Raw genomic sequence first — 57,671 nt, forward strand, 5'->3', positions numbered from 1 at the left:
ATTACAGGAGGAAGCCCATGTCCATTACCCCCATGTGGCGAGTTGACCGGGACGGAAGCATGTTTACTGATAAGAAAGCCGCAGAAGAACACGATCGTATGCTTGAGCTGGCCGATGGCATCACGGGTATGCTGGAAGCCAATTTCAAGATCGATGAACAACTGGCGGAAGAGATCGGTCTGCTGCTGTCACGGAACAAGGATATTCTCGCCAAAGCCTTTAAAGGCAAACCTGAAATCCTGCAGGAGATCAAACTGGAGAGCGAACCTGCAGAAAACAATACCGTAGATATTCGTGAAGCGATTGCCTGATATTGATCTAAGCCACAAAGGCGTGATGTTGCTCATAGTGAAATGTCCTTTGTGGTTACCAATCACATTTTATGAATACTTAAAATAACAGCTGATTCGGTACTTCCCATAGGCTAGTACATGGTTTCTGATGGGTTCCTTCTATCAATGACTCCCAAGCTCCGTTCGTCCTGAGCGGAGTCGAAGGGCGTAAACACCATACCCTGAATAAAGACTGTGCCAATCACCCTTCGACTCTGCTCAGGGTGAACGGAGATTGTACACACCAAACTCATTGCAATGATGCAGAAAGCTGTCCGAGAACCCAGTAGTCGGCAATGAAGGGTGCTTCCTGATTCAGCCCCACAGTGTATAATCACCGGTTTATCCAAATCCGGAGCCCCCCTGCTCTTCAGGAGTTCCGGGAACAGTTGGAACCTCTACTGGAAAAGCAGTTATGGAAAAGACGTTCAACCCCCAAGCCATCGAACGCACGTTGTATCAAAACTGGGAAGAGAAAGGCTATTTTGCGCCGGCTTCTGACCAGCGCGGTGACCGCACGCCCTACTCCATCATGATCCCCCCTCCCAATGTCACCGGCAGCCTGCACATGGGCCATGCCTTCCAGGACTCCATTATGGATGCCCTGATCCGCTACCACCGGATGAAAGGCTGCAACACGCTCTGGCAGGTGGGTACTGACCATGCGGGTATCGCAACCCAGATGGTGGTTGAACGCAAGATCCTGGCAGAAGAAGGCAAAACCCGTCACGACTACGGGCGTGAAGCCTTTACCGATAAAATCTGGGAGTGGAAGGAAGAGTCCGGCGGCACCATCACCCGTCAGCTTCGTCGACTGGGGGCATCTGTTGATTGGGATACCGAGCGCTTCACCATGGACAAGGGCTTCTATGCCGCTGTCCAGGAGGTCTTTGTCCGCCTTTATGAAGACGACCTGATCTACCGGGGCAAGCGTCTGGTGAACTGGGACCCAAAACTGCACACCGCTATCTCCGACCTGGAAGTGGAAAACAAAGAAGTCAAAGGCAATATGTGGCACCTGCGCTATCCACTGGCGGATGGCGAGAAAACCGCAGAGGGCAAAGACTATATCGTGGTAGCCACCACCCGTCCTGAGACCATGCTGGGGGATACCGGTGTGGCGGTTAACCCGGAAGATGAGCGTTACCAGGCCCTGATCGGCAAAGCGGTTATTCTGCCCCTGGTCAACCGTCGCATCCCGATTGTCGCTGATGAACACGCCGATATGGAAAAAGGCACCGGCTGCGTAAAAATCACCCCGGCCCACGACTTTAATGACCATGAAGTTGGCAAGCGCTGCAACCTGCCAATGATCAATGTTATGACCCTGAACGGCGATATCCGCCAGCAGGGTGAAGCCTACAATATTGACGGTACGGCCAATCAATCCATTGATACCACTATTCCAGACGCCTACCAGGGCATGGAGCGCTTTGCTGCCCGTAAGCAGATCGTTGCTGACCTGGATGCCCTTGGTCTGCTGGAAAAAATTGATGACCACACCCTGATGGTGCCTTACGGTGACCGTTCCGGCGTAGTGATTGAGCCGCTGCTGACTGACCAGTGGTTTGTCCGCGCTGCGCCGCTGGCCAAACCGGCTATTGCAGCGGTAGAAGACGGTCGTATTCAGTTCGTGCCCAAACAGTACGAGAACATGTACTTCTCCTGGATGCGTGATATTCAGGACTGGTGTATCTCCCGTCAGCTCTGGTGGGGACACCGAATTCCTGCCTGGTATGACGATGCCGGCAACGTTTATGTTGGTCGCAATGAAACCGAAGTCCGGGAAAAGCACAACATCCCAACGCCTGTTGTCCTGAAACAGGATGACGATGTTCTGGATACCTGGTTCTCTTCGGCACTCTGGACTTTTGGCACCCTGGGCTGGCCAGAGCAGACCGATCGCCTGAACACCTTCCACCCCACCGATGTGCTGGTCACCGGTTTTGACATTATCTTCTTCTGGGTCGCCAGAATGATCATGATGACCATGCACTTTATGAAAGATGAAGACGGCAAACCACAGGTACCGTTCAAGTACGTTTACGTGACGGGTCTGATCCGTGATGAGCATGGCGACAAAATGTCCAAGTCCAAGGGTAACGTCCTTGACCCTCTGGATATGATTGACGGTATCGACCTGGAAGCCCTGGTTGAGAAACGCTGTGGCAATATGATGCAGCCGCAGCTGGCGGAGAAGATCGAAAAACGTACCCGCAATACCTTCCCCGACGGCATTTCTGCCCACGGTACCGATGCCCTGAGATACACCTTGTACTCACTGGCCTCCACCGGCCGTGATATCAACTGGGATATGAACCGTCTGGAGGGCTACCGGAACTTCTGCAACAAGATCTGGAACGCTGCCAACTACGTCAAAATGCATACCGATGAGCAAGATTGTGGTAATGGTGATGAACCTGTTGAACTGACTTTGGCTGATCGCTGGATTGTTTCCCGACTGCAACGGGTTGAAGCCCAGATCGAAAAGAACCTTTCCGAGTTCCGTCTTGATCACGCGTCCCAGAACCTCTACGACTTTGTCTGGAATGAATATTGTGCGTGGTATCTGGAACTGTCCAAGCCCGTTCTATGGGATGAACATGCACCTGCTGAACGTAAGCGCGGCACCCGTCGTACACTGGTTCGGGTTCTGGAGGCTATTATGCGCCTGGCCCATCCGTTTATGCCTTATATCACCGAAGCGATCTGGCAGAACATCAAGCACAATGCTGGCGCTGCCGGTGACACCCTGATGCTGCAGAGCTACCCGGTGTCGGACCCGGCCCGTATTGATGAAACGGCTGAGCGTGATATTGAGTGGCTCAAATCGTTTATCACCGGTATCCGTAACATTCGTGCCGAGTTGAATATTGGCCCAAGCAAGCCGCTGAATGTACTGCTGCGTAACACCTCTGCAGAAGACGTTGCCCGTCTGAATGACAACCAGACCTTCCTGAAGTCCCTGGCCAAACTGGAAGACATCAGGGTTCTGGCCGCCGGTGAAGAAGCCCCCATGGCAACCACTCAGCTGGTAGGCTCCATGGAAGTTCTGGTACCAATGGCTGGCCTGATCGACAAGGAAAAAGAGTCAGCCCGACTCAATAAGGAGATTGAGCGGTTTGCCAAAGAAGTGGCCCGCTTTGAAGGCAAGTTAAACAACGAGAAATTCATCAGCAAGGCACCCGCCGACGTGGTTGCCAAAGAGCAGGCCAAGCTGGCTGAAGCTCAAGCCGCCAGGGCCAAGCTGGAAGAACAGCTGGAGGCGATCAAGGCTTTGTAAACCAGAGCATTGGCAATATAAAAATGGCTGCAATCACTGCAGCCATTTTTTTATGCCCACTTTTTTTATTTTCTTTTTGCTGGTACGTCTTATTCATTTGATCAGCCTTGTTTCAACCCGATTCCTCATTGCACCCGCTGGATGATAGTAATTCTGACATTCGTGTTATTGAAGTACTTGTTAATATTTTCATATCATCAAATGCACCAGCTAAGGGTGCAACTTTAACAATTTGCATTTAATGAAACATCGCTGATCAATCTATACAAATGGAGGTTTAATATGATTGCTGAACAAAATCCGTATAATTCAACGGGCCAACCTGCCCGGACACCTGAAGTCAATTTACCCGGAACCACTAATGCCGGCTTTTCTGGCAAAAGAGTAACTACCGCCATGCACTCCCATGAAGGCCCCAGAATACCTGAAGGAGGCAACGTATACGAGGGGCGGCCACTGCATAGCCGAGAAACCAAGCGCACCCTGGCCACATTGTCAGCGATCGCGATGGGCGTTGCATCAGTGTTATTCATCGCCCCGACTATCGCTTCCGTAGCGGGTAGCATTTTGGGTGGCATTGGTACCGCGATTGGGGTGGTAGGAGGGCCTTATGGTATGTTTCTTGGTAGCGTGATCGGTTTCTCTGTTGGGGCTTTCGCAGGATATGCCGTGACGGCCTACTTTATCCCCTATTTTATAGCAAAGACTTACAATCTGGTTCTGGAGGCGACAAATGGCAATGGCTTTGAAAGGTCCAATCTTGCCGATAGAGTTGTGGCTCATTATGAGGGGTCAACTTCAACATCAAGGGCATAAACCCAATACAATCTAAACTGTTAATAAAAAATCGCTGTAACCACCGCAGCGTTTTTTATGCTCCGTTTTTTCAATTTTCTTTTTATTGGCACTATGATTTATTCTGAGACAAATCCATCAATCGATTTAAATTGAGCTGTTATATGAATGCTAACGAAACCACCGGATCTTATCTCACCAAACAATACAATCCGTCAACTGTAATCAGTTTTCCTGCAGAAACTAAAGCCAGGCATTCTGGCAAAGAAGTTTCTATTGATATGTACCCTGATAAAAGGCCCCAGATATCGGAACAAAACAACAGATACGATGGGCCGTTACTGAAAACCCGAAAAACCGAGCGTGTTCTGGCCACATTGTCAGCGATCGCAATGGGCAGTGCATCAGTGGTTATCATGCAAGCTGCCGCCCACGTCGGGTGTTTCACTCTGGGTGCCGCAGGTGCGATGTTAGGAGAGATCATAGAAGGACCAGAAGCTCAGTTAACAGCAGGTCGGATAACAGAAGGTCAGTATATTGGTGTAGCGGTTGGTGGCGCTATCGGGTATTTCACAGGATTCAGCGTTGCTGCCTACCTTAGTCCCTACATGGTCGCAAAGGCTTACAATTTTGTTCTGGAGGCGTCCAATGGAACCGGCTGTGAACGGTCAGCACTTGCTGACAGAGTTGTGGCTTACTATGAGCGATAAATATTGAACCTGATCGGTTAGAAAACGGGAACAAAATCCTGTCCCTATTGTCTGATAGACAGCACGGTGCCCAGAAATCAACAAGTACAACACACGCCGTGCTTTTCTTCCTTTCATCCTGCCTCCATTGAGGAGTCGCAGAATATAAACAGGAGCTGTTACCACCATGATAATCAGTGAACCAAATCAATTAATACCACCCGGCATACCTGATACCAAAATCCCGGACAGTAGTGGACCTGAAGCTTCAACTTACGAATGGCTGACCGGTAAGGCAAGACACTCATTAGCTTGCGCTGCACATACCCTTAAGCATCTTCCTAACCCGGCATATTATGCATCATCCGCCCCCGCCAGGCTCATCACTTTGCTAACCTTGGCTGGCAAATGCATCGCTGACGTTACTACTCATACATCGGTCAATGCCAAGCCAACGTCCTTATCAACATTGACAAATTCAACAGACTCATTCCTACCTGTCCCCTTAACGCCCCCTGATGTCAAGTCCCCGGGCAAGCCAGCCTGGATGGCTGCATTGAACAGCCAGAATGAACACGACAGTGGCCAGACTGAAGAAAAGCCCCCCCAGGTGGTGATTGAAAGAGAAGCGACGAAGGATGAGATCGAAGCACCTTTAAGATATAAGCGTTCTCCCAGAGGATCGAGTTCCAGCAGAGGTGGGGGTTCCAGAGGCTCAGGAAGCTCAAGAAGAGGCTCCAGAAGGTCATCAGGAGGAGTCGGTGGAGGTGGTTCCCACCATCCATTACCTGGCCCAAAAGGGGGCAAATCAACTGGCAGACAATGGCTCGGCAGGATTGGTGGTAAAAAGCACATCGGCAGGGAATATGCCAAGATGGAAAAAAACTACTTTACTGGTCGTAAATGGTTCAAACCAAAGGGTATATCAAAGCATGAACCAGTCAACTTACATGACACTTTACTGTTTTCAAAAACTGGCAAACTAAAGGATAAAATCATTACCCCGCAAGGAAATGCATACAAAATCGAAAAAAGTAATCATTGGTTAATGGTAAAAAATGACAAGCAAATTATCTCTACAATACCCAAGGCAGTAAAATTTAACCATGGGGCCAATGCTTTTAAACTCGGTGTTTTTAATATTTACTCTCCGTGGCTTCCCGTCACGGCGTATTTTTTATATCACGACAAAACAGCCATGCCGTTTGAGTTATATTTCAGGCCATCTACTTCAGATAACTCGAAGACAGATATAGGTTACTATGCACCCAGTACTAATGAGTCACCCACCGGAAGTGTGAATCATTTTTCTCCAAATGGTACTTTTGTTTACCAAAACAGCACTGCTGTTATTGATGATTCAGATAAACATTTCATCAAGATTGCATCGGTACCCAAAGGGAGTGCTGTCAGCTTTGCCTTGCTTAATAACCAAAAACCGAAAACCGAAACTGGTGTCCCGACATCTGCCACAGAAACACCCACTTCTTTGCCTGATATAACTACCCCAGCGCATCCCACTAATGGCAGTCAGTCATTGTCGACAAACACCAACTGCACTGACGTATCAGAGCCGACACCCATGCCGATAAAACCGCTTAACTCTACCGACATTGAGAGCAACAATAACATGACCAGGGTAAACACCCTGCTAAATGAAGAAAGCCTCTTAACCGATGTCAGTTCACAACTGGTGATAATGAATGAGGGTGAAGTGTTAAAAATTATAGGTTTGCCACATCGGGTAAGCCAATTCTTCCTTGATAGTGAAAATGACACCGTATTCACTTATTCAATGGATGAACCTACAAGCGAGGAAGTCAAATATGTAGATTGGCAACCCGGGTACTGGTACAGCTCTGCTAACAAAGTTGCTGATCAAAGTCCTTACAATTTACTACTGCCAATGCTGGGAATGGTCGGGATAAACCAGAATATTCTCGGATAATTTATCGGTTCATCCGGCCGCTGCTGCCGACAGGTAGCAGTGGCCTCCTTCAAAATCGCCCTTTATCTTATCTCATCATAACCGCCGCAGCTGGCTCGATAATCCGGTTAAACGGTGGCAGAGAGTTCATGATCATCTGACCATACCTGGCGGTAACCAGCCGTCGATCCATAATCGTGATGCGACCACGATCCTGCTCCGTTCGCAACAGACGGCCACAAGCCTGTATCAGGCGGATCGCCGCATCCGGCACGGTAATTTCCATAAACGGATTCCGCCCCTGGGCTTCCAGCCACTCAGAAAGTGCTGCCTCCACAGGGTCGTCCGGTACTGCAAAAGGAATCTTGGCAATAATCACGTGTTCGCAATAATGACCGGGTAAATCTATCCCTTCTGCCAGGCTGGCAAGACCAAACAGGATGCTGACCTTGCCGTCATCAATCTGCTGGCGGTGCTTCTTCAACAACTCCTGTCGTGAATAGTCATCCTGCAGCAGGATCTTCTCCTGCCAACAGGCATCCAGACCAAAGTGCACATCCTTCATCTGTCGGCGGGAAGAGAACAGTACCAGCATCCCTTTTGGGCGATCATCACCGGACAGTAACTCGGGTAGCAGCTCGATAATCTCGGCAGTATGGTCTTCCGCATTCCGTGGGTCTGAAGCCATGGCCGGTATTACCAGAGATGCCGCCTCACCATGCAGAAATGGACTGGGCACTACCACACAGCGAGACTCAGCAGGCACTCCGGAGCGCATCCGGAACCGGCCAAAACTACCCAGGGCGGCCAGGGTTGCCGAGGTGACAATGGCTGCGTGAGCAGGATTCCACAGCGTCTGCCATAAGGTCATGGAAGACATGATCGGGCTGCTGAAAACCTCCAGCTCTTCGCCAAAAGCACCTTCGCTCCATTTCAACCAGCGTGCGCTGGGAGGCTCTCCCTCGGGATCTTTGATGGTGTAGGTCAGCCAGAGTTGAAAATGGCTCTCCATTCGTGACTGCATGCCACCGATTTCAGGATAGAGCTGTTCCGCCTGCCAGCGATCAATACCGGGAACGTCGCCGTCCATTGCATCGTCCAGGGCTTTGGCTATCTTTTCCAGCATACCGCTGCACTTGCTGAAACCGGCTTTCAACCGTTCCGCCTGTTGTCGTAATGGTTCAGGCACAATGCCCTGGGGAAAGCGGTAATAAGCGACCTGACTCTCCCCCTGGGTGGTAAATTGTGTTTTTGGTTCAAACCGGGCAATGCTGTGCAGCATCTCCCGGGTATGACCCAGAGCATTGACCAGGGCATCAAACTCGGGCTGAATCCGCTCCAGCAATTCACCCAGCTCTCCCGGCAGGGCCTGCTGGGTCAGAATCTTCTGCAGATGTCGCCCGGCTTTCTCCAGCCAGCTGGCCGTGCCTTTGACTCTGGACTGACAGGTAAAATGATCAATGGCTTTGTCTGGCAGGTGGTGGCCTTCATCAAATACATAGATGGCATCCTTTGGCTCAGGAAGAATCGCACCGCCTCCCAGCGCCAGATCCGCCAGCACAAGGTCGTGGTTGGCAACCACAACATCGGCATGCTCAAGATCACCCCGGGCTTTATAAAATGGGCACTGCCGGAAATAACCACAACGACGTCCGCTGCATTGGGCATGGTCAGTGGTGATGGTTCGCCATTGCTGATCTTCCAGGGCATCAGGCCAGCTGTCCCGGTCACCCTCCCATTTGGCAGCGGCAAATGCCTCCAGCATGCTCTGGTATAGCGCCAGGGAGGACTGATCGTTTTCCAGGGTGTGACCATCGTAGGCGAACATATCCATTAACGAGGCAGTCGCTTCCTCTTCCTGAAGCAGCCGGTCCAGCTTACTCAGACAGGCATAACGCCCACGCCCCTTGGCCAGGGTGTAAGAGAACTTGAGTCCGGTTTTTAAAATAATGTCCGGCAGATCTTTATTGATGACCTGCTCCTGAAGGGTCACGGTGGCCGTGGCAATGACCAAACGTTTTTTCGCAGCCTGAGCCATTACCACCGCAGGCAACACATACCCCACGGTTTTTCCGGTACCCGTACCGGCTTCAATCACGGTAACGGAGGGGTCAGAGATTCTGCGGCCTTCACTGTCGGTGTTAATATCTCCTAGCGCTCGGGCAATCTCGGCAATCATCTGCTTCTGCCCCGGTCGGGCCTTTAGCTTTTTACTCTCCAGAAAAGCACTGTAGGCTTTCTGGATGGCTCTCTTCTGGGGTTCGTCAAGCACAATGCCTATCGCTCTGGTGGAGTAGCTGGTTTAAATAGACTGATTGTATCCTGTTTCATCACACTGCACAGCGGTGAATACCACAAACTCTATTCAATAAACGATACGGCAACCGGGAGCAAAATTCAGAATCCTGACTCTCCCGGGTTTTAAACGGATCAAAATATTAGACTCGACATTGACAAAGGTATAGGCTCAAAATCTTGAAAATCAAACAAGTCTCTGATGTCAGTGTGTTTGATCTCATTCGCTATATCCATTATCCGCACTGGTTCCGGGTGCAGGTCCGCTTTGTTATCCTTTGTGGCGGCACGATAGATGTCGACAGGTAAAGAGACCACGCTGCCAGCCAGCCCAATAACAGCAAAAGCAGCCGCAGCAACCGCACCAAGTGCGACGCTGACAGGAACGGCGAGCAAATAGCCCAGATAAAGTCCGACAAGAAAACCCGTATTGCCCGGTGATGATTCCTCAGGGCTCGGAAAGAATAAACATTGAATTAATCGGCCAACGGTATTGCCAATAATGTTACCGGCTATACCACAAATGCTACCGAGAGTGATTATCGGCGCAAAAAGCCCAGCTTGTGCACCTATACCCCCCATTTTCAGAATCCGATTTTTGGCGGCATAAAATGGATAGATTAAACGATCTTTAAGTGAAGGCTTTTCATTAAATGATCGGTTATTTTCAGTCTGTCTTGTGGCATCGGATTCCGTGGTCGTCCTGCCAGCAAATTGACCGTCTGTACGGTTGGGTTCTGTGACCGTTGAATCAAACTGACCGGTAATGTTTCCTATAGACTGCATGAGATCCCTCCATGGATTTCAATAAGATTGATCAGAAATAAGTACTGCATCAAAGCTTACAGCAGGTTTATCCCCTCATCCCATAACAACAGGGTTATAAATACTGACAGAAAAGCAAACAATCAAGTACTACGCATTACATCTGCATAGGAGGGTGGTGCTATATCGTCTCTTTGAAGCACGGGAGCAAGTGGTGAAGCTTGTACAGAATGAACATCAGGACGAAGCTGAGAATCTCTTGCGGTCGCTTCAGCAATATCACTGTTACAAGAAGCTTTTTCACTGGCACTTGGGTTGATTGCAGCACTTTTGCCTTCTCTGATTGAATTGCAATGAAAAAATCTGGGAATGGGCTCTGGCATTTCTTTACGATCTTCTCTTTCGTCGGTTTTTGAGTCTCGACTATTTCTCTGTTTTTTTTCACCGAATTCTGAGAGAAAAACAAAAACGTCTCTCACCTTCAGGTTCTCAAGATTAAAATTTCGTACTTCCTCCGCAAATTCAATATCAGTAATTTTTTGTACCTTATCGCAGTCGAGCTTTTTCAGCCCCTCCGGTTTAGCACCATGCTTCTTTAAAAAAGCAACTAACTCTGATTTGTTCTTACTGTTTGCCACAAAGGCAGGAGTGATAAGACCATAGCCATCCACCGGCTCTCCTTTTGCCAAAAGGAGTTCAACCATTTCGATTTCGCTATCTGTGTCCATCTGATCAGATGAAGCTACCGCTGTAATGAGATTATCCAGGCCATATAAATCACGACATACATGATACGTGTTATCCTTATCCAATCCATGATCGGTCAGGTAATCGACAATCTTCAGGTGTCCGGAGTTAGTCGCTTCCCAAATGGGTGCATATTCAGATAGTTTATAAACCTCTTGCATCTGATTTTCGACCAGATAGTGAATGATATCCCTAAATCCGTGCCTGGCAGCTATACGCATATAGTTGTAATCATGTTTATTGAGGATGGATAAGGCTTCGGATCTGGAGATGGCATCTCTAAACGTTCGCAACCGGCCAAGTTCCTCAGCTTTCTGCTCGCGTTCTTGCAGAGCCAGCTCTTCTCTGGTTGGGAATGTAAATACGGTTGGCTGTTGAACATCAGGTTTCTCAGCTGTCGGCTGGCGTTCGCTATTGTCCGAAGACCGCCCTTTGGTGATGGATAACGTTGAAGCGGTTGGCTGTTGAACATCAACATGCCACTCACTAACGGCCTTTTCAGTGCTGCGATCTTTTCTGTTTCTTAGCGTAGTTCCTGAACTACTCAGTTTTACATACGTTTGATCATCTGAGCCTGGCTCTGGTTTATCCGACTTACCAGCTTGATATTGGTATGATGGATCGGGCAGAGCTGGCGTTTTGGAAGGTATCATATGAAACACCCTGATGCTTGTTGTTGATGGTAAAAACAATCCGTTTTTTATTTTTCGCTGCCTTTAGAGTAGAAAAACCTGGATAAAGTTCCCTATTCATGAGTTATTTGCCAGACGCTAAAACCCATAACCCGTTAGCACAGCAGGTTGAGATTCAGACCAGGTATCAGGGTTACATTAACCATCAGAGCGATGAGACAGAACGAGGGTAAAAAAAGGACACCCACTATTCCCAGTTAACAAACTGGCTGAGTTCAGGCATTTTGATATCATCCCATATATCCATTACCCGCACTTGCTTTGGGTTCAGGTCTACTTTATCAGCCAGTGTCATGCCATGATAGATATCAAACGGTGAAGCCAGCACGCTGCCAGCCAGACCAATAACAGCAAAAGCAGTCGTAGTAAACACACCAAGAACAACGGCGGCAGGAATGGATAGCAAAATCCCTGTATACAATCCCAGTAAAGCACCAACTTCACCCGGTGGTATATCAGAGTTTGGAAAGAATAAACTCTTAATTAATCCACCAACGGTATTGCCAATAATTTCACCGGCTCCAACACAGATAGCACTTGCAGCGAACATCGGCGTATAAACTCCAGCCTGTGCACCTATACCAGCCATGTGCAGTATTCGATTTTTGGCGGCATAAAATGGATAGATTAAACGATCTTTAAGTGAAGGCTTTTCATTAAATGATCGGGTAATTTCAGTCTGTCTTGTGGCATCGGATTCAGTGGTCGTCCTTCCCTCAAATTGACCAACAGCACGGTTGCGAGTGGGGCCTGTGACCGGTGATTCAAACTGTCCGGAAATTTTGCCTATAGCTGGCATAAGACACCTCCATAGATTTCAATAAGATTGATCAGAAATAATTACTGAAAGAAAAACAAACAATTAAGTTCTTAACAGCCTTGATCTTTACAGCTCTTGCGGCAACAGGTCAGAGCCTGTTAACGTTTCGCCGTAAATTCAGCAAAGAAACGTCAACAGCCGCTGGCATTGATGTCTCAACTTAAAATTTTGTTCATACGTTTTGCATATACCGTTTTCGGGTAGTTACCATGTCCATTAACCCCTCAGATTGCCCCTGTGGCTTTGGAAAAACATTCACCGAATGTTGCAAGCCTTATATTCAAGGGAAGCCAGCCCCAACAGCTGAAGCATTAATGCGTTCCCGTTATACGGCTTACACACTGAGCAATATTCCCTACCTGGTTGCCACAACACACCCCGGGCAACAGGAAACCATCAAGCAACAGAAAGTCTACCAGCAATCACACGGTACGCTGTGGCAAAAACTCGAGATTGTCGATACAGAGGCAGGACAAGCGGCGGATCAATCGGGCATGGTTGAATTCAAGGCCTGGTTCAGGGAGTCACTCTCAGGCCCTGAACAAGTTCACCATGAACGCTCTTCTTTTATTAAAAAAGAAGGGCACTGGTACTTTGTCTACCCCAAAATGGCACTGGTCAAAACAGAAAACGCTGGCAGAAATGATCCCTGCCCCTGCGGCAGTGGCAAGAAGTATAAAAAGTGCTGCGCACAATAAAGACGACAACTTTTCCGATCTATCATAAGCACTTACCGAGAATCAATAGACAGAAATCAAAGAAATCAATACGTAAACATGGTAGCATCACCTATCGCATCAGGTTGCTTCGACAAACGTAATAACCTGACAGGCAAATTCTCGGCTTGCCATTCATGGTTAAGCGAGTCAAACCAGTCAGGGGACAACATGGAAATGCTGTCCGGACTGAATATAACAGCCATGAACGAGAAGTACGGTTCAGAAGCAATCAGGTCTGCCCGGGGAATTCACCCGGGACCCGCCAGAGCTGATGTTCACTGCCCACCTCTTGTTGTTGCCATGGTAAAAAAAGCTCAAATCAAGAGGACTGACAATGACCATTTTCAAAAAACTGGGACTTGCCATTCTGGGGGCAGGCTTTGCAGCTATCTCCTCCACTGCCAGTGCAGCCCCATCCAGCCAGCAGTTTGTCACCATTGGTACCGGCGGTGTCACCGGCGTTTACTACCCAACCGGTGGCGCTATCTGCCGCCTGGTGAATAAGGGACGCAAAGAGCATGGCATCCGCTGTTCGGTTGAAAGTACCGGTGGTTCTATTTACAACCTGAACACCATCCGTGCCGGTGAGCTCGATATGGGTATCGTCCAGTCGGACTGGCAGTTCCACGCCTACCGGGGAACCAGCGCTTTTGAACAGCAAGGTGCCAACAAGGACCTGCGGGCGATTTTCTCGGTACACCCGGAAGCCTTTACCATTCTGGCCAGGGCAGATGCCGGCATCAGCACGTTTGAAGACCTGAAGGGGAAGCGCGTCAACATCGGTAATCCGGGCTCCGGTCAGCGTGGCACTATAGAACAGCTGATGAAACTGTATGGCTGGACACACGACAGCTTCTCCCTGGTTTCCGAGCTGAAAGCAGCCGAACACGCCAAGGCACTCTGTGACAACAAGATTGACGCCTTTGTCTATACCGTTGGCCACCCATCCGGATCTTTCAAGGAAGCCACCACTTCCTGTGATACCGTACTGGTCTCTGTCGCAGGCGATAAAGTCAACCAGTTGATCAAAGACAACCCATACTACCGCACTGCGACTATCCCCGGTGGCATGTATAAGGGCAACGATCAAGACGTTCAGACCTTCGGTGTGGCGGCAACCTTTGTCTCCTCCACGGCGGCCAGCGAAGCAGCTGTCTACCAGGTGACCAAAGCTGTATTTGAAGATCTGTCCACCTTCAAAAAACTGCACCAGGCGTTTGGCACCCTGAAGAAAGAAGAGATGGTGTCTGATGGCCTCAGCATCCCGCTGCATGAAGGTGCCAGGCGTTACTATCAGGAAGCAGGTCTTCTCTGAACTTTTTTCCCTGATCCGGGAAGGTGTAGCAACACCTTCCCAAATGCAGTTTGTCATCACGCAGAGTGCTGCCTGAATTCTGCATGAAGACCTATACAGCCCTCACCCAACAGGGGTCACAGGGCTGCATGGGGAAGCAGTGTCGTCTTTTTTACCTCATGGATATTCCGCTTCCCCGCATTTTTATAAGGCCATGAGCCATTGGATGAAGAATGCATCATTTCCAGAGCGCATAACTTCAATAACAACAGGTATATTATGGAAGCAGTCAACAGCGCCAAGCTGAATAATTCAACAGCAGGCTCCACCAGCTCTGCTGAACAAATGGTTAACCAGTCCGAACAGGGCGGCCGCCAGCCCATTGGCAAATCCAGACTGGTATTACTGGGCACAGCCCTGAGCTGGTCACTGTTTCAGCTGTGGAACGCATCACCTCTGCCGTATATTTTCAATGTTGGCATATTTAACGATGGTCAGGCCCGGGCAATCCATCTCGCCTTTGCCATTTTCCTGGCATTTATTGCCTTCCCTGCCAGGAAAAAATCGTTTACCCATCAGGTGCCCGTGACTGACTGGCTATTTGCACTGACTGGCAGCTTCTGTGCCGCCTACCTTTATATTTTTCACCAGGCGCTGGCGACCCGTGCCGGGGCTCCCGTTATCCTGGATCTGGTCACGGCCGGTGCTGGTATGCTGCTTCTGCTGGAAGCAACCCGCCGGGCACTGGGGCCGCCACTGATGGTGGTTGCGGCGGTTTTTATCACCTATGCCTTTGCCGGCCCTTACATGCCGGATGTGATTGCCCACAAAGGTGCCAGTCTCAACAAGGCGCTGTCGCACTTCTGGATCACCACTGAAGGAGTCTTTGGTGTTGCCCTGGGTGTATCCACCAGCTTTGTTTTCCTGTTTGTTCTGTTTGGTTCACTGCTGGAAAAGGCCGGTGCCGGTAATTACTTCATTCAGGTAGCATTCTCTCTGCTGGGTCATCTCAAAGGTGGGCCTGCCAAGGCTGCTGTGGTGTCATCCGGCCTGAGCGGTGTGGTGTCCGGCTCGTCCATCGCCAATGTGGTCACCACCGGGACCTTCACCATCCCCCTGATGAAACGGGTCGGCTTTCCTGCTCACAAGGCCGGTGCCATTGAAGTTGCCGCCTCCACCAATGGACAACTGACGCCGCCTATTATGGGCGCTGCGGCGTTCCTGATGGTGGAATATGTTGGCATCTCTTATATCGATGTTATTCGCCACGCCCTGTTACCCGCCGCGATTTCCTACATTGCCCTGTTTTATATTGTCCATCTTGAAGCTTTGAAAGCGGGCATGCAGGGATTGCCAAGAAGCGTCACCCGCACAAAGACTCAGGCACTGATGTCATTCACGGGCTCGTTTGCCGGACTCTGCCTGCTGGGCGCTGGCGTCTATTACGGTGTTGGCTGGACCAGACAGTATATGGGAGAGCACGCCCTCTGGATCATCACGCTGGCATTGCTGGCCAGTTATCTGATACTTCTGAAAGTGGCTGCCAGACAACCGGATCTCATCAACAATATTGAAGAGGATATACGCAGTACTCCTGTGCCCGGACCAACCATCAAGCGCGGTCTCTATTATTTGCTGCCCCTGGTGGTGTTACTGTGGTGTCTGACCGTTGAACGCTACTCCCCTGGCCTCTCTGCCTTCTGGGCAACCCTGGTCATGGTTTTCATCACACTGACCCATAAAACCCTGATTGATCTGTTCCGGAAGGAGCAAACCACCACGCATCTCAAAGAGGGCTTTCTGGATCTGTTGGACGGCATGACCACCGGGGCCCGCAATATGATCGGCATTGGTGTTGCCACTGCAACCGCCGGTATTGTTGTGGGTGCAGTCACGCTGACCGGTGTTGGTCTGGTAATGACCGAGTTCGTGGAGTGGATTTCTGCTGGCAGTATCATTCTTATGCTGCTGTTCACCGCCATTATCTGTCTGGTGCTGGGCATGGGGCTGCCAACCACCGCTAACTATATTGTGGTGTCCACCCTGATGGCACCGGTTATCGTAACCCTGGGCGCACAGCATGGACTGATCGTGCCTCTGATTGCGGTCCATCTGTTTGTCTTCTATTTCGGTATTCTGGCGGATGATACTCCGCCTGTGGGCCTGGCTGCCTTTGCCGCTTCGGCCATCGCACAGTCGGACCCAATCAAGACCGGTATCCAGGGCTTCACCTACGATATCCGCACCGCTGTTCTGCCCTTTATGTTTATCTTTAATACTGAGTTACTGCTGATCGGCGTTGACAGCCTTGCACAACTGGCGATTGTCGTCTTTGGTGCCATTGCGGCCATGCTGGTGTTTGCTACCGCAACCCAGGGTCACTGGTTAGTAAAAAACCGCTGGTACGAAACCCTGGGCATGCTGCTGATCGCCTTCACCCTGTTCAGGCCAGACTTCTGGTGGGACAGGATTTACCCTCCCTATGAAACCCATGAAGGTCGTGACATTGTTGCCCAGGTTGAAGCACTGCCGGACCAGGCTGATGCACGACTGTGGGTAGCAGGAGAAACCCTGGAAGGTAAATCGGTTAATCAGATGGTTATTCTCCCCGCTGGCGACCAGGCCACGGCTGATGACCGGTTCCGCCACATGGGCCTGGAGGTTCTGGTTGATGGGGATGACCTGACCATCGATATGGTTGACTTCAACAGCGAGGCGCAGCAGGCCGGTATTGATTTTGACTGGCAGATTTATCGTATGGAAGTTCCGGCAGAGCGACTGCCAAAACAGCTGACCTGGATACCCGCCTTTATTCTGCTGTTGTTGATTTTCCTTGGACAAAGACGCCGACAGGGCCAGTGCAGCAAATTCATTTTCTTTTTGTCCGAATAATTAGATACTGTATCAGAAGAATATTATTCGGACATTCTCCTGGGATTACCTGAAGCACTGCAATCAATCAGGTTCCTGGTTACATAAGCTGACGACAAGGGCAGTATTCATAACAGGGATAAATTACTGTAAGGATAATTAATATGAATACTGTACCTGCCAACTATCACCCCGGCCTATGTCTCAAATCCGGAAAAGCAGATTCTGAATCTTCTGAATGACCATGAACTTCCCAAGCTGTCCGGCAGTCAAATCCTCGGGCTGCATTCTCTACCAGAATATTTTGATCAAAAACACCGTTCCGGCTTTATAGCAATGGATAACGGGCATAAGTAGTTAACCAAATGAAATCATATATTTCTGACTAAGTTGTCAGTCACTCTGCGGCGTTGGAACTCCGGTCACATAGCTACGGCTATGCTCCCTACGTTGCGCCTTGCATAGCAACTGCCCACTTAGCCAGAAATATACGATTCCATTTGGCCAACTACTTACGCTGGTTAAATTAGCGTTTACGTTCTATTGTTGTCATCCCCAGACGATTCTCCAACACTGGAAACAGGTAATCCCCGAAGAAACTATGCAGTCACCTTCCTCCTCAGTAACCGCAGACACGGCATCCCCGTTAACATCCACTGAAGCCAGAAGGCACCGGCCAGCAAGCAACCGAAAACAAAAAAGAAAGCGATCCATGTCAGGTTACCAGGTGGAACAGACAACAACGGGCACTGGAACATTTCCACCGCATCAACTGCAATCTGAATCCGGGCCCATCCCATCCATAAAGCGCAGGCGTGTTACTGACAACAGCAGGAGTATTGTGTGTTCTTCAACTTCGCTACCTGCTAATCCTGAGCCAATGGAGACCGAACCGGCCATGCCTGCTGACCCAGCTTCCAGGCTTCCGGGAGTGATCAGTTCCCTATCAAGAAACCTGCCAACAGTCAGCGACAACAGGCTATTAACTGGCAATGAACATACCTCAGCGATAGTGCAGGTCATGCCTGAACCAATGAAGGATGTACCGCTCACTACAGAAATTAACAGTGGAACATCAATTTCAGAATTTTCTGTAAGCCAGCAAAATGAACTGCGAACACATTTAAATAATCAAGAAATTCAAGCAATATTAACGAATGCCGGGACTCTTCTGAAAAACCTCAAAGACAGGAAAATCCAGTTAGCGCAAGACAGGGGAAAGCCGCCCGCACACTCCCTCTTTTCCAAGTTAAAAAACTTCAGCATTGTTAAAGATTCTCAGACTTTCAAAGGCTATTTTGCCAAGGCCAACACGTTCTTTTTAGCGGTAAATCCCCAGCAGATTACAAATACCAGCTGCCTTACCAGCATGCTCAAGTCGAAGACTCAGATAAAAAAGTTTGCAGAAGAAAGCGAGGAAAACATTCAGGCGGTTGCTGCTAACCCATGCTTGAAACAGATTGCCTCCCTGTGTAATGGCAAAGGCTTGCCCGACAAAGCGAAAGTGGAAGCGTTCGTGGCGTGGGAGTGCTGGAAGGTGAACGGCGAATTCAGCCTGGAACTGCTGCGGGCCTTTTCCTCCATGTATAATGGCAAAGGCTTGCCCGACAAAGCGAAGGTGGAAGCGTTCGTGGCGTGGGAGTGCTGGAAGGTGAACGGCGAATTCAGCCTGGAACTGCTGCGGGCCTTTTCCTCCATGATGTGCAGTAGGGGCTTGCCCGACCAAGCGAAGGTGGAAGCGTTCGTGGCGTGGGAGTGCTGGAAGGTGAACGGCGAATTCAGCATGGAACTGCTGCGGGCCTTTTCCTCCATGTATAATGGCAAAGGCTTGCCCGACAAAGCGAAGGTGGAAGCGCTCAAAGCGTGGGAGTGCTGGAAGGTGAACGGCGAATTCAGCCTGGAACTGCTGCGGGCCTTTTCCTCCATGTGTCATGGCAAAGGCTTGCCCGACAAAGCGAAGGTGGAAGCGCTCAAAGCGTGGGAGTGCTGGAAGGTGAACGGCGAATTCAGTCTGGAACTGCTGCGGGCCTTTTCCTCCATGTGTAATGGCAAAGGCATGCCCGACAAAGCGAAGGTGGAAGCGCTCAAAGCGTGGGAGTGCTGGAAGGTGAACGGCGAATTCAGCCTGGAACTGCTGCGGGTCTTTTCCTCCATGTGTCATGGCAAAGGCTTGCCCGACAAAGCGAAGGTGGAAGCGCTCAAAGCGTGGCAGTGCTGGAAGGTGAAGGGCGAATTCAGCCTGGAACTGCTGCGGGCCTTTTCCTCCATGTGTAATGGCAAAGGCATGCCCGACAAAGCGAAGGTGGAAGCGCTCAAAGCGTGGCAGTGCTGGAAGGTGAACGGCGAATTCAGCCTGGAACTGCTGCGGGCCTTTTCCTCCATGCGTAATGGCAAAGGCTTGCCCGACAAAGCGAAGGTGGAAGCATTCGTGGCGTGGGAGTGCTGGAAGGTGAACGGCGAATTCAGCCTGGAACTGCTGCGGGCCTTTTCCTCCATGTGTAATGGCAAAGGCTTGCCCGACAAAGCGAAGGTGGAAGCGCTCAAAGCGTGGGAGTGCTGGAAGGTGAACGGCGAATTCAGCCTGGAACTGCTGCGGGCCTTTTCCTCCATGTGTCATGGCAAAGGCTTGCCCGACAAAGCGAAGGTGGAAGCGCTCAAAGCGTGGCAGTGCTGGAAGGTGAACGGCGAATTCAGCCTGGAACTGCTGCGGGCCTTTTCCTCCATGATGAGCACCAGGGGCTTGCCCGACAAGGCGAAGGTGGAAGCGCTCAAAGCGTGGGAGTGCTGGAAGGTGAACGGCGAATTCAGCCTGGAACTGCTGCGGGCCTTTTCTTCCATGTGTCAAGGCAAAGGCTTGCCCGACAAAGCGAAGGTGGAAGCGCTCAAAGCGTGGGAGTGCTGGAAGGTGAACGGCGAATTCAGCCTGGAACTGCTGCGGACCTTTTCCTCCATGTGTCATGGCAAAGGCTTGCCCGACAGAGCGAAGGTGGAAGCGTTCGTGGCGTGGGAGTGCTGGAAGGTGAACGGCGAATTCAGCCTGGGACTGCTGCGGGTCTTTTCCTCCATGATGAGCAGTAGGGGCTTGCCCGACAAAGCGAAGGTGGAAGCGTTCGTGGCGTGGCAGTGCTGGAAGGTGAACGGCGAATTCAGCCTGGAACTGCTGCGGGCCTTTTCCTCCATGTGTCATGGCAAAGGCTTGCCCGACAAAGCGACGGTGGAAACGTTCGTGGCGTGGGAGTGCTGGAAGGTGAACGGCGAATTCAGCCTGGAACTGCTGCGGGCCTTTTCCTCCATGTGTAATGGCAAAGGCTTGCCAGACAAAGCAAAGGTGGAAGCGTTCGTTCAATGGCTACCCTCGGATGAAAATAAGAATATTCTGAAACTTTCTTGCCGAATATTTGCAAGTTTTGGTTTGCCCTCAGGAGAAAAACTGACTGAAAATGAGAAAACACTTCGCCAATGTCTTAATCAGCATGGTTGTACCACTGAACATGGAGACGACAATAGTGATGAAGATCTTTTAGAATCGAGTCAAATGAAAGCACTGGCTCTGTTCTTCTCCGGGCCCGCAACATGGCGCATGAAAATTGCCGAATTCCAACAATATCTGGCTGCCCACAAGAGTCCTCGAAATGACAGAGTGGCTGTTCGTGCTGCGCTGAAATCATTGCTACCGATATTGGCTATCCATGGAGGAACTGGTATCCAGTTCTGGATTGAAAAATATCGTGAAAATCCACGCTGCAAAGGAGTACTCACTCAGGCATTATCCATTCCTGCACCACTGGCTTTAACAAAATTTGCACTAACGCAACTCCCTGAATCTGAGAGGCAGGAATACCTTGGACTGTGCAGAAACCTGAAGCCAGCCCCAACTCAGGAACAGTGGTATGCATTAAAACCACTTTGCCAACAGCTTGGCCAGCGATTTGACTTCACGCAATCCAAACGCACGATGCTGGAGATTCTCTGGCAACAATCAGAAGATAACCGCTCAAAATACACGGATAAGATGGATGAGCTATTCAAAACCTTGCCCACCATCTCACAGTGGCGCGGGTTACATCGGGTGCTTGGACAACTCAAAATGCAGCAATTCATGGATGCCTGTCTTGACTATCAGGCTACACCTGAAACCGCTCCTGATGTCACGATTCAGCAACGGTTGCTGGAAGGAATGCTGCTCACAAACCACTCTCTACCTGAACAAGAGAAAATACCGGATCTCTGCTTTTCAAACCGAGTGTCAACAGATGATAAAAGAGGAGTGATGGTCGGTGGTGATCCCGCCATGTCGGGCCAGGAACGCCTGTGGCGCTTTATCACGGCCATGTTAATTGAGCTTGAACAAACAGAATATCAATTCAAGAATCAAAGACTAACCGTTTTGCCAGCCGATGGCGATCCGGTGGTACTCCAAAATCCAGAGTTTACCCCGAGAGATACCGGCTTTGTTATAAAGAACTGGACATTGCAACAGTTAACCGCCTTTTTCAAGGCAACCGAGTTCACAGAACAATGGTATAAAAAGCCTCAGGACAAGCGCGATCTCTATGCGATCAGGCTTGAGGCAAAATTAGCCCAAATAAAATCGAGAACCAAAGAGCCCAAGAAAGCCAAGCCTAAAAAAATACCACACCTGGTGGCACCCTCTCTGATTATCAGCCTAATCAATTGCAATAAACCATTAAAGCCTGCGGTCTGGTCATCTCTTGAACACTATGCCAGCAGCGGCCAGCTAAACGCCCGTTTATGCACGGCACTCAGCCCGGTTATCAAAGATGATAAAGACGGCATGGTTCCAGACCTCGTTAAGAAAGCGGTGGTTGCAAAGCTGGAACAGATTGAGGCAGCAAAAACGCCAGTAGTAACATCAATCCCTCAGCAAGGACCTCCAGCAAGGGCAAGCATACCAACTCAAGGGAACCAGGTTTCCAACAGTCGCATTCAAGGGCCGCTATCTGACTTTGACGCGGCAATGGAAGCTCTGGATCGTTTTCGCGAATTGGGAAATGCAGAACTTGAACTGCTGGAACCCCACCGAAGCCGAATGACTTATGTTGAATTAAGCACTGCCATCTGCAAAATGAGCTGCGCAGTGGATTCAGAAACACGGAAAGAATGGAATGAAGCCAGCGAGAAAAGGAGAAGAGACCCACTTGGGCTTGATGAAATAGTGGAATGGGATTTGGATTCATGGGCGACATTGGATTCATTGGCGACAGAGTCAGAACGGGTCAACAACGATGACTGGATGGAAGCGTTCCTACAAGGGCTGTGATATGCATTAAGAAGGTCTTGAAAGTGCAACTACGGTCTGCGCAGGGGGTGGCGGGTGACCACCATTCCTACTGTGACCCACAAAACCGAATTTTATCCTCAATTTTCTGCCATCCTCGCTACGGGGTCGCCTAGACGGGCGCTATTCTCGGTCAGCCTCCCAGGTAATTGTCCCGAAATAAAATCGACATTTAATGTTCCCACTGGTACGGCCATGTAATTCTATTTTGGCATTTAGATATTCCAGCAAAATGAACCTCTGGACAGAACAGCTGTCTGTTTAATTATATTTTCGTGAATTAATGAAATATAATTATGGATAGAACCTCTGCTGCTAACGCAAGATCAGGTAATTATTACAACCAACCGGATAACCATGCCGCTTCTTCAAGGCTTGGGCGATATAGACCTGACATAAGACAGAGGGATAGTCCCTACCGTACTATCCCGGGGCATAATGAATTTTACCCTTCTTCTGGCGCATGCACTTCTCAATATCTACAGTGTCGTTCAATAACCCCTGCTCAAGATTTCAATGCCCTTGTCAAACCAGAAATAATGGATGATCTGTTGAGTAAATCTGATCGTTTCGCTGATCGCTATGATGGGAGAAATCACGGTCACTTTGCCAGTTCCATTAAAAAATACACGTCAGCCTCTAAAAGACCGTTAAATCGAGCAGAACAAAGCCAGCTGATACGTTTGCTGCAAAATTTTACAGCAACACGGAGCTGGAATTGGCGAAGCCTGACGACAACACTTCATTCATTGACTTCAGCAGGTGTTTTTACCCCTCATCAACCCAGGGATGAGCGTGTCAAGCTTACTCAAGCTGCCTTATTGTCAACGCTACTTGATGCAATAATATTCAGGTGCCATCAAAAACCTGAAGCCAGGGATATTGACGCCCAGCAAATCGTCAACCTGCTGTGGGCCATGGCGAAACTGGTGGACAACGGACAGGAGCGGACACCGGGGCTCAAAAAGGCCGTGGCCGCACTGTTGCCCAATGTGATCGCACAGAAAGACCAATTTATTGCTCAGGGTATCGCCAACCTGCTGTGGGCCATGGCGAAACTGGTGGACAACGGGCAGGAGCGGACACCAGAGTTGAAAGAGGCTGTGGCCGCGCTGTTACCTCAAGTAAACGCACAGAAAGCTAACTTTAAACCACAGGAAATCGCCAACCTGCTGTGGGCCATGGCGAAACTGGTGGACAACGGGCAGGAGCGGACCCCCGGGCTCAAAAAGGCCGTGGCCGCACTGTTGCCCAATGTGAACGCACAGAAAGACCAATTTATTGCTCAGGGTATCACCAACCTGCTGTGGGCCATTGCGAAACTGGTGGACAACGGGCAGGAGCGGACACCAGAGTTGAAAGAGGCTGTGGCCGCGCTGTTACCTCAAGTAAACGCACAGAAAGCTAACTTTAAATCACAGCAAATCGTCAACCTGCTGTGGGCCATGGCGAAACTGGTGGACAACGGGCAGGAGCGGACCCCCGGGCTCAAAAAGGCCGTGGCCGCACTGTTGCCCAATGTGAACGCACAGAAAGACCAATTTATTGCTCAGGGTATCACCAACCTGCTGTGGGCCATGGCGAAACTGGTGGACAACGGGCAGGAGCGGACACCAGAGTTGAAAGAGGCTGTGGCCGCGCTGTTACCTCAAGTAAACGCACAGAAAGCTAACTTTAAATCACAGGAAATCGCCAACCTGCTGTGGGCCATGGCGAAACTGGTGGAGAATGGGCAGAAGCAAACACCTGAGTTCAAAGAGGCCCTAGCCGCGCTGTTGCCCCACGTAAACGCACAGAAAGCTAACTTTAAACCACAGGAAATCGCCAACCTGCTGTGGGCCATGGCGAAACTGGTGGACAATGGGCAGAAGCAAACACCTGAGTTTAAAGAGGCCGTGGCCGTGGCCGTGGCCGTGCTGTTGCCCCACGTAAACGAACAGAAAGCTAACTTTAAACCTCAGGAAATCTCCAGCCTGATGTGGGCCATGGCGAAACTGGCAGACAACGGCCAGGAGCAGACACCAGAGTTCAAAGAGTCTGTGGCCGTGCTGTTGCCCCACCTAAACGCACAGAAAGCTAACTTTAAACCACAGGAAATCTCCAACCTGATGTGGGCCATGGCGAAACTGGTGGAAAACGGGCAGCTGCGGACACCAGAGTTCACAGCGGCCGTGGCAGCGATGTTGCCCTACGTAAACGCACGGAAAGTTAACTTTAAACCACAGGAAATCGCCAACCTGCTGTGGGCCATGGCGAAACTGGCAGACAACGGCCAGGAGCGGACACCAGAACTCAACGAGGCCGTGGCCGCGCTGTTGCCCAACGTGAACGCACAGAAACACCAATTTATTCCTCAGCATATAGCCAACCTGCTGTGGTCCATGGCGAAACTGGTGGACAATGGGCAGAAGCAAACACCTGAGTTCAAAGAAGCCGTGGCCGCGCTGTTGCCCTTCGTAAACGCACAGAAATCTAACTTTAAACCACAGGAAATCGTCAACCTGCTGTGGGCCATTGCAAAACTGGCAGACAACGGCCAGGAACGGACACCAGAGTTCAAAGAGGCTGTCGCCGTGCTGTTGCCCTACGTAAACGCACAGAAAGCTAACTTTAACCCCCAGGAAATCTCCAACCTGATGTGGGCCATGGCGAAACTCGTGGACTACGGCCAGGAGTGGACACCAGAGTTCACAGAGGCCGTGGCAGCGCTGTTGCCCTACGTGAACGCACAGAAAGACCAATTTATTCCTCAGGCGGTCGCCAACCTGCTGTGGGCCATGGCGAAACTCGTGGACAGCAGGCAGGAGGGGGCACCAAGGTTCAAAGAGGCCGTAGCCGCGCTATTGCCTCACGTAAACACACAGAAAGCTCACTTTAAACCAAAGGAAATCGCCAACCTGCTGTGGGCCATTGCGAAACTGGGTGAATTCGTTGAGCTGAAGGTGGCTGCCTCTACGTTCGAATCGCTTGTCTACCAAATCAGTGAAAACCCTCAGTTCTCTCAGCAAGACATAATAATGTCTCTCTGGGGAGTAATGGTGTACTGTGCCAGGTTGTCTCTGGTCCCCAATGCCAATAAAAATAACGTGTTTGAAAAGCACATGGATGACCTGTTTACTCCCATGGAAAACACATTCCCGGACAATGAAGAAGAGCAATCCATCATTGCCATGGCCGCAAGTTGGCTTGGGAAACCTTGTCCGTTCGTCCCCCATTACCGGACAAACATGTCAAAACCTCAAACCGACCTCCACGATCAACTCCAATCACGCATTCCCTCTTTGAAGATTGAAGAAGAAAAAAGTCTGAACACATTACCTCCGGTAGACCTGCTACTGCCAGATCACAACATTGTGATTGAAGTTCAGGGACCGTCTCATTACGTGTGTGGTGATTTCAAAACCAGGAATGGCTCGACACTGCTTAAAATCGCACTGCTGCAAAAATCAGGATTTGAGGTCATTGAAATCCCGGTTAGCGAGCTTGGGAACCGGGATTCCATGAAACGATGTATTGATCACATAAAGACCAGGGTAGCCACCCCGCCGCCGGGGCTTGCCTCTGTAGCGCTTAAAAGAAAGTGGGCAGATGAGGCAAGGCATACATGACTATCGATAAAGGAAGGCAACCCTCAGATTACTTTCACTTAACCGCCGAAGAACATTCAGAAGAGCACACCGGCAAACCAAAGAGAAAAAAAAGGAAGAGAAACAACAGCCAGTAATCCCCTCCCTTCCATCATGATTGCCACACTTTTTGTTTTCTGTACCCAGGTTGAAATTACATATCATTGACATCAAAAAAATGGTAACAGATCTATTACCCTGTTTGTCCATCTTTTGGAGGTGGCCCATCACCACCCGGACCTGCTCATCAGGTATGGTGGCTCCAAAACATAAACTGCTGGCATAAGACGTCCGTTTAAAAGTGTTGCTGAGGATCTGGTAATTCAGGGGCTGGTTTTCCATTGGCTTCGCTTCGGCCGGTCTTTCGGACAAGCTGGCCGCCCCGGATGGATCACCGGTGCTGGCAACCTGTCTCTCTATTACCGGCGCGGTGGCAGGCGGTAGTGTTTGCCCATCCCCTGAATTCGGGGGTAAGGCCCGACATGAAGGTACTCTTATTTATCTACTGCGAAACCTGCCATCTGGCCCTGTTGTGCTGCGGGTGTGGTGTGGGGACGGTGTCCTGAAACTGGCTCGGAAGAAGGAGCATCATTAAGGGACGTTGATATAGGCATTGCCATTGTTTCTAGTCTCCTGCCTGGAGTAAATAACCATATTTTGTTGAATACAACCGGAAGCAGTCCGGATAATCCGGTCATTTAGACAAGATAAATTTGAGTAAAGTTCAAACCGGCACAAGAGAAACGCCTCAGGCCTGCCTTTCGCGACAACTTCTCACCCGTGGGAATCAACACCCCTCACTTGCTGTCAATGCAAAATTCCGGAAGACAGTGACCGTTCTCAATGGTGGCAAAGCACTGAAGTCCGGGCTGCTGATGCATTATCGCAACCGGGTCAGTATCAATCTTCATGGGGGAACCTATCGGATAAGCCACGATTACTACCTCAGCGATTTATCCAAAACACAGCATCAGGCTCTGTTTATGGCGTGTAATATGACGAGTGATGAATCTGTTTATAGCTGTGGTAAAACCGAGCAATTCTTAAATGTTATTCAGAAAATCGACATTTAATGTCCCCACTGGTACGACCATGTAATTCCATTTTGGCAGAAACTTAGTTTAGATATTGCAGCAAAATGAACCTCTGCACAGAACAGCTGTCTGCTTTATTATATTTTCGTGAATTAATGAAATATAACTATGCATAGAACCTCTGCTGCTAACGCAAGATCAGGCAATTATTACCACCAACCGGATAACCAGGCCGCTTCTTCAAGGCTTGGGCAATATAGACATGACACGGTAAGACAGAGGGATAATCCCTACCGCACTATCCCGGGGCGTAATGAATTTTACCCTGCTTCTGGCGCATACACTTCTCAAAATCTACAGTGTCGTTCAGTAACCCCTACCCCTGCTCAAGATTTTAATGCCCTTGTCAACCCGGAAATAATGGATGATCTGTTGAGTAAATCTGCTCGTTTCGCTCAACGCTATAATGGGAGTAATCATGGTCAATTTGCCAGTACCATTAAAAAATACGCGTCAGCTTCTAAAAGACCGTTAAATCGAGCGGAACAAAGCCAGCTGATGCGTTTTCTGCAAAATTTTACAGTAACACGGAGCTGGAATTGGCGAAGCCTGACGACAACACTTCATTCATTTACTTCAGCAGGTGCTTTTACCCCTCATCACCCCATGGATGAGGGTGTCAGGCATACTCAAGCTGCCTTATTGTCAACGCTACTTGATGCAATAATATTCAAGTGCCACCTACAACCTGGAGCCAGCGACATTGACACCCAGCCAATCGCCAACCTGCTGTGGGCCATGGCAAAACTGGTGGACAACGGGCAGGTGCAGACACCAGGGCTCAACGAGGCCGTGGCCGCGCTGTTGCCCCACGTAAACGCGCAGAAAGCTAACTTTAAACCTCAGGAAATCGCCAACCTGCTGTGGGCCATGGCGAAACTGGTGGACAATGGGCAGAAGCAAACACCTGAGTTCAAGGAAGCCGTAGCCGCGCTGTTGCCCCAAGTAAACGCACAGAAAGCTAACTTTAAACCACAGGAAATCACCAACCTGCTGTGGGCCATGGCGAAACTGACAGACAACGGCCAGGAGCGGACACCAGAGTTCAAAGAAGCTGTGCCCGTGCTGTTGCTCCACGTAAACGCACAGAAAGCTAATTTTAAACCACAGGAAATCACCAACCTGCTGTGGGCCATGGCGAAACTGGTGGACAACGGGCAGGAGCGGATACCAGGGCTCAAAGAGGCCTTAGCCGCACTGCTGCCCCGGGTGAACGCACAGAAAGACCAATTTATTCCCCGGGCTATCGGCAACCTGCTGTGGGCCATGGCGAAACTGGTGGACAACGGGCAGGTGCAGACACCAGGGCTCAACGAGGCCGTGGCCGCGCTGTTGCCCCACGTAAACGCGCAGAAAGCTAACTTTAAACCTCAGGAAATCGCCAACATGCTGTGGGCCATGGCGAAACTGGTGGACAATGGGCAGAAGCAAACACCTGAGTTCAACGAGGCCGTGGCCGCGCTGTTGCCGCAAGTAAACGCACAGAAAGCTAACTTTAAACCACAGGAAATCAACAACCTGCTGTGGGCCATGGCGAAACTGGTGGACAACGGGCAGGCGCAGACACCATGGCTCAACGAGGCCGTGGCCGCGCTGTTACCCTACGTGAACGCACAGAAAGACCAATTTATTCCTCAGCATATAGCCAACCTGCTGTGGGCCATGGCAAAACTGGTGGACAACGGGCAGGAGCCGACACCAGGGCTCAAAAAGGCCGTGGCCGTGCTGTTGCCCTACGTGAACGCACAGAAAGACCAATTTATTCCTCAGGCTATTGCCAACCTGCTGTGGGCCATGGCGAAACTGGTAGACAACGGGCAGGTGCGGACACCAGGACTCAAGGAGGCCGTGGCCGTGCTGTTACCCTACGTGAACGCACATAAAGACCAATTTACTCCTCAGCATATAGCCAACCTGCTGTGGGCCATGGCGAAACTGGTCGACAATGGGCAGGTGCGGACACCAGGGCTCAACGAGGCCGTGGCCGTGCTGTTACCCTACGTGAACGCCCATAAAGACCAATTTATTCCTCAGCATATAGCCAACCTGCTGTGGGCCATGGCAAAACTGTTGGACAGTGGGCAGGAGCAGACACCAGATATCAACCAGGCTGTGGCCGTGCTGTTGCCCTGCGTGAACGCACAGAAAGACCAATTTATTCCTCAGGCTATCGCCAACCTGCTGTCGGCCATTGCGAAACTGGGTGAATTCGTTGAGCTGAACGTGGTTACCTCTACGTTCGAATCGCTTGTCGGTCAAATCAGTGAAAACCCTCAGCTCTCTGAGCAAGACATATTAATGTCTCTCTGGGGACTAATGATATGCTGTGCCAGGTTGTCTCTGGTTCCCAATGCCAATAGAAATAACGTGTTTGAAAAGCACCTGGATGACCTGTTTACTCGCATGGAAAATACATTCCCGGACAATGAAGATGAGCAAACCATTATTGCCATGGCCGCAAGTTGGCTTGGGAAACCTTGTCCATTCGTCCCCCATTACCGGACAACCATGTCAAAAACTCAAACCGACTTCCACGATCAACTCCAATCACGCATTCCCTCTTTGAGGATTAAAAAAGAAAAAAGTCTGAACACATTACCTCCGGTAAACCTGCTACTGCCAGATCACAACATTGTGATTGAAGTTCAGGGACCGTCTCATTACGTGGGTGGTGATTTCAAAACCAGGAATGGCTCGACACTGCTTAAAATCGCACTGCTGCAAAAATCAGGATTTGAGGTCATTGAAATCCCGGTGAACGAGCTTGGGAACCGGGATCGGGATTCCATGAAACGATGTATTGATCGCATAAAGACCAGGGTAGACACCCCGCTGCCGGGGCTTGCCTCTGTAGGGCTTAAAAGAAGGCGTGCAGATGAGGCACACATGACCACCGATAAAGGAAGGCAACCCTCAGATTACTTTCACTCAACCGCCGAAGAACATTCAAAAGAGCACACCGACCAACCAAAAAGAAAAAAAAGGAAGAGAAAAAAATGAAGACCATTGATGATCATTGCGACCACAGCCTCCTGAACAAAAGCATCATGAACCGACAGAACCCACAGGAATGGGCACCAGCATTTCCTGCAGGTTTACCTTGCCAGTGTCGTCATATCCCCTGAAGCGCTTCTCACTGATCACCGCAAAGCCTCTTTGCTCAAGCACTTGTTTTGCCGGGGGTGATTTCAGGGTTTGCTGGGTTAATGTGCCAAGGCTCATAAGTATCCCTTCGGATTGCAGTCGTTGCACCTCCTGGGCGATGGCCTCTTGTGTTGCCATGCTGAGCAGACTGAAACCCTGGCGACACTGCATCTTTTCCAGCCGGGTCATCCCTGTTGGCACCTGCACTTGCCTGAGATCATGGAAGCTATTATGGATGCCACGGGTAATCCCGTTTTGCCGGTCAGTCTTGCAGTCTTTATGGTCAGGGCTGGAACAGGTGTGAATGCCTGCACGGCTGGCAATAAAACGCCGGACATTATCATCCAGGCAGTTTTCCATGTTCTGCAGTGGCAAGGGGGTCAGTTCAAATTTCTCTTTGATGGCCGTCCTGTCAGGTTTGAGATGATACGTCTGGATATAGGAATCCGCCCGACAGTCTTCACTATGGCTGCCAGTGACCTGTAACAGATCAGCGGCACCATGCATGGCAGCTTCCAGTTGGCGTTGGAAGTCCGGCTTCAGGGCAGGCTCACCGGTGAAATCCCTGGTGAGTTGCGACGGCAGATCCAAACGCCGGGGGTCAAACCCTGTAAGCGGGTGTCGGCCTGTGCAGAATCCCGGGAACGAGGCATCAACCCCGGTGCATCGGATATAGTCCATACGGTCAGCAAAACGCAGTACCCGCAGATAACGGCGAACCGATGGGGAAATAGTCTGGTCGCTCTTGCCATGTACGTCGTCTTCCTTGCTGGCCAGCGCCTCGGCTATACCATCCAGCTGTTGTTGTGGATACTGCCCCTTCAGATCCCGTTTGAAATAGTCAGCCGCCCTGGCTTCTTCATCTCGTTTGGGGACATCTTCCGCTGCGGCGTCATGATAGATAATGGCCAGCGACAACAGATTCTTTTCAATGTCAGAGAACTGCATCGGATCGAATTTGTCCAGCAACTCGATATACCACAACAGATTGTTCCGGGCCCGCAATACATGACTGCAGCTGTGAGCAGACTTCCACACCACGGGCAATGTCTCACGGCCAAGGCATTGGATGACTCGCTCTGGTCCGGGACGTCGGTAATAGTGCTGTAAGATTCTCAGAATGGTCTCTTCGTTATCTTTGGCATTGGGCAGAACCGGCGGTTGGCTGAAGGCGTCGACGATAAATTGCAACGCTGCTGGTTGCATCAATGAGGCAGGTTGGGCAGATTGACTGCCGGTAAGGCCGAAGGACTTTCGCAGTTCGTCTATTTGTTGTTGCCCTTTTTTGATATTTTCTGGCCACTGCTGATAAAAGGGCTCTTGATCCCGCCGCTCCCGGAGTTCTTTAGCCCAGTGGATATAATCATCTGCACAAAGTGTTCCCAGGGATTGTTCAATGCCATCAGCTCCGGTGTCTGCTATTTTTTCTCTCACAGCGCTGAATATTTGCTCATCGGGTTCACCAAAACGAAACAGAGCCAATAAATAGTTCTTTAATTGGTCATAGGGGTGATACCCTTGAAAAGGTCGTCGAAGGACGTAGTCAAACACTTCTTGCAGTTCTGCTGAACTGAGTCTCTGGCAACGTTGATGAAATTCCAGCATGACAGCCGGATCATTAAAGAAGGGGACATCAGTAATTAAATACCCTAAATCGCCCCCCTTATAGGATAATCCCAATGCCTTTAAACGACAGCACAGTCTAATCGAATAAAATTCCCTTAACAGATGCTTGCCATTTTTTTCATCAAAAGACACCCCGCGTCTGGCCAGTTCAGTAGATAACTGGAAAAAAACATCTTCCTCGTCAGCTCTCTCTCCCCTATGCTCTTGTTGGTTATAATACAGAGACATACTACGATGATGATCTTGTAACCATAACGTTGTTGCTGACTGGATCAACAAATCAAGTACTGTCTGCCACTTCCCCTTGTAAAGAAACGTTTTTTCAACCGGGAAATCCTGGTCTATTAATTTCCAGATCTGGTCTATTAATTCCCTTAAGTGTTGATGATTGAAGTCCGGGTTCGTTACCAGTTTTATAATGTCCTGACATGGATACTGCATCGCTGGCAGATGCTGTTGATTCAGGGTCTTTGCTCTTAACGGCATTGGCAGAAAATTCAATACCTGCCTGAAGGTTTCTTCAGCAATGATATGGGATATCGAAAAATTAGTGAGCCTGGCTTTATGCAGCGCTGACAGATGGCCACTGACTTCATCCTCAAAATAAACCTCTGCCGAGCCGCTTTGCTGGGAATAAACCAGCCAGGGCAATGGGTCGATGCCAAAAGTCTCTTCTAACTGGTGTTTATCCTGCAAATGATCGGTAATGTCTTTGCCAAGGTCCTCTTTTGCAGTAAGAAAGCACTTGATTTGTGATTTTTTATACCCGGTGGTTAGCCATTCTGAATGGCATGTTAACTTTTCATAATCTTTTTCCCTGAATTCAGGCGGTTTGAATGTGCCATTCCAGCGCAGTTTACCGGATGAAGATCCCTGATAAACGGTACAGATCCGTTTAGCTCTCTCCTCCATTTTCTTTTGCAGTGAACTGTGGTCAGGCAGGCATTTGGCAGAAAGCTCATCCGGCTTTACCGCATTGTTCTCTAGAAAGGATGTAATGGCATTTTTTTTATAGGCAGCGAGCGTACCGGGTTTTATCAGACCAACAGTGACATGGTTCGGCCTGAGTATCGTGGGTACATCTTCCATAATCAGGATGACCGGCCTTGGTCCTTTGGGTAATTTATCCTTATGGTCAAGATAATCCGACTCTTTTTTGAATCTTGCATGGCCTGATTTCGCGGAGCTCATCCTGATCTGTCGAGCGCCTAACGTGCCTGCCTTCACAGCATCAAGCAATTCCTGTCTTAGCTGTTCTCTGTTACCCGGAGGCTCGCAGTGTGCAGTTTCAGGGTTTGACTGTTTGCCCGGTGGCACCGGGCAACTCTCAGGGTTGGCAAACCCTGCTGTCGAGAATGAATTTACTGCTTTTGGTAATGAATCCATATCAATAAAACTGACTGATAATGCCTCAACGTCTATGGTCAAAATTTTCTACCAGCTGGCCAATAAAATTTTCCAGCCGGGCAATATCCATATCTGCCGTCAGCATCAGCAGGAAGCCAATCACATCGGCCAATGCCGGGTCGTTCTCAAATGAGTGCAGCGCCTGCTCCAGCGACTCCAGATCGCCCTGCTCGAAAGCAGTAATGATGGCATGAACAAAGCTGTCCATGCGCATCTCTTTGAGACTTTGCAGCAAAGCATTCTCATTCCACTCAGGTTTTGGCAGCGCAGTGACATAATCCACCCCCAGTAAACAGCGGATTTTATCAAACATCAGCCCGGCATCCAGGGGCTTGCCAATGTATTCGTCAAACCCCTGAATCAACAACCGCTCCCTGGCCTCATGGCTGACACTGGCGGTCACAGCCACAGCTTTGACCGATACTTTTCCGGGAAGTTCACGAATTTTCCTGATCGCTGTCACCCCATCCATCACCGGCATGGAGATATCCATCAAAATCAGGTCAAAATCCACCTGCTTCACCGCTTCCACCGCCTGAAGGCCATTGCCGGCAGTATCAACCCTGAAACCGGCGGAGTCCAGCAACCCGGCCATCATATCCCGGTTACTTTCAACATCATCCACCACCAGCACCCGGACCCCCTGAAAGCGCTCATCCAAATGCACATAAATGGAACCGGGCAGTAGGCGCTGATGCTCTTTCAGCGCTGCAAAACTGCCCAGAACCAGCGGCAGGACAAAAATAAAACGGCTCCCCTTGCCGGGCTCGCTGATAACATCAAGCTCCCCACCCATGGCCGAGACCAGCCGCCGACTGATCGCCAGCCCCAGGCCAGTGCCACCGATCTGCAACCCCAGATGGACCTGCCGGAAAGGTTCAAAGACCCTCTCCAGGTCCTCATGGGCAATACCAACACCGGTGTCGCGGACTTCAAAGACAATATCATTGCCCTCCACGGACACCCGGCATTCAACCCACCCCTTAACCGTGTACTTAACCCCGTTACTGAGCAGATTCAGCAGCACCTGACGAACCTTGATTTCATCCAGCATGACAATTTCCGGTAACGTGCCAATGGGCAACAGGCGTAAATCCAGCCCCTTGCTGACCGCCCTTTCCATCAGAATATTGCGCACCCCGCGCAGTAACTCCAGCAATCGCACCGCAGAAGGGTGTAACTCAATCTTGCTGGACTCAATTTTGGTTAAATCGAGAATATCGTTAATCAGTGACAGCAAATGCTGGCCACTGGCCTCAATGGTGTTCAGGCTTTTTCGCTGGGCCGACGATAACGAGAGGTTTCTTAACAACAGCTGGGCATTGCCAAGCACGCCATTCAGCGGTGTTCTCAACTCGTGGCTCATATTGGAGAGGAACAGACCTTTGGCCAGATTGGCCCGCTCTGCCTCTTCCTTGGCCCGCATCAACTCATGCTCAATGCGTTTGCGCTCCGTGATATCACGAACCACCATGGAGATCAGCAGGCCATCGCCGGTTTTCAGGGGGTTGCTGGTGATTTCTACCGGGAAAATCCGGCCTTTACGATCAATACCCCGGGATTCATAACCCACCAGGCACAACTGCTCCCAACTGGCTTTTTCCAGATCACCCAACAGAGGGTGCCCCGGACGGTTTTCCAGTGGCGTCAGCAGGCTCAGGGGCATATTGACCAGGTCTTCCCGGTGAAAGCCAAACAGATCTTCCGTCCTGCTGTTGGCCATGCCGATAATGCCTTCCGGTGTGGCAATGATGGTTGCGTCCGGCGCGCTGTCCAGTAGCAGCTTGAATTTCTTGGTATCGCTGACCCGATCAGTAATATCATTGGCCAGCCCTTCCACCAGATATTGCCTGTCTTCCAGATCCCCGATATCGCTCCAGAAGATTTCCAGCCTGCGGATGCTGCCATTCAGATGCCGGATATCCAGCTCAAAGGTATCGCCCCATCGCCCCTGCTTGGCCTCACGAAACTGATCCCGAAAACATAATTTACTGTCCCGGTTAGCAAGATACCCGATCAATGGACGCAGAAACTCCTTCTGTGTGTAGCCCAGAATGGCCTCTATTGACGGACTGACATGGGTAACGCACCCATCCTTATTGAGGTTGAAATAGAAATAGTTCCCCCTCAGCCGCTCCAGCAAATGACCGATATTGCTGGTTCTGGCCCGATGCAGTGCTTTTTCCCGGTCCGCCAGCCTGGTCACCAGTTGCTGGAAACTTTCGGTCAAACTGCCCATTTCATCCCGGCTGATATGGGTAATCACCGGCATGACCCGACGGTAGGTAAAATCATCCATGGCTCGCTTCAAACGGATAATCGGACGGGTAATTCTCACCGACACCAGGCTGGCACAGGTAAATATCAGTGTCAGGGAGAGTAGCATCAGCAATGCATTAATCTGCGCCTGGTCAATAACCGGAGCCAGTACGGTTTCCCTTGGGGCATAACTGATCATCCACCAGGAAGCCGATTTAATGGGTGCCCCCATCAACCAGTACTCATTCTGCCGCACCGGCACCCACTTATGCCGGAAAGCGGGCTCACCTCGTTCAATCAGCTCTTCCAGGTCATGCCATAACCCCGGTGAACCGTAATAGAACTGGCTTTGATGAATGCTGTTTAACTGGTAGCGCTTCGGCGTTTCACTGTCCGTCTGCAGGTACTCTCCTGCGCCATTAACAATGGAAAAACTGGCATTTCCCGTGGTGTTTTCCACCAGCTGCTGGCGCAGATCCGCCAGGCTGATATCCATCCAGAAATAGCCATAAAGGGTGTTCTCTGAAATGACCGGGACGATATAGCTGACAATCCACCCTTTATCCGCAGACCCTCTTGGCGATGTCCAGAATCCCCCTTTCTGCTGATCCTGATTGGCCCACCAGAACTGGGCTGGAAACAGGCCGGTATCGACGCTTTCATCCAGCCGGACCCGGCACTGATTCCTGTAGGCATGAAAAACATCCCAGTGCTGCAGGCTGCTGCCGAGCTTCACATAAGTAAAGCCGCGAACCAGAGAGTTTCTTGCCACCAGATCCGTGAGAAAGTGTTTGATCATGGCATGGTCAGTCACTGGCATCCGACTCAACATATCCCCCATAAACGAGGTCATGGTCATCAGCTGCCGGGTATGGCTGTCAATTTTGTCCGCATTATGCCAGACCTGCTCAATCAGCCCTTTTGCGACCGCGTCCGTGGCCTGTTTGAGTGAGAGGTAGAGGTGGATTCCAAAGATCAGGTTGTACAGCAGCGTGACAGGCACGACAGTAAAAAAAATGATTTTTTTCCTGATAGAAAATTGCACTGGGTTCACTGCACACGGCCACAATGAACGCTAATGATAGACCAGCATTTCAGCAGTGAATGGAGATTCTGAACAACGCAACCTCAGCCTTTCAGAATATTCTGGCTGTGCCAGGGAAAGCTGGCTAGAAAGGCAGAAAAACGTTCAATATCAAAAGGTTCCCCGGACAGCCAGCGCTGTGCATGAGCCTTCGTCAACAACGTCGGCATGCGCTCAGCGATCAACATTAACGGTGGCATTGCCGGCATGGTTAACACGGCGCAGGAATCGAAAGAGAGAGTACTGTCCACCGTGAACCGCTCCCATAATCCGGCCATCAGTAGCAGCGAACCATCTTTTGCGCCGATACGCCACAACTGACGACGGTTGCCCGGAGCCATATGCCATTGGTAGTAGCTATCCGCCAGAATCAGGCAACGCCTGTCCTGCCAGGCTTTTTTGAACATTCGTGACTCAGCGGCGGTCTCCACACGGGCATTGATCTGGGCCCGAGATAAATCCTGCAACCAGGAAGGGACAAGCCCCCACTTGGCCCGGGCGAGTTCAGGGGCACCACAGTCACTGTTCCGAACCAGCCACACCTGCTGCCCCGGCACCACCTGTTGCACGGGTTTCTGAGTTAACACATCGTTGATACCGAGAAAGCCAAGGTCAACCCTGGGCAGGTTGAATGAGTAACGGCTGCACATAAATTACTCCAACTCACTTTAATCATTTGCGATCAAGAGCCTGATTATTGCAGATAAAGAGTGGCCAACTGATCCACCAGCTGCCTGGCCTTTTCCAGTTGAACCGTATTGAGCAGAGTCTCCAGCCTGGCTTTCTGGGCTTCGGCAGAGGCTGATATGTTCGACGGGGCCTGCAGACTGAGCTCGGTCCACATATAAGCCGCGATCAGGTTGCGGTCCGTGCCTTCACCATTGAGATAGGCCCGTCCCAGCTCATACTGTGCTTCAGGATTCAGCCCTTCACGCCCGGCAGCCTGCTGGAAATAGTCAAAGGCCATGCCAATATCCTTAGCGGTCCCGGCAAGCCCGTCACGATAAGCCCTGCCCAGCCAGAGCATGGCTTCGGCCCGGGCTTTCTGATCGCCCTGGCGGGCAATGCGCTGCAAAGCGTTAATGGCTTTAGCCGGGTTTGTTGCCTGGCCTGAGTGGAGGATTTGAATCGCCTCGCTTAACTGTCCCTGAACCTTACCAGAAACCGACGGCTCTTTTTGTTCTTTCTGCTCTTTCTGAGCCACAACACCGCTAACAGGGGTGGTAGCCCAGACCGGCCCCGCCACCGTGACCAGCAATACCACCAAACTGACAGCACTTTTAAACTGCTTCAACATGAATAATTCCTGCCTGGCATTTTTATAAATGGTCAGGTTCCGGGAACCTGAAACCTGGATTATATGATGTTCGGGAACGGTTTGCAGGTATTCCTCACAGCGATTCCCATTCCAGCGATAAACGTCACCCGGCAACCAATTCCACCTTCGTTATCACTTCAATCGCACACATACTGATGAACAACCTCTGGTTTGCATCCTCCATACGCCTCAGTTACATTACGCGACAGTGTCTATACAGACCGGCAGTCAATCCATGAAATATAATAGCCCGTCGATCAATAACGATTTTTTCCTTATCTGACCTCAAAGCATTGGCACAAATGGAAGCTTTTGACGATATCCGCCCTTACCATGACCATGAGGTCCGGCCTACACTGGCTCGCCTGTTAACTGATAAAGACCTGCTCCATGTGTTGGCAAAGCACCGTTACCCCGGTTTAACCCGGCAATTTTCCGGAGCCATGGCCTGGATCACCTCTCTGGCGTTAAAGTACAAAACACGGAATATCCATAATGTCCGGGATTTTCAGGCCATCATCGAGCCCTATCTGACCCGGGTGATCAAAACCACCACCCATAAGGTGTCTTTTTCCGGCATTGAGCACCTGAACAAGGACAAGGCCTATCTGTTTCTGTCCAACCATCGGGATATTGTTCTGGATCCGGCCCTGGTCAACTACGCGCTCTACCTTAACGATATGGAAACCTGCCAGATTGCCATTGGCGACAACCTGGTCAAACGCCCTTTTGTCAGTGACCTGATGCGTCTGAACAAAAGCTTTATCGTCAAACGCTCACTGTCCGGACGACGGGAAAAGCTGCTCGCCTTCCAGAACCTCTCGGCCTACATTCATCACTGCATCGATGAAGGCCAGCCGGTCTGGATTGCCCAGAGCGAAGGCCGGGCCAAGGATGGTAATGACCAGACCGATCCGGCCATTATCAAGATGTTTAACCTGAGCCGTCGTGGCAGGCAGGGCGCTTTTGCTGACAATATTCGCTCACTGAATATTGTACCGGTCTCCATCTCCTACGAGTTCGACCCATGCGACTGCGACAAGGCCCGGGAACTCTATGAGAAACAACAGACCGGTCAGTATCAGAAAGCCGACGATGAAGATTTGAAAAGCATCGTCACCGGCATAGATGGTTACAAAGGGCATGTGCATGTTGCGTTTGGCAAACCGCTGACAGAAGACTTTGAAGATGCCGCCTCGGTGGTTCAAGAGGTTAACCATCAGATTCACCATAACTATCAGTTGCAGACATCCAACCTGTTTGCCTGGGAAGCGATCAGCAGTGAGATCAACCAGCATGAGCAGGTTATTCAGGTTCCGGGGATCGAACAGTTATTCCCGGCCATCGATCTGCAGAAAAAGCGCGATGAATTTACCCGACACCTGCAGCGCTGCCCTGAGCCATACCGCCCCTGGTTCCTAAAGATGTATGCCCAGCCGGTGATTAATCGCTTCCGCTACGGTTCATAAGCATGAAGGAATCATCTGCACAACATGAAGCGCACCTTTCTCACCAGTCTGAAACGCAGGTGTACAAAGTCAGTGTAATGATTCCCTCCCCCTGGCTTGAAACAGTCAAGGAGGCCCTGTTCGCTGCCGGCGCTGGTCGTTATGGAACCTATGATTGCTGTTGCTGGCAAACCCCGGGAACCGGCCAGTTTCGCCCCTTGCCGGGAAGCCAGCCCTTCTCCGGGCAACCCGGCGAAATCCATTCAGAAGAAACCTGGAAAGTAGAAATGCTTTGTCAGGAGCGGTTTTTAAAACCCGCCATTGAGGCGCTACTGCGGGCGCACCCTTATGAAATGCCTGCCTTCGATTTTCACCCGGTCAGTCTTGCCGCTGCGGAGGCGTGACATACTCAAGCCTCATGGGAAATACGCCTTCCCGACGATCGGCAAAATAATAGCGAAGCGTCCGGCTTATGGTAGAAAATGCCAGTTGGTCCCAGGGAATCTCATCTTCTGTAAAGAGGGCCACCTCCAGACTCTCCTCCCCCGGGGCAAAGTCCGGCCGTTCCAGTCTCGCCAGAAAAAAAGCCGACAGCTGACCTACATGCACCACATTAAACAGCGTATACAGTGACTCAATAGTAACATCCGCACAGGCTTCTTCGCGGGTTTCCCGTGCCGCTCCCTCTTCGATGGTTTCGCCCAACTCCATAAAACCACCGGGCAGTGTCCAGAACCCCTTTCTGGGCTCGATCGCCCGTTTACACATCAATACCTTATCCTGGTAAACGGGCAGGCACCCGGTGATAACCCTGGGGTTCTGATAATGAATCGTGTGACAGTGATTACACACATCCCGCAGGCGATGGTCCCCTTCAGGCACTTTTCTTTGAGTCTTATGACCGCAGACACTGCAGTAATGCATAGAGGATCCTGTCATCAACGTTCACTCCTTGTTTCTGGCAGACGGGTAAAGAAGGACAATAACAGAGTAACAAAACCTCAGAGATGAACAAACTGTCGATCTACTTGCTTCATTAACGGGAAAAGCTTTTCTTTTCCTTTGAGGTTCCAATGCAAGACCCGCAACACCTGTCAACCAGCCCCCCTCATCAAACACTGAAAGAGGACAGGGTTCAGTTTACCATCATGAAGAATCCTTAATGTCTACCTTAAGAACAAGAACTAAGGGAGGCATCCTGATTGCTGCCAAATTTTTCGCTTATGAATTTACAGGGCCAGAACTCAAGGCTTCTATAGGCCCAATGTAATCAATTACGAGTTTGAACTCATTTCGCAACCTCTGCGGAACATTATCTTGCATGAAGCGCTCTATTTCGGCGAGCAACATCCGCTTTTCTTCCGGGCTGCAATCATAATCCGCCGTCACCTTGAACTTAAGTTGGTCTCTGGTTTTGCCAGTGAGTGCCAGCCCACAAATGCGAGCATTATTCCAAAGCAGAGGGCCAACGAGTTTTATCAACTCATCCTTCATGTCACTTATAATCCTCTTTTCGGTATTTGTGGATGAAATACCCGCGGTATCAGGGTTACCACCGTCTCGAAAAGGTTTGCTGATTTCATCACGTTGAGCACTCGGTGCCGAAAGTGCCACATTTCTGTTTGTTACAGGTTTAGTACCATTGGTCGACATTTTTTCTTCTTGCAGGCATAGTTCCGGACTCAGGCCAGGAGTCGGAGGCACGCTGGCAACTGCGGCGACGGGGGGAGATGGTGAACGACCAACCGCAACCGGTGGGGTAACATAACCGGTGAGTTGTGATGAAGTGGCTCCAGAGTTTACATTTTGCATAATCAGTTCCTCAAGGTGAAACTGATCTCTTAGGGTAGACATTATTAGGAACTGTCCTGAAATAACTTTCACATTTCTACAGCCACAATAAAGCTTCGAAACAATTATCAAGACTGAACAAGATGAGTACTCCAAATAGTTAGTAGAGTCCTGATCTTGCGAGTCGGTCTTTTGTGGTAACCACAACAAGGGTTGGATTCCCGAGCATTGCGGATTCCAGAATGGTTTGCAGTCCTTCTCGTTTAAAGTTGAAAGCACTGGCAATGTCACCGATAAATTCTGAGTCAGGATGCTTTTTGAGCAAGAGAGACTTCTGCGTGTCGATGCTGGATACACGACAAAGAGTTAATAAAGGGCAGAATGACCACTCACTCTGTGCAGGCAACAAAATGTTAATAGCCCCCAAGAACACTGGATAAATCCGGCTGAGCTACTTATGATAAATTCAAGTCCCTTGCAAGGATGCCTCTGAAGTCACCATGATGTTGAACCAGGTTGAAGAACGGCTGCAAAACCACCAGCCCAGAACAATAAATGCCCAACTGCCAGAAGCCGCAGTGCTGATACCCATTACCAATGCACCGGAACCAGAGCTGGTGTTTACCCGGCGGGCTCCCCACATGAGCACCCATAGTGGTGAGGTTGCGTTCCCGGGAGGCAAGCGGGACTTATCCGACAGAGACCTGGTCCAGACCGCATTGAGGGAGTCCTTTGAAGAGATCGCCCTCCCTCCGGAAGCCGTCAGAATCATTGGTCAAACCGGCTCGGTGGTCTCGCGCTTTGGTCTGGAAGTCACCCCTATTGTCGGGATTATTGCCGCAGACACGCCACTAAGAGCCAATATGGCGGAGCTGGATCGTATTTTTAAAGTCCCGTTAAGCTACTTTCTGGACAAGGACAACCTGACGTTCAACCATTGGAAACTGCGCAACCATGACTACATGATGCCGTCCTTTTACTATGGCGAGTATCTGATCTGGGGGCTGACTGCCGTGATGCTGGTGGAGTTCCTGAATATTACCCTGGATGCCGACATCTCACTGAACGCTCCTCACTTCAACAGCCATTTCCCCCGGCATAAGTAGCCAGAAATATTCGATTCCATATGGCCAGCTACTTAAGGGATGATTTAGTTTTGTTCCAGGGCCGGGTGATAGATAACCAGTCGCTGGTTTTTGTCCGGTGTAGTTATTATTGTTGATTCCCGGTCAGGTGCAGGCCACTCAATCACCAGTTTGTCAATGCTCCTGTCCCGCCCCAGGCCAAAGTGAGACTGCCTGGGGTTGGCCGATACGTAGTTGTTCTCAAAGCGCAACTCCCGATACTGCACCCCCTGATCAGTATGCAGATAAAGCTTGGCTCCCAACGCCTCGGTATTTCCCGGCAAACCCACCAGCTTTACCGATAGCCAGTCATTGTTCTCTGTATTGTTATTGCGATAGAACGTTGGCCTGCCTTCCCAGTTGCTGATGACAATATCAATATCACCATCCTGCTGATAATCGAAGCAGACAATGCCACGACCATCATTCACCTCAGTTAACCCCCATGCGGCAGACTCCTCTGAAAATGTCATGCCACCCTGGTTAATAAACAGCCTTGGTCTGGCGTTATTAAATGCCTCGTGGCTTTGCAAAAACTGAAGGTTCTGCTGTTTCTCCAACCCGGAATTAAAAACAGCGGTTTCCGGGAGGGCACCATAACCGGTGGCATGAAAGATATCCAGCAAACCGTCATTATTAAAATCAGCAGCACAACTGCCCCAGCCCCAGCCTCCTTTTTGCAAACCTGTTTTTTCGGTCGCTTCCCGGACGTTAAAATTGCCGATATTTTCATATAGCCGGTTTCCGGTGTATTTCCGATTCCGCTCAGAGCTGTAAATACTGCTTTCAAACCAATCCATGTCACCATCATTATCAAAATCGGCGATGGCTGCCCCCATGCCAAAACTGCCATTAATGACATTAATATCCGTAATATCCTGCAAGCCTTCAGACGTTGATTGCCACAGTTGCGAGGTAAAAAAATCGGCTGTCAACAGCACATCCGGAACACCGTTATTATCAAAATCGACCATATTGGGGGTAAAGGTAAAATCACTGTCCCCAAACAACGGCAGATCATGCTGCTGGTGAATCACGCCATCCCCATGCAATAGCTCTCCATAGCTGCCCCTCAGCCCGGGATAGGCGATGCCCTCAGGCCGCAGGTTACGATAGCCATGATTGCGCCACACCTGTGGCTGACGTGCTGACTTGTAGCTACGCCAGAAGGCCATCACCATATCCAGATGCCCATCCTGATCAAGATCACCAAAACTGGCGTTTAACGTCGGTCCCTGAACATTGCTCAGCACCATGGATGATGGCGCTTCGACCATATTGAAAATAATCTGGGGAAAGTAACTGCCACTGTTCCCGAGAAAGAGATCGGCCTTGTAGTCACCATCAATATCTGCCACCAGCGGAGTAATGGCACCGGTTGTATTGATTTTCTCAAGCGGCAGCATCTCTTTTCGAAACCCACCGGATGGCTGCTGATAGTAGACAATGACATTCCCCTGATTATCATTGAAAATCAAATCGTCCAGGCAATCGTTATCAATATCAAATGCCGACACGCCAGACCAGTTGACGATATCCATGATCCACCCGGGCTTAATCAGACCAATAACCCGCCGATGGTCCAGACCGCTGGACCGGGTGATATTCGTCAACGGTGTGGTAACAGCATTATCAGATTTCATGTCTGTGGCATTTCGCCCACAGCCATGAACGAGAGGTGGTGCTACAGCCACCCGCTCACCTGATAATTCTGGCGCTGGAACCAAAGGCAGCGCCGATTGCTTTACATCATCCGTTTTAACCTGTTCCGTAATAATAGGCTGCCGGTCAACCAGATAGTCTATACACTGACGTTTATTCACACACGAGTCTGTCAATGTGTTAAGAAACGCAATTAATGCCTCAATCTGAGACGATTTCAAATGGTAAGGCAGCCGCAGGTAACCCGGACCTTCCTTCGCTATATTGCGGATAGTCTGAGCTATTGACGACTTATTTTTTCTGTCAGCCATCTGCTGGAATTGCCAGTGCAGCGTATGTGCCTCTATTACCTGGTAAAGAGACCCGGCTGAACCATTGTGAAAATAAGGCCCTGTCAAGGCAACATTCAGCAGACTTGGGGTACGGAACGAATAGGGCATCTGCCTGAAATTGAAATTTTTACGACCGTAGTCCAGGCCGCGCCCATTCGCTCCCCGTCCGTAGGGCGCAACACCGATATTGTAAAACCGCTCATCGGACAAATGATTGCCACTGTGGCACCCTGCGCAACCGGCACCATTGCGAACCACTGGAGTAAAAAAGAGCTTTAGCCCCTCTTTTTCCAGGGGTGTCAAATCACCTTTGCCTTTTACGTAACGAAAAAAAGCATTGTCGATAAACACCAGGTGCCCCTGAAACCTGGATAATGCCTCGGTAACCCGGTCGATATGGATCATCTCCTGGCAAGTGGCTGCCTCTGACTCGGCAAATGCCTGCCGGAAAATGCTGCACCACTGCGGGTTAGACTGAAGTCGTTGTATGATGATTTCATAGAGTTCATGGTGATTGTAATGCGCATCTTTCAGGCCCTTCATTTCGAAGGGAGAGACCATCGGCAGCCGGGCCTGTGCCTGCAACAGGTTCTTCTCCTCATAGCATTCCGGTCGCAGATTGGAATAGCCATTACCAAGACGCACCAGCCGTCCATTACCACCAACACCACAGGAAGGTGAGGCCATGCCAGCGTCGGGTAACGCTTCCTGAAGGTACTGCAAACGACCATCCCAGAATAGATTCTCTCTGTACAGCGATGCATTAAATACCGTCGGTGAGTTTCTGGGGATCAGCAGCTCTTCGTATTGGTCCGGATATAAACCTTTCAGGGCATCCAGCCGCTTTTGCCCGAACAGCCTGTGGTCGTTAACGATCACGCCGACGGGCAGTGCCAGACCATCACCGCCAGCGGTTTGGGGATGATGGCAACTGGCACAGGATACGGCACCACTGAGGCTTAAATCGGGGCTGAAAAATAACTTTTTGCCTAACTTCACCACTGGAGAGGTGAACGGCTCCACAGGTGTATCCGGCTCAGGTGTGCCGGTAATCTGATGGGATCGGAGCAACTTTCCGATGGATGCGTCTGAGATATCCGTTAACAGGTCAGCGTCTGCAAACCGGGAGAGCCCAAAAAAGACAACGCCAAGATAAAAGAATACGGTTTTATTGTTCATAGCAATCAAACTAATGAAATTCTTCATTAGCTATCATCGACAGAGCAATCAGTAACTTTTGACTGGGCGTTTACCGCTTACTCCCGATAAGCTGTTGCCGGAGTTCCGGGTAGGCGGTATTGTCTGAAAGCCAGATATCCAGAAAGGTTCGGGCCAGCCGCACATCGTCAATCCTGCCCAGAAAACGGTGGCCGAAATAAAAGCGTCCGCCGGATGCCGACAGCACAAAAACCAGGCGGTCACCCGCACGAACGCCCTTCCATATTTTGCTGAGTTGCTTAAGCCAGCGTTTTCTATTCTCCCGGGATACCCCGAGGTGAGCCCACTGTTGGTCTGTTGCCGAAAGCAACCGTTTTTTACTGATCTTTCGTCGATAGTCGATAAGCAGCGCCACATCAGTGGAAGCGGGTTCAGCAACGTCATAACGGCCGGAGGGCGTTTTCAACTGGGCATCGTAAATATCCCATAGGCCCCATTTCAAGGTTGAATGCCCAACCGTCTGCCACTGCTCCCAGGCAGGATAATACTGTTTATCATTTTTTATAGAGTCCCGGGCAAAACTCTTTGCAGAGAACAGGGATATCAAAAGAACCAGCAAAATGGCTACGTTGGAAAGACCGGCAACGTAGAACCTGACTCCATTTTTTTTCATGGCGAAACCTTTGCCTTATTTTTAATAGTTATTATCTGGCTGTACGAATAAATTCGCCAAAAGGATTCACAGGTTATTGGGCAAATACACTCTAATTTATCTTCTTAAAGGGTGACTCTTCATAGGGCAGTGGTTCCGTCAAAACAATTGAAGAATTAGGTACACCTTTTGTCTTTTGGTCATCGCCTTCACAGCAAACACCACTATTATTGAGAGCTTCATTAGCCTGGCTTACGTCAAGCACCGAGGTACTTCCTGGCTGATTCACCACTGCCAATTGATTGGGGGTGGCTTCATCAGGCACAGATATACTACGGTACCAGAGTAAATCTTCAGCCACTAAAGCCGAACAAGTCGCACAGCCACCACCAACACCACCCAGACATAATGCTTTCAGGATTCCAGCATTTGTACACAAAGTGATCAGATACGCGGATGTTGCACCAGCGCCACATCCAGCGCAGAGCATACCACCGCTTAAAGCCACATATTCAATAGCATTCTCCTGCGCTGGCGTAATTTCCGAAAAAGCACTTCGAATAGTTGCCATACAGCCTGTTGCATTCATAACCTCAACCTTACTTAAGTTTATTTACCTGAACTCTGACTGTGGTGTTTGCATAAAGTTTCCCATTCTGTCAAAAAAAGAGAGTATTCATTTCGCCATAAACATCCGGACACTCTTGATCCGGTTATCTTTCACCTGCAGGATCTCAAAACGGCAATTCTTGATTTTCCAGCACACGCTGGCCTCGGGAATGGCTTCCATCTCTTCCGTAATCAGGCCATTAATGGTTCGGGCATCGTCCGTTGGCAGATTCCAGCCCAGCGCCTTGTTAACATCCCGAATGGAGGCTGAGCCATCGATGATATAACTGCCATCCCCCTGGGGCGTAATATCCTGGCTGCTGTCAGAAACATCGGTGGTAAAGTCACCGACGATCTCCTCAAGAATATCTTCCAAAGTCACCAGGCCCATAATATCGCCGTACTCGTCCACAACCAGGGCGGTTCTCTCCTTGGCCTTCTGGAAATTGAACAACTGGGTATGCAGAGGCGTAGATTCCGGAACGTAATACGGTTCAGCGGTTTCCTGCAACAGTGTTGCCTTGTTGACCTTTTCCAGCGTCAGCAATCGGGCAATCTTGCGCATGTGAAGTATACCGACAATATTATTGATATCACCGCGATACACCGGCAGGCGGGTATGCTGACAATCCCTTAGCTGAAGAATAATTTCTTTAATATCATCCTCAATATCGACACCGTAGACCTCATTTCTGGGTACCATAATGTCATCAACCCGCACTTTCTCCAGGTCAAGAATGCCCAGCAACATGCCACGGCGCTTCTTCGGCAGGCGCAGGCCGGACTCATTCACCAGCGTCCGCAACTCTTCACTGGTCAGCTGATCCTCACCTTCCTGGCCCGGCCGTATTCCTAACGGCCTCATCAGCAAAGAGCAGATCCAGTTCACCAGCACCACCATCGGATAGAGCACCTTCAACAGAGGAACCAGCACCATGGATGCAGGAAAAGCCACCTTTTCCGGATACATGGCAGCGATGGTCTTGGGCGTCACCTCACCGAAAATCAGCACAATAAAGGTCAACCCCAGGGTGGCAATAGCAATACCGCTGTCTCCCCAGAGGCGGACAGCAATAATGGTGGCCAGGGCAGAGGCCAGAATGTTAACAAAATTGTTGCCAATCAGAATGACCCCAATCAGTCGATCAGGTCGGTCCAGCAGGCTGCTGGTTCTTTTCGCTGCCCGGTTACCCTTGCGGGCAAGGTGCCGGAGACGATAGCGATTGATGGCCATCATCCCGGTTTCCGAACTGGAGAAAAATGCAGAAAACAGCAGAAGAAAAATCAGTGCGCCAATCAATGCGCTTAAGGGTGCTTCACTCAACGAGTTGTCGCCTTTTGTCAGAACCGATGCGGTAAAATTACCTATTTTACCTGCTTCAGGGCGAAGTCCCAAGCCCTGGTGTTTGCCAATATGAAGTGAGCCTGTACTTTTCTGACTTCGTATGGTTACCGAACCATGAAAAGCCAGCAGGTGCATTGGACGCTTTGGTTGAACTAATTAATGGGTGAACTGTCCAAATTATTATTATTTCGGTTTAACTTAATCACATCGAAACGGCAAGGATTGCCAGAGGAGGTAACAAGCATGGATCCGCTCGGTATTAGAACACTCGACTTTAAAACAATAGATGCAACAAAAGAACAAGAGTTGCCTGATCAACGTTGTGTTAGTTTATCTAACCAAATGGTTAAGACAAGCACCGCCTTTGCCAGAGAAGTTGGAAAAAGCAAAGAGGTAATCCTGCCGATTACTGGTTCTTCCAGTCAGGCTTTGAAGACCAATGTTGATTTCACCAATAAGCCAGAGCCTAAAGTAGCAGTCATTAATAACCCGGCTGTGAAAATCACTGAGACAGCACTGGCAACCCCAACTATAGAGCCAACAAAAACCCCTCCGAAAACAGCCAAAGCCGAAACTGAGTCGTCCAATCTTCCGATCATTGATCAATCGTTGATTGACTCCAGTGATATCCCGAAAACGACCTTGCTACAGCATTATTTTCCATCCAGTGTCTCACCTGATGCCCAGACCATTGCCCGCCCCGTTCATGGTGTCCAGCACAGTTGCCGGACGGCAATCTGGGCCGTAGCCCTCTTGCAACAGCGCAAACAGCACCGCGATCCCCTGGCGCTGGCATTTCCCGACCACATGGTACCGCTGCTGATCAAAGCCTGTCTGTTTCACGACACCGGCCGTGAAGGCGATGGGCTCGATACGGAGGAGTGGGAGCGAGCCAGTGCTGACAACCTGATGGAACACCTGCGCAACTGCGGCATGGCGCAGTCTCTGGCCTGGCAGTGTGGTGAAGCCATATGCCACAAGGATAACCCTGAGGGCTGCGAGCTTCTGCCAGAGGCGATACAGACCCTGCGCAGTCTGCTCCATGATGCGGATACACTGGAGGTTATGCGGGTAAGGGAATGTTTTTACATGGACCGGCTGGAATGTTTTGCTGCCTGTCAGGATGATCAACAGAGGAAAGAGTGGCGCAAGCTGGCCGAAGAAGTCTGCCGGGTGATTGCCAGGCAGGGTGATCTCTGGTTTCCGATCAAGTTGCAGGACAGCGCCACAGATCGCGAACACTTCTTCAGCATCGGTGCCGCCAGCAAGTGTGAAAACAGGAAAAAACGGTGGGAACACCATCCTTCGCCATTCAGTTATCAGCTTTATAGCATAGGTGAACAGTCCGCTGTTATCCGGGAGTTAATCTCCCCTTATACCGAACACCCGGCAGAACCACAGGCACCCTCTTTCTCCCTGGCACAACTGACCGGTGCGGATATAAAAGAGTGCCAGGGCAGTTGGCCAAAGGGGCTGTATAGCGATCCCGTTAGCCAACAGGTCTATTACATCAAACCGACCAGCGGTGAGCTGAGTGCACAAAACCAGCGACTGATGGGCAACCTGGCCCGACTGCTGGGCATCACCGTACCCGAGAGCTTTGTCCATCAGGAACAGGGTCATTTTTATCTGGTCAGTCCTGTCCCCGAACAATGGCAGGGTAAGCTCAAAGGCGGGGAGGAAACCCTGCGCTCGTTATCTTCCGAGCAGTGGGCCAGATTGCTGCTGATCAATGTGATTGTCGGTAACGAAAATATGGTGAACAGTGACTGGGAGGGCATTGAACTGACCCCGGAAGGGGAGCCGGTGATGTTCCACTGGGACTTTGCCGGGATGGCAACTCGCTACCCGTGTCCTGAGAAACCAGAGCCCACTCCCAAAGCGGATGATTTTTCCTCCATGCCGGTGCTGCTGAATAAACTGCGGAACCCTCAGGCACCCTCCATGAACTCGCTGCCCATCCACAACCCCTGCGTCGATATTCTGGCACAATTGGATGATGACCTGCTGGGCCATACCCTGAAAGATATCTTGCACCAGCTTGACTGGCAGACCCTGGACCGACTGATCGAACACAGCGGTTTTCTGCCCGGCGACCGCAGCTGGTTACGGCAAACCATTCACGATCGTATTGCCTGGCTGACCACCCGCCTGCCCCATACCGTGGCGGCAGGTGAGCGGGTTTCCATGGCGGAATACCAGGCGATTGCGGCAGCGGGTATCCGGGGCGGTTGGCTGCCGGTCAAAGGCCGGGATATCCAGGGCGGACAGATCGGCATTAGCCAATTACTGGATGCCAATGGCCAACCCATTACCCGGATGACCCTCCAGTTATCCCCCGAAGCCGGCAACAAACTGGCGGATAACCTGGCCCTGGAACGGGGATTACACCTTCTGGCCAGCCGGGTTAAATATGCCAACCATGCCCTGAACGGCAATTACCGCGACTGGCGCAGTGAGCTGACCAGCCTGGCCAATGACTGTCACGGCCTGGCCAGGCAGCTGACCAACGATAAAACACGATGGTGTAATGAGCATCACGATACCATTGACGAGACCGTGGTGACTCTGCAGGACATTGTTGACAAGTGCCGGGCAGCGCTAACGGCCGACGTGCCGTCCATTGAAAAACTGCCATCAATTAAACTTCCCCTGCCTGCTCCTGAGTTTCCTGCACGAGTCAGCTCAAGAACCGGCGAAGAAGTTGATGCAAAAATACAACTGGCTGAATTCAGCCACGGTTTTGCCAAACTGACAGGCCAGAGCGTCAGTTACTTGAATCAGGAACAGCTGGATCAAGGCGGTCTGACTGCCTCACCGGTACATGGGGTTGAACTCGAAGCGGACGTCTGTGAGGGCGGCAGTCTACTGTTTTTTCCTCCGAACCTGCCTGATGCCCTTACCTTTGAAAATCAACTGATCATCACCTTTCCAGGACACGATAAATCCGTGGTTGAGGCGTTGTTCAGGGAACTGGCAGGGCTGGGCATTGATGGCGAGCGGCCAAATACTGTTGACCTGGAAGAGCAATGGCTGGACGCCCTGGCCGACTTCCACGGCTGCCTTGGTGATATGAACCTCGCCGTGGCAGCGGATACCAATATTCCGGTAAACACCAGCAAAAAAGCGTTTCTTAAACAGTCGCTGAACGTCAATGATGAACAACTGCTCGATTGCGACAGCCATTCCCTTATTCGCGCAGGACGTCGGGTGCATAACCGCCCGGGGTTTCCCCATGGCATTGGGGCAGACCCGGCAAGGAAGTTCTGCCCCGGCCACAGTATAAACTTTTGTCCAGACCAGTACCGGAGCAGTAGCAAGTTTGTCAACGAGAGCCTGCAAAATGAAGCGGCTCTGATCTCCTTTGGGCGACGTTCTCAGATAGGGATAAAACCGTCCGGGAATGCCGGGGGTATGTTCTTCAGAATAAATTTCAACACCAAACAAGTATTTACCCGAATCATGGACCTGGAGCAGGCAAATAATCTGGCGGATCAGTCCAAAAAAGAATACACAGGCGCCATGTCTGTGGTCCTGCAACCTGAAGCACTTCGCCGCCTGGATACAAAATTTTTTAGAGATCACCAGCATTTTAATAAAGACCAATACCCCGAACTGATAGCCTACATCGAGAATCAGAAAGTCATTCCGCAGTCAGTGGATGATTACCAGAAATTGATCCAGGGAGATGAGGATCAGGAAACCTGGTTTTCCAATCCTCTGTCCTTGCATGATGAGTTGAACAAACTTGAGATCAGTTCTCCTGAAGATCAGCAACAGTTGTTGCATACCCTGAAGAAACGCTATACCCACTGGCCCGACGGGCGACCGCTGGAACAGCTTTTTCAGCAATCCTGGTCCAACTGTTACCATGAGTTAACCTATCAATACAGCAAGGTTGACGAAAACATCAGAAATCTCATCAAGGCGTGTGGCGAAGAGAGCATTCAGTTGCTGGTTGAGCAAAACCCCCATCTGCTGGAGGGAAAGCTGGATTCGCTGGATGGCTTGCAGCTGAGGGGTGATTATGAAATATATGGCATTGATTTTAGCAACTGTTCCATGAACGCTACCGTGTTGCAATCCGTTAACTTCAAGAGCTGCACCTTCAACACAGAGGTGTTAAACCGCCTGACCGTTGACAACATTTCATTTAGCAGTTGTTATTTTCAAGGTGAGCCGTTTTCATCGTCGATATTGGACAATGCCAGTTTTGGCCCTGAAACTGAGTGCGATGGCTACCAATCTAAAAGAATCAATCAGCTTTCCCAACTCATTTATAAGTCGTGTGTTAATCAGCAGGGTGAGTTCAATCTGGCACAATGGCTGGAGTTGATGATGAACAATCATTTTCTGCGCCGTTCCTCAGTACCTTTGGATCGTTTAAGCCGGGATATCCTGTCACAACACATGGAAGAGATTATCCGGGATTATCCACATCAACTTATTGGCATGATCAATGAATTGCTCAACATTAAATTCAAAAATATTGACCATGCAATACGGTTTATCAGGAATAATCGAGAATTCCATACTGGCGAAATCAACGATCTCAGAGATCTGTTCTTTGATTTCAGAACCGTCCTCCTGAAAGAAGGAAATTATCCCGGGGGGAAAAGTGGCCCACTGAATGAATTAATTACCTTCAAACCGGACGAATGCAATGATCTGCCCCAGGAAGCAGTGTTGGCGTTGATTTTAAATATGATTAACCTTGTGATGTTCCCTCAATCCGAAAATGAATACCGGGAATTTGGAGTCAATATCAACAACCCGGATGATCACAACAATGACCGGAATAGCATGTCTGAGTCCGGCAGCCAAAGCACAGAAAATAGCACGACATCGCACCCGGTATCCAATGTCCTGCCTCTTTATAATCTGGATAGTTACAGAGCCCATCTTTGTCGGTATCACCTCAAAGATTATCGGAAATATATTGATCAACTCTGGGAAGAGTGCTCTGAAGAGCGTAAATTAGCAATCGCCAAACACTGTTTGAGTCAGCACAATGTTGCCGTTAGCCCCCAGACCACAAGGGAGTTTATGAAATTATTGCTGGCAAATAATCCCGAAGAAAAACATTGGCTGGATAACTATAACGCCAACATGGCAAAGCATATAAACAACCAGCAGGCGTGCAATCAGTTGATTACGGATCGTTTTGATTCATGGTTGCGTGACAGGACGGTGATTGACACATCCCTGCCAACCACGAATTAAGACGGCATCGGGATTCAAGAGCTGAAATCGCGACGAAGGGTGATTGGCACAGTCTTTATTCAGGGTGTGGTGTTTACGCCCTTCGACTCCGCTCAGGACGAATGGAGCTTGGGAGTCATTAATAGAAAGAATCCATCAAATACATTGAAACCATGCACCAGGACATGGTTTCAACGAGTTTGACGTGTACAATCTCCGTTCACCCTGAGCGGAGTCGAAGGGTGCTTGGCACGATCTATCATAGCCCGGAGTTTCCGCCCTTAGACAGGCTTCAGGACGAACGGAGTTTGGGTGCCATTGATAAAGAGAACCCATCAATGACATTGAAACCATGCACCAGGTCTATTCCCGGACAACCTCCTGGCGACACTCCAGCACGCCCACCATCCCAACGCCTCCCCGTTTTTGATAACTCTCCGGAACAAGCCCCTTCAAAAGCAGGACTGCCCGGAAACCACGCAGTCAAGCACCAGTCTTGAGCCAAAGTAAGCAAGTACCAGAAACAGGACACCGGCCAGAGTCCAGCGAACAGCCGTCTGCCCACGCCAGCCAAATCGCCAGTGGCCAATCAACAGTGCGGCAAAAAGACACCAGGCGGTGATGGATAATACCGTTTTATGCACCAGCCGCTGGGCAAACATATCTTCCAGGAAGAGAAACCCACTGCCCAGCGAGAGTGTCAGCAAAATAACCCCAAGGACCAGAAACTCAAATAGCAGCCGCTCCATGGTTTGCAACGGCGGCAGTGTTCTGATGGTATGCCGGTGAGTGCGCAGCTGGTGTTCCTGGAAGGAGAGCAGAATGGCCTGAAATGCCGCCACCATCAGAATGCCATAGGCCATAACCGAAAGAAGCACATGGGAAACCATGGATGATGCGGTGTTCCAGACAATATGTTCAACCGGGGCCAGCAGTGCCAGCACAATGGCCAGCATGGTGACCGGCAGAATCATCACCAGCAGGCTTTCCGAGGGTTTTTTCAAACTGCTCAGGAGCACCATCATGGTCACCATCATAGAGGTCAGCGACCCCATGGTGAACACGCCAAGGTTGATGCCCCGATCAGTATGGATGGAAATGTATAACGCAATAATGTGGAAAATCAGGCCAAGGGCGGTAATCAACAGAACCAGCGATTTGGGCATTTCACGCCCACTGTTTCGCAACCCCTGCCCAACCGTGCCTGCCAGATAGCAACCAAGCGCACCCATACTGACGAACATGACACTCATTAGCGAAAGCCTATTTATCCCCAAAGCAGCAAAAAAAGCAGGAAGCCCTCTAGTAGTACACGGTTTCAATGTAATTGATGGGATCCTTTATTGACCTCCAAACTCCGTTCGTCTTGAGCGGAGTCGAAAGACGTAAACGCCATACCCTGAGTACTGTGCCAATCACCCTTCGTCCGTGCATCCTTAGCTGAGTCGAAGGGTGCTTGGCACGGTCAGAGTCCGGAGTTTCCGCCCTTCGACTCCGCTCAGGACGAACGGAGTGCGGTGGCACGACAACCCGTCAAACTCATTGAAACCATGTACTAGCGCAGCTAAGCGTTGTTACCCATACCGTTCGTGCGGAGCTTGTCGAAGTACGGTGGCACCATCCTTCGACAAGCACAGGATGAACGAAGTGTACGGATGTCAACGCTTTTCTACACCAGGGCTTCAACGTAAAGCAGCATCGGCAGTTTGTCATATTACCCGGCGCTAGACAAACAACCTTTCACCGGATCCACTGAAATGGATGCCGCTTTAGTTTTGATTCCTATATAATGGCCGACATTCTGTGCGTTCAACCGCATAAACACCTTAGATCAGGGTAATTCCCAGAATGTTCGAAAATTTAACCGAACGCCTGTCCCGTACGCTGAAAACCGTAACCGGGAAGGCCAAACTCACCGAAGACAATATCAAGGACACCCTGCGCGAAGTGCGCATGGCCCTGCTCGAAGCAGACGTTGCCCTGCCGGTGGTTCGAGAGTTTATCAACCGGATCAGGGACCGGGCCATCGGGCAGGAGGTTCAGTCCAGCCTGAGCCCGGGCCAGGCGTTTGTCAAAATTGTCCAGAATGAACTGATTGAGGTGATGGGTTCGTCCAACGACGAACTGAACCTGGCCACCCAGCCACCGGCCGTGATCCTGATGGCCGGTCTTCAGGGTGCCGGTAAAACCACCTCTGCGGCCAAACTGGGTAAATGGCTGAAAGAGCGCCAGAAGAAATCCGTTATGGTGGTCAGTGCCGACGTTTACCGTCCCGCGGCGATCAAACAGCTGGAAACCCTGGCCCAGGAAACCGGCCTGAACTTCTTCCCGTCGTCTGCTGACCAGAAACCAGTGGATATTGTTACTGGCGCGATTCATGAAGCCCGCATCAAGCACGCGGATGTCCTGATTGTCGACACCGCCGGTCGTCTGCATATCGATAACGATATGATGGCTGAAATCCAGCAGCTGCACAGCGCCATCAACCCCATAGAAACCCTGTTCGTGGTGGATGCCATGACCGGTCAGGATGCAGCCAATACCGCCAAGGCGTTTGGTGATGCCCTGCCATTGACCGGGGTGATCCTGACCAAGGCGGATGGTGATGCCCGTGGTGGTGCAGCGCTGTCGGTGCGCCAGATCACCGGCAAGCCCATCAAGTTTATCGGTATGGGCGAGAAGACCGATGCCCTGGAGCCTTTCTATCCGGACCGTATTGCCTCGCGCATTCTGGGCATGGGGGATATTCTCTCCCTGATCGAGGAAGCCGAGCGCAAGCTGGACCGCAGCAAGGCGGACAAGCTGGCCAGCAAGCTGAAGAAAGGCAAAGGCTTTGATCTGGAAGATTTCCGTGACCAGCTGCAGCAAATGAAGAAAATGGGTGGACTCAGCGGCATGATGGACAAACTGCCCGGCATGGGCGGCATGGCACCACAGCTTCAGGGTCAGATGGACAACAGGATTTTTGTCCAGATGGAAGCCATCATCAACTCCATGACCCCCGCTGAACGCGCCAACCCGGACATCATGAACGGATCCCGTAAAAAGCGCATAGCCGCTGGTTCCGGCACCCAGATCCAGGACATCAACCGACTCATCAAGCAGCATAAGCAGATGAGTAAAATGATGAAAAAAGTCACCAAAAAAGGCGGCATGAGCAAACTTATGCGAGGCATGTCGTCCGTGAAAGGCCAGCTACCCGGCGGAATGGGTGGCATGATGCCTCCCGGTGGCGGCAAAAAGTTTCCGTTTTAACAACCCATTAATGGCCAGCTCCAAAAACAGGGCTGGCCATTTGAATTTAATAACAATTTTCATTGAAATCGATAATTTATTTCAATCCCGAATAATAAATAAAATCCACATTCCGAACATTTACGATTTTTTGCTGTCAAAGTTTCTGTGCAATTAGAAATCAGGTCAGGTAAAGGACCTCTGTTTTTAATCACTGCTCCTGTTCAGAGACCCAAATCCGGGCAAATGAATAAGGCATTTATTTTAATAAACCAAAACGAGCAATGACCTTATAAAAAATTAAATTTTGACCATCAGCATAATGGAGTATTCGAAGTGGATAAGATTACCCGGCCCAACCATGATTATTCAAGCTTGCCAGCAAGCCAACCTGACCCGCAACATCAAGACTTTACAGCTGGCCGTCCTCGCAGCAACAGTGTTTGCCTGGGTTCATTCGGCTTGACAAGAGATGGTGCCAACTGCACCAGCGAGAGTAATGTCGGTGACATTCCGATTCGAAATCGAATGATCGAAATTCCCGTTAACCAGCACACACCAACCCCCCCCCCTGCTCCAAAGACTGATACCGGATCGGAAGAGGCATCAGCTAGCCCCAATCAAGACTCGCCCTCATCATCTCCTCCGGATAGCCCCCCCCCAACATCCATTAATGGCTCGCATCTTGCCTTCTATGGCTTAATGATGTACTACACAGGAACTATCCCTCAAAAACAAAAGCCTGATCCCAAGAAGCCAAAGGTTGATCCGAAGAAGCCAAAAGCTGATCCGCAAGAGCGAAAGTCTGATCCGCAAGAGCAAAAGTCTGATCCACGAAAACAAACGCCTGTTCCAAAACCTCGAAAATCCATTGGCTCAAAATCTCTCCCGCAGACGCAAAAACCTGATCCGAAACAGCGAAAACGCATCCCGCAAGCGCAAGAACTTCCCCAGAGAGATATATCCGAGGGGCAAGTAGTTAAGAAGCAACCGGAGAGCCCAACCAGCGCGGCCTGCCCTTCTCCGAC

Annotated in this window: 34 protein-coding genes (1 of these 34 running past the window's edge); 18 read left to right on the forward strand and 16 right to left on the reverse strand. The window is 50.3% G+C overall.

Going from position 1 to position 57,671, the window contains the following annotated elements; translation table 11 throughout:
* Window positions 1-17: 17 nt before the first annotated feature.
* From ACO6UX_RS14285 to ACO6UX_RS14305, 5 genes are all read left to right on the forward strand, one after another.
* The gene (locus tag ACO6UX_RS14285) at window positions 18-311 is read left to right on the forward strand and encodes a YebG family protein (RefSeq protein WP_269673759.1); all 294 of its coding nucleotides are present in this window, start codon (window positions 18-20) and stop codon (window positions 309-311) included.
* Between the two features lie 436 nt (window positions 312-747).
* Window positions 748-3,615 (forward strand): valine--tRNA ligase, encoded by a 2,868-nt coding sequence (locus ACO6UX_RS14290; RefSeq protein ID WP_422448643.1) that lies wholly within the window; start codon window positions 748-750, stop codon window positions 3,613-3,615.
* Window positions 3,616-3,897: 282 nt separating this feature from the next.
* Window positions 3,898-4,431 carry a hypothetical protein gene (locus tag ACO6UX_RS14295; RefSeq protein WP_422448645.1) on the forward strand — a complete coding sequence of 178 codons (534 nt, stop codon included), beginning with the start codon at window positions 3,898-3,900 and terminating at the stop codon, window positions 4,429-4,431.
* 143 nt (window positions 4,432-4,574) lie between these two features.
* Window positions 4,575-5,120, forward strand: coding sequence for a hypothetical protein (locus ACO6UX_RS14300; protein WP_422448647.1), 546 nt, complete (start codon window positions 4,575-4,577; stop codon window positions 5,118-5,120).
* 166 nt (window positions 5,121-5,286) lie between these two features.
* On the forward strand, window positions 5,287-7,047 hold the full coding sequence (locus tag ACO6UX_RS14305) for a hypothetical protein (protein ID WP_422448649.1): 1,761 nt from the start codon (window positions 5,287-5,289) through the stop codon (window positions 7,045-7,047).
* 67 nt (window positions 7,048-7,114) lie between these two features.
* Here ACO6UX_RS14305 and dinG read toward each other — a convergent pair whose 3' ends face one another.
* The 4 genes from dinG to ACO6UX_RS14325 all read right to left on the reverse strand — a co-directional run bounded on the left by dinG (window position 7,115) and on the right by ACO6UX_RS14325 (window position 12,324).
* Window positions 7,115-9,298 carry an ATP-dependent DNA helicase DinG gene (gene dinG / locus ACO6UX_RS14310; RefSeq protein ID WP_422448651.1) on the reverse strand — a complete coding sequence of 728 codons (2,184 nt, stop codon included), beginning with the start codon at window positions 9,296-9,298 and terminating at the stop codon, window positions 7,115-7,117.
* 158 nt (window positions 9,299-9,456) lie between these two features.
* Entirely contained in the window at window positions 9,457-10,107 is a 651-nt protein-coding gene (locus ACO6UX_RS14315; RefSeq protein ID WP_422448653.1) for a hypothetical protein, read from the reverse strand.
* Window positions 10,108-10,229: 122 nt separating this feature from the next.
* The gene (locus ACO6UX_RS14320) at window positions 10,230-11,486 is read right to left on the reverse strand and encodes a hypothetical protein (RefSeq protein WP_422448655.1); all 1,257 of its coding nucleotides are present in this window, start codon (window positions 11,484-11,486) and stop codon (window positions 10,230-10,232) included.
* A gap of 226 nt (window positions 11,487-11,712) precedes the next feature.
* Window positions 11,713-12,324 carry a hypothetical protein gene (locus ACO6UX_RS14325; RefSeq protein ID WP_422448657.1) on the reverse strand — a complete coding sequence of 204 codons (612 nt, stop codon included), beginning with the start codon at window positions 12,322-12,324 and terminating at the stop codon, window positions 11,713-11,715.
* A gap of 230 nt (window positions 12,325-12,554) precedes the next feature.
* On the opposite strand from ACO6UX_RS14325, the gene ACO6UX_RS14330 reads away from it, so the two are divergent.
* From ACO6UX_RS14330 to ACO6UX_RS14360, 7 genes are all read left to right on the forward strand, one after another.
* Window positions 12,555-13,043 carry a YchJ family protein gene (locus ACO6UX_RS14330; RefSeq protein ID WP_422448658.1) on the forward strand — a complete coding sequence of 163 codons (489 nt, stop codon included), beginning with the start codon at window positions 12,555-12,557 and terminating at the stop codon, window positions 13,041-13,043.
* A gap of 355 nt (window positions 13,044-13,398) precedes the next feature.
* Window positions 13,399-14,379 (forward strand): TAXI family TRAP transporter solute-binding subunit, encoded by a 981-nt coding sequence (locus tag ACO6UX_RS14335; protein WP_422448660.1) that lies wholly within the window; start codon window positions 13,399-13,401, stop codon window positions 14,377-14,379.
* A gap of 258 nt (window positions 14,380-14,637) precedes the next feature.
* Complete coding sequence (locus ACO6UX_RS14340) at window positions 14,638-17,250, forward strand: TRAP transporter permease (RefSeq protein ID WP_422448662.1); 2,613 nt, start codon at window positions 14,638-14,640, stop codon at window positions 17,248-17,250.
* 691 nt (window positions 17,251-17,941) lie between these two features.
* Window positions 17,942-22,510: a hypothetical protein gene (locus ACO6UX_RS14345; protein ID WP_422448664.1), complete on the forward strand. Its 4,569-nt coding sequence runs from the start codon at window positions 17,942-17,944 to the stop codon at window positions 22,508-22,510.
* Window positions 22,511-22,824: 314 nt separating this feature from the next.
* Entirely contained in the window at window positions 22,825-26,136 is a 3,312-nt protein-coding gene (locus ACO6UX_RS14350; RefSeq protein WP_422448666.1) for a DUF1601 domain-containing protein, read from the forward strand.
* A gap of 731 nt (window positions 26,137-26,867) precedes the next feature.
* Window positions 26,868-27,227, forward strand: a complete 360-nt coding sequence (locus ACO6UX_RS14355) for a hypothetical protein (RefSeq protein WP_422448668.1) — start codon at window positions 26,868-26,870, stop codon at window positions 27,225-27,227.
* A 129-nt stretch (window positions 27,228-27,356) separates the two neighbouring features.
* A complete protein-coding gene (locus tag ACO6UX_RS14360) occupies window positions 27,357-30,248 on the forward strand; it encodes a DUF1601 domain-containing protein (RefSeq protein WP_422448670.1) in 2,892 nt (963 codons plus the stop codon).
* 45 nt (window positions 30,249-30,293) lie between these two features.
* On the opposite strand, the gene ACO6UX_RS14365 is transcribed toward ACO6UX_RS14360, so the two are convergent.
* The 4 genes from ACO6UX_RS14365 to ACO6UX_RS14380 all read right to left on the reverse strand — a co-directional run bounded on the left by ACO6UX_RS14365 (window position 30,294) and on the right by ACO6UX_RS14380 (window position 38,200).
* Entirely contained in the window at window positions 30,294-33,446 is a 3,153-nt protein-coding gene (locus tag ACO6UX_RS14365) for a hypothetical protein (protein WP_422448672.1), read from the reverse strand.
* Window positions 33,430-36,729: an ATP-binding protein gene (locus ACO6UX_RS14370; protein WP_422448674.1), complete on the reverse strand. Its 3,300-nt coding sequence runs from the start codon at window positions 36,727-36,729 to the stop codon at window positions 33,430-33,432. The genes ACO6UX_RS14365 and ACO6UX_RS14370 overlap by 17 nt, the downstream gene beginning before the upstream one ends.
* An 83-nt stretch (window positions 36,730-36,812) precedes the next feature.
* Window positions 36,813-37,418, reverse strand: coding sequence for an SOS response-associated peptidase (locus ACO6UX_RS14375; RefSeq protein WP_422448676.1), 606 nt, complete (start codon window positions 37,416-37,418; stop codon window positions 36,813-36,815).
* A gap of 44 nt (window positions 37,419-37,462) precedes the next feature.
* Complete coding sequence (locus ACO6UX_RS14380) at window positions 37,463-38,200, reverse strand: tetratricopeptide repeat protein (protein ID WP_422448678.1); 738 nt, start codon at window positions 38,198-38,200, stop codon at window positions 37,463-37,465.
* Window positions 38,201-38,388: 188 nt separating this feature from the next.
* Here ACO6UX_RS14380 and ACO6UX_RS14385 point away from each other — a divergent pair, with 188 nt between their 5' ends.
* A complete protein-coding gene (locus ACO6UX_RS14385) occupies window positions 38,389-39,555 on the forward strand; it encodes a 1-acyl-sn-glycerol-3-phosphate acyltransferase (RefSeq protein ID WP_422448680.1) in 1,167 nt (388 codons plus the stop codon).
* A 2-nt stretch (window positions 39,556-39,557) separates the two neighbouring features.
* Window positions 39,558-39,938 carry a hypothetical protein gene (locus tag ACO6UX_RS14390; protein WP_422448682.1) on the forward strand — a complete coding sequence of 127 codons (381 nt, stop codon included), beginning with the start codon at window positions 39,558-39,560 and terminating at the stop codon, window positions 39,936-39,938.
* Here the strand turns inward: ACO6UX_RS14390 and ACO6UX_RS14395 are convergent.
* The 3 genes from ACO6UX_RS14395 to ACO6UX_RS14405 form a co-directional block, all read right to left on the reverse strand.
* On the reverse strand, window positions 39,913-40,458 hold the full coding sequence (locus ACO6UX_RS14395; RefSeq protein ID WP_422449560.1) for an NUDIX hydrolase: 546 nt from the start codon (window positions 40,456-40,458) through the stop codon (window positions 39,913-39,915). The two genes, ACO6UX_RS14390 and ACO6UX_RS14395, sit on opposite strands and share 26 nt — an antisense overlap.
* Before the next feature lie 297 nt (window positions 40,459-40,755).
* Window positions 40,756-41,346, reverse strand: coding sequence for a hypothetical protein (locus ACO6UX_RS14400; protein ID WP_422448684.1), 591 nt, complete (start codon window positions 41,344-41,346; stop codon window positions 40,756-40,758).
* A gap of 139 nt (window positions 41,347-41,485) precedes the next feature.
* Window positions 41,486-41,758 (reverse strand): hypothetical protein, encoded by a 273-nt coding sequence (locus ACO6UX_RS14405; protein WP_422448686.1) that lies wholly within the window; start codon window positions 41,756-41,758, stop codon window positions 41,486-41,488.
* Between the two features lie 67 nt (window positions 41,759-41,825).
* Here ACO6UX_RS14405 and ACO6UX_RS14410 point away from each other — a divergent pair, with 67 nt between their 5' ends.
* Complete coding sequence (locus tag ACO6UX_RS14410; protein WP_422448688.1) at window positions 41,826-42,431, forward strand: CoA pyrophosphatase; 606 nt, start codon at window positions 41,826-41,828, stop codon at window positions 42,429-42,431.
* A 44-nt stretch (window positions 42,432-42,475) separates the two neighbouring features.
* Here the strand turns inward: ACO6UX_RS14410 and ACO6UX_RS14415 are convergent, their stop codons facing one another.
* The 4 genes from ACO6UX_RS14415 to ACO6UX_RS14430 form a co-directional block, all read right to left on the reverse strand.
* Entirely contained in the window at window positions 42,476-45,649 is a 3,174-nt protein-coding gene (locus ACO6UX_RS14415) for a cytochrome c peroxidase (RefSeq protein WP_422448690.1), read from the reverse strand.
* Window positions 45,650-45,692: 43 nt separating this feature from the next.
* The gene (locus ACO6UX_RS14420; RefSeq protein WP_422448692.1) at window positions 45,693-46,274 is read right to left on the reverse strand and encodes a chalcone isomerase family protein; all 582 of its coding nucleotides are present in this window, start codon (window positions 46,272-46,274) and stop codon (window positions 45,693-45,695) included.
* 91 nt (window positions 46,275-46,365) lie between these two features.
* Window positions 46,366-46,842, reverse strand: a complete 477-nt coding sequence (locus tag ACO6UX_RS14425) for a hypothetical protein (RefSeq protein ID WP_422448694.1) — start codon at window positions 46,840-46,842, stop codon at window positions 46,366-46,368.
* Window positions 46,843-46,929: 87 nt separating this feature from the next.
* Entirely contained in the window at window positions 46,930-48,186 is a 1,257-nt protein-coding gene (locus tag ACO6UX_RS14430; RefSeq protein ID WP_422449561.1) for an HlyC/CorC family transporter, read from the reverse strand.
* Window positions 48,187-48,450: 264 nt separating this feature from the next.
* Between ACO6UX_RS14430 and ACO6UX_RS14435 the strand changes: the two genes are divergently transcribed.
* Entirely contained in the window at window positions 48,451-53,430 is a 4,980-nt protein-coding gene (locus ACO6UX_RS14435; RefSeq protein WP_422448696.1) for a hypothetical protein, read from the forward strand.
* A gap of 431 nt (window positions 53,431-53,861) precedes the next feature.
* On the opposite strand, the gene ACO6UX_RS14440 is transcribed toward ACO6UX_RS14435, so the two are convergent.
* On the reverse strand, window positions 53,862-54,662 hold the full coding sequence (locus ACO6UX_RS14440) for a cytochrome C assembly family protein (RefSeq protein ID WP_422448698.1): 801 nt from the start codon (window positions 54,660-54,662) through the stop codon (window positions 53,862-53,864).
* Window positions 54,663-55,257: 595 nt separating this feature from the next.
* On the opposite strand from ACO6UX_RS14440, the gene ffh reads away from it, so the two are divergent.
* Window positions 55,258-56,664 (forward strand): signal recognition particle protein, encoded by a 1,407-nt coding sequence (gene ffh / locus ACO6UX_RS14445; protein ID WP_422448700.1) that lies wholly within the window; start codon window positions 55,258-55,260, stop codon window positions 56,662-56,664.
* 315 nt (window positions 56,665-56,979) lie between these two features.
* Window positions 56,980-57,671, forward strand: partial view of a hypothetical protein gene (locus ACO6UX_RS14450; RefSeq protein WP_422448702.1) — the 5' end (the start) only. 1,432 nt of this gene lie beyond the right edge of the window; 692 of the gene's 2,124 nt are visible here — the first part of the coding sequence; it begins with the start codon at window positions 56,980-56,982; its stop codon lies off the right edge, out of view.

Source organism: Endozoicomonas sp. ALB091, assembly GCF_049310265.1.
Taxonomy (GTDB): Bacteria; Pseudomonadota; Gammaproteobacteria; order Pseudomonadales; family Endozoicomonadaceae; genus Endozoicomonas.

Excerpts from the sequence above, each read along its gene's own strand:
- ACO6UX_RS14390 (WP_422448682.1), top strand. The coding sequence starts at position 39,558 with ATGAAGGAATCATCTGCACAACATGAAGCGCACCTTTCTCACCAGTCT.
- ACO6UX_RS14300 (WP_422448647.1), top strand. The coding sequence starts at position 4,575 with ATGAATGCTAACGAAACCACCGGATCTTATCTCACCAAACAATACAAT.
- ACO6UX_RS14435 (WP_422448696.1), top strand. The coding sequence starts at position 48,451 with ATGGATCCGCTCGGTATTAGAACACTCGACTTTAAAACAATAGATGCA.
- ACO6UX_RS14360 (WP_422448670.1), top strand. The coding sequence starts at position 27,357 with ATGCATAGAACCTCTGCTGCTAACGCAAGATCAGGCAATTATTACCAC.
- ACO6UX_RS14395 (WP_422449560.1), bottom strand. The coding sequence starts at position 40,458 with ATGCATTACTGCAGTGTCTGCGGTCATAAGACTCAAAGAAAAGTGCCT.
- ffh (WP_422448700.1), top strand. The coding sequence starts at position 55,258 with ATGTTCGAAAATTTAACCGAACGCCTGTCCCGTACGCTGAAAACCGTA.
- ACO6UX_RS14335 (WP_422448660.1), top strand. The coding sequence starts at position 13,399 with ATGACCATTTTCAAAAAACTGGGACTTGCCATTCTGGGGGCAGGCTTT.
- ACO6UX_RS14400 (WP_422448684.1), bottom strand. The coding sequence starts at position 41,346 with ATGCAAAATGTAAACTCTGGAGCCACTTCATCACAACTCACCGGTTAT.
- ACO6UX_RS14385 (WP_422448680.1), top strand. The coding sequence starts at position 38,389 with ATGGAAGCTTTTGACGATATCCGCCCTTACCATGACCATGAGGTCCGG.
- ACO6UX_RS14330 (WP_422448658.1), top strand. The coding sequence starts at position 12,555 with ATGTCCATTAACCCCTCAGATTGCCCCTGTGGCTTTGGAAAAACATTC.
- ACO6UX_RS14295 (WP_422448645.1), top strand. The coding sequence starts at position 3,898 with ATGATTGCTGAACAAAATCCGTATAATTCAACGGGCCAACCTGCCCGG.
- ACO6UX_RS14325 (WP_422448657.1), bottom strand. The coding sequence starts at position 12,324 with ATGCCAGCTATAGGCAAAATTTCCGGACAGTTTGAATCACCGGTCACA.
- ACO6UX_RS14315 (WP_422448653.1), bottom strand. The coding sequence starts at position 10,107 with ATGCAGTCTATAGGAAACATTACCGGTCAGTTTGATTCAACGGTCACA.
- ACO6UX_RS14345 (WP_422448664.1), top strand. The coding sequence starts at position 17,942 with ATGTCAGGTTACCAGGTGGAACAGACAACAACGGGCACTGGAACATTT.
- ACO6UX_RS14350 (WP_422448666.1), top strand. The coding sequence starts at position 22,825 with ATGGATAGAACCTCTGCTGCTAACGCAAGATCAGGTAATTATTACAAC.
- ACO6UX_RS14285 (WP_269673759.1), top strand. The coding sequence starts at position 18 with ATGTCCATTACCCCCATGTGGCGAGTTGACCGGGACGGAAGCATGTTT.
- ACO6UX_RS14340 (WP_422448662.1), top strand. The coding sequence starts at position 14,638 with ATGGAAGCAGTCAACAGCGCCAAGCTGAATAATTCAACAGCAGGCTCC.
- ACO6UX_RS14305 (WP_422448649.1), top strand. The coding sequence starts at position 5,287 with ATGATAATCAGTGAACCAAATCAATTAATACCACCCGGCATACCTGAT.
- ACO6UX_RS14440 (WP_422448698.1), bottom strand. The coding sequence starts at position 54,662 with ATGAGTGTCATGTTCGTCAGTATGGGTGCGCTTGGTTGCTATCTGGCA.
- ACO6UX_RS14375 (WP_422448676.1), bottom strand. The coding sequence starts at position 37,418 with ATGTGCAGCCGTTACTCATTCAACCTGCCCAGGGTTGACCTTGGCTTT.
- ACO6UX_RS14420 (WP_422448692.1), bottom strand. The coding sequence starts at position 46,274 with ATGAAAAAAAATGGAGTCAGGTTCTACGTTGCCGGTCTTTCCAACGTA.
- ACO6UX_RS14425 (WP_422448694.1), bottom strand. The coding sequence starts at position 46,842 with ATGAATGCAACAGGCTGTATGGCAACTATTCGAAGTGCTTTTTCGGAA.
- ACO6UX_RS14415 (WP_422448690.1), bottom strand. The coding sequence starts at position 45,649 with ATGAAGAATTTCATTAGTTTGATTGCTATGAACAATAAAACCGTATTC.
- ACO6UX_RS14290 (WP_422448643.1), top strand. The coding sequence starts at position 748 with ATGGAAAAGACGTTCAACCCCCAAGCCATCGAACGCACGTTGTATCAA.
- ACO6UX_RS14410 (WP_422448688.1), top strand. The coding sequence starts at position 41,826 with ATGATGTTGAACCAGGTTGAAGAACGGCTGCAAAACCACCAGCCCAGA.
- ACO6UX_RS14320 (WP_422448655.1), bottom strand. The coding sequence starts at position 11,486 with ATGATACCTTCCAAAACGCCAGCTCTGCCCGATCCATCATACCAATAT.